The sequence below is a fragment of the Bacillus sp. ISL-75 genome, assembly GCF_018613095.1.
The window spans coordinates 1-57,671 of sequence record NZ_JAGGQX010000044.1; the positions used below are offsets into that span (position 1 = coordinate 1).

The window sequence follows — 57,671 nt, forward strand, 5'->3', positions numbered from 1 at the left end:
GTTTTGAGGGAATGAAAAAAAAATAATTTTCCTCTTGAAAAATATGAAAAAGACATTATAATAAAATAGTGTCGAATAAATGGTCTGGCAATTATGGCGAGAAGGTCACACCCGTTCCCATACCGAACACGGAAGTTAAGCTTCTCAGCGCCGATGGTAGTTGGGACACGCGTCCCTGTGAGAGTAGGACGTTGCCAGGCTGTAATACTATTATTCCGCAGTAGCTCAGTGGTAGAGACGAGCAAAGCTTCATGAATATGCTGCGAGTTGTACACGCCGAGTCGCTTCTTGCGTTACTTACTGAGGCGGGGACATGGTTGTAACATAGCTAGAATTAGGTAACAATTTTAATTATTCCGCAGTAGCTCAGTGGTAGAGCTATCGGCTGTTAACCGATCGGTCGTAGGTTCGAGTCCTACCTGCGGAGCCATTATGGAGAGCTGTCCGAGTGGCCGAAGGAGCACGATTGGAAATCGTGTAGGCGGGTAACCCTGTCTCAAGGGTTCAAATCCCTTGCTCTCCGCCATAATTTCTTTAAAAGATATGGCCCCTTGGTCAAGCGGTTAAGACACCTCCCTTTCACGGAGGTAACACGGGTTCGAGTCCCGTAGGGGTCACCATTGATTTGTGGAGGATTAGCTCAGCTGGGAGAGCATCTGCCTTACAAGCAGAGGGTCGGCGGTTCGAGCCCGTCATCCTCCACCATATTTTCAAATTAGATTATTATTATTATTATTATTATTGTCGCGGGGGGGAGCAGTCCGGTAGCTCGTCGGGCTCATAACCCGAAGGTCGCAGGTTCAAATCCTGTCCCCGCAATTGGTCTGGTAGTTCAGTTGGTTAGAATGCCTGCCTGTCACGCAGGAGGTCGCGGGTTCGAGTCCCGTCCAGACCGCCATTTTCATTTGGCAAACTATTATGGCTCAGTAGCTCAGTCGGTAGAGCAAAGGACTGAAAATCCTTGTGTCGGCGGTTCGATTCCGTCCTGAGCCACCATTTATATTAAAAACTTGCCGGGTAGCTCAATTGGTAGAGCACGACCGAATATGCTTCCTGAATTATCTTCAGCATACTGACCGAGTTGCTGCTTGTATAAACTTCCTGAGGTCAGGATGACGATAACTAGGACAGCGTGGATAAATCAAATAATATACCAAACTTTACGCCGGGGTAGCTCAATTGGTAGAGCAACTGACTTGTAATCAGTAGGTTGGGGGTTCAAGTCCTCTCGCCGGCACCAGAAATTACTCAGTGAATATAATATGTGGAGGGGTAGCGAAGTGGCTAAACGCGGCGGACTGTAAATCCGCTCCCTCCGGGTTCGGCGGTTCGAATCCGTCCCCCTCCACCATTTATAGGGGTATAGTTTAAAGGTAGAACGAAGGTCTCCAAAACCTTTGGTGTGGGTTCAATTCCTACTACCCCTGCCAATTATATTGTGGCGATTGTGGCGAAGTGGTTAACGCACCTGATTGTGGTTCAGGCATTCGTGGGTTCGATTCCCATCAGTCGCCCCATAATATTAATTAAAACATTGGGCTATAGCCAAGCGGTAAGGCATCGCACTTTGACTGCGACATGCGTTGGTTCAAATCCAGCTAGCCCAGCCAATTTGCGGAAGTAGTTCAGTGGTAGAACATCACCTTGCCAAGGTGGGGGTCGCGGGTTCGAATCCCGTCTTCCGCTCCAAATGTATATGGCGGCATAGCCAAGTGGTAAGGCAGAGGTCTGCAAAACCTTTACCACCGGTTCGAATCCGGTTGCCGCCTCCATAAAACATTTGCTAGGTATGGATTAAAACAGGTAATTAGATTTTGCCGGGGTGGCGGAACTGGCAGACGCACAGGACTTAAAATCCTGCGGTAGGTGACTACCGTACCGGTTCGATTCCGGTCCTCGGCATTGCTTTATCAAAACAATTTTATACGCGCCGGTGTGGCGGAATTGGCAGACGCGCACGACTCAAAATCGTGTTCCGTGAGGAGTATCGGTTCGACCCCGATCACCGGTATCAATTTGTTTTAATAAGAAAGTTGCTCATAAAAATATGAGCAACTTTTTTTTGACTAAATTTTATTTTGTTCTTTTCTAAAAGATTGTTGCTCATAAAATTCGCCCATAAAAACACTAGAATCGCCCATAAAAGTTCGAAATTCGCACATTAAAAACCAAGATTCGCTCATAAAACTCAAAAATTCGCCCATTGAATAGTAAATCGTTAAATCAATCAAAAAATTCCAGATAATTAAGTGTAATTTTACACAAAATATCAATTTTAATGAGCATCTCCTTTATAATTACATCATTATTGACGAAAACACACTAATGGTATAATCCATAATCTCCATAATCTTTTATGAAGACTGTCAAACTAAAATTCTTGTTTCTTTCCCAAAATAATGCACCACTCTTAAATAAATTCGACAAAATTTGCATTTTTCCCTTGACGATACTAAAAATAGTGTGTAATATAGAAAAGGTCAGTTGATGATTCAAAAAATTGTCACATATTAATGCGGGTGTAGTTTACTGGTAAAACCTCAGCCTTCCAAGCTGATGTAGTGGGTTCGATTCCCATCACCCGCTCCATACATATTAACTAACGCAGTGTATCGTTACATAAGAGAACGATGCATTGCGTTTTTTTCTATACAAAGAAAAAGATGCCCTATGGACACCTAAGGATTTGGAAGGAAGCTTCTCCTCCATGTAATTTTGTAAACATGTTCATTAAAGATTCTGTTAGTTTCATCGCGTTTTCAATGTCGGTTGAAGGCCTCAAATAAATAATTTGCAGGGCATTTTTAGTATCAAAAGTTACTGGTGCTCTATCAGAATCGACGAATGGACTTCCAAATGGCCCCTGTTCATCACAAGATACAATTAGACGATTTAAAGAATTTATTCGCCCATTCAATCCGTTATATTCCTCACCCACCGCTCCCAACCGAATGCTCACCCGTCCCTTTATGAGATCCAGGTCATATATTCCGATTGGTACTTGATATTGTAAAGAGAAAAAATTATTTATATCAATCGCACTCTGAACGGAAGTAAGGTAATTTTGTTTTTGTATTCTCCTGTATAACGCCTCTACTGAGGGTCGATACCTGTTCGGGTCTTTACCGATCTTTTTAAAAATAGTACGCCATTCCTGAATGCCAGAGAGTTCAGTAACATTTTTATTTTCTAAATCAAAATAAATAGATTCTTGGAAAAGCTGGAGTCTTCCTTTTATCATTTGCTGCGATTCCCCGACCATAATATCTTTATATTCAATTATCCCCAGCTTAAAGTTAGGTAATTGCTCAAATAATTCCTGTGAGAGTTGAATTTCCAACCATTCCACCTCCAAAATTCATTGAAAATAGTTTATCATAAATAGATGCGTATCTAATAATATAACAAGCCAATGATTAAAATAAATGACTTCTAGGGAAGGTGGGGATCAAATGGATGTCCTAAACTTAAAGGAAGAACTCATCGCCTATAGTAAAGAAATTGGAATCGATAAAATTGGTTTCACTACCGCAGACACGTTCACTGAATTGAAAAACCGGTTAATAAGGCAACAGGAACTCAAATACCAATCAGGATTTGAAGAACCAGATATAGAGAAAAGAGTGACCCCTTCATTATTACTAGAGGAACCTCGTTCGATCATTTCCATTGCCATAGCTTACCCTTCCAAAATGAATAACCGTGTTGAGAGTAAAAAGGGTGAGAGAAGAGGGATTTTCAGCAGGGCCTCTTGGGGTTTCGACTATCATCATGTTCTCAAGGACCGGCTACACAAACTTGAGGAGTTTATCTCTGCAAAAATGCCAGAAGCTAGGTTAAAATCGATGGTTGACACTGGAGAACTCTCAGACCGCGCTGTTGCCGAGCGTGCTGGAATTGGTTGGAGCGGAAAAAATTGTTCCATTATTACACCGGAGTTCGGATCATATGTTTATCTAGGGGAAATGATTACCAGTATCCCTTTTGAACCAGATACACCCATTGAAGACCAATGCGGGTCATGCACAAAGTGTTTGGATGCTTGTCCAACAGGGGCCCTTGTACAAGGTGGACAAATTAATGCACAGCGCTGTATTTCTTATTTAACACAAACAAAAACATTTATCCCAGATGAGTTTAGAGACAAAATTGGTAACCGTGTCTATGGCTGTGATTCCTGCCAAACAGCATGTCCGGTTAACAAAGGGAAGAATTTTCATTTCCATGAGGAACTTGAAGCGGATTCTGATATTGCCAAACCGTTACTAAAGCCAATCTTAAAATTAAGCAATCGGGAATTTAAAGCTAAATTTGGTTACGTTGCTGGTTCATGGCGAGGGAAAAAGCCGATTCAACGGAATGCGATTATTGCGCTTGCCCATTTTAAGGATATAACAGCAATTCCCGAATTAGTGGATGTATTAGAAACTGAGGGAAGCCCAGTATCAAGAGGAACAGCTGCCTGGGCACTTGGGAAAATTGGCGGTGAAACTGCTTTTGCTGCCTTAAAAAAAGCTCAAGAGCTTGAAACCGATCTGGAAGTACAAAATGAAATAGAAAAAGGTTTAAGTTATTATAGGTAAAAATGAGTGAACTCAAGGGTTCGCTCATTTTTTTTGATTGAAATCCTGTCTTCTCTCATATGTATGAGAGAAAGGGGTGAGAAATATGCTTCATTTGATACAAGATTTATTTGATAAAAGAGTAAATCAATTTGTCTCCGATAAAAGAACACATAAAGTATTTTTTCCAAAGGCTGAAATAAAACAAAGTGCATTGTCAAAAAGGGCTGCAGAAATTGTCAAAGTAAAAGCAGCCGGCAGAATAATAGAAAGAAATGAAGAGGATGAATTTCAAACCGTAAAATATCATGCTCATTATCAATATTTAATTAAGCAAAAAGGTATTCTTTACATGGAGGAAGAAGTCGAAGAAAGATTAGCTAAGTTTTATAAAGAGGCTTTAGTGATGGATGAGGAAATCAACCCTTATGATCATCAAGAGCCTTATCAAGTACCAATTACACAGAGCTTTGAGGATAGTGATGAACGATTAAGCTTTCAATACAACCGCTTAAAAGCTGTACAATATGCGGAACGCTGGTGGAATAGCTACAATCCTGCCTACAAAAAATTTGAGAATGATTGCACCAACTTTATTTCACAATGCCTCCATACGGGCGAAGCGCCGATGAGAGGCTATCCAAATCGGAGCACAGGGTGGTGGCTCCAAAATAAGAATTGGAGCTACAGCTGGGCGGTGGCACACTCATTTAAGCTTTATTTTGCACATTCTAAAAGTGGTTTACGGGCACGGGAAGTCAACAGTCCTGATCAATTATTATTAGGTGATGTTATTTGTTACGATTTTGAAGGGGATGGACGATTTAATCATAATACAATTGTTACGGGTAAGGATGCACATGGAATGCCGTTAGTGAACGCCCATACCTATAATAGCCGAATGAGGTATTGGGCATATGAAGATTCATCTGCCTACACACCTAAAATAAAATATAAGTTTTATACGATTCTGGGTTAAAAATGCATCATTATTGAAAGGATAAATCATAGTGGTATAATGGCATGTAGAGTTTTTTATCGAGGTGAGAAACGTGTCAATAAATGTAGTATTATATCAACCACAGATTCCTTCTAATACAGGAAATATAGCAAGAACATGCGCCGGAACAGATACCAATTTACATTTAATCCGTCCATTAGGTTTTTCGACCGATGACAAAATGTTAAAAAGAGCAGGTTTGGATTATTGGCAACACGTTAATATTGTCTACTATGATTCACTTGATGACTTTTATGAAAAGAATGCTGGCGGTGATTTTTTTTATATCACAAAATTTGGTCAAAAGCCTTTTAGCAGCTTTGATTATAGTAATTCAAGCAAAGATTACTATTTTATCTTTGGACGGGAAACGACAGGACTTCCGAAAGATGTTATTGAAAATAACAAAGACGTCAGTTTGCGGATCCCTATGAATGAAAATATCCGTTCCTTAAATTTATCCAATACAGCTGCCATTCTTATTTATGAAGCACTTCGTCAGCAAAACTATGCACATCTAAAATAATAAAAGGAGGTCCTATCGGGCCTCCTTTTGATGAAATGAAAGGAAGTTTGTCATGAATGAAGTTATCAAAACAATTCTTAATCATCGCTCCCTTCGTCATTTTGAGGACAAGCCATTAACAGATGAACAAATCAAAACGATTGTTACTAGTGCCCAAGCAGCGGCAACATCAAGTTTTATTCAAGCCTACTCTATTATTGGTGTTAAGGACAAAGAGAAAAAGAAAAAATTAGCTGAGATTGCTGGTAACCAAGAATATGTTGAAAAAAATGGTCACTTTTTTGTTTTTTGCGCCGATCTTTATCGTCACACCATTATTGGGGAGAAGGAACAAAAAGATGTTACTCCATCTATCGAAAGTACTGAAAAGTTCATGGTTGCTCTAATAGATGCTTCTTTAGCTGCACAAAATGCAGCGATTGCAGCGGAATCGCTTGGGTTAGGAATATGCTACATAGGTGGAATTCGCAACAACCTAGAAGAAGTTAAAAAGCTTTTAAAAACACCTGAGCGGGTTATTCCTTTGTTCGGGCTAGCTGTTGGAGTACCAACCAAATTGACAGACAAAAAACCTAGGCTCCCGTATGAACATGTTTACCATGAAGATGAATATCAACAAAGCACTGAAGTTTATCTAAGTGAACTGCAAAAATATGATGATTTGATTTCGTGTTACTATGAAGAGCGGACCAATGGGAAAAGAAAGGACCGCTGGACTGACCAAATAGCTACTATGCTTGATAGGAAGAGTAGAATGTATATGAAGGAGTTTGTTCAAAAAAATAAACTTAATCTTAAATAAAAAAACTGCCGATTGGCAGTTTTTTTATTTTGAAGAACCTGGTTTGTCATTATAACCTGATGTGAAGATTGCCGCTAAAAACGTGACCATTACTAAACAAACGATGAAAGTGTTCATATTTATGTAATCCTCCTTCGTCATACATTTTTCATTTTTATCACACATATAGTTTTATTATAGCCTATCTTATAAAAATGAAAAGAGGGAGATTCTTTTTATTAATACAAAAAAGATAGACGCTACTTGGAATGGTACGCATGTTCAAAAGCTTATCAGCATAGAGTATATTAATCGTCTCTGATTAACCTACAGGGGGAGGGCCTTATGGATATTCTAAAAAAAATCGAGATGTATCGCGAAGAAGAAGAAAAGCTACGGTGGGAAGGGTCATTCGCAGATTATTTACAGTTGTTGAAAGAGAAGCCATGGGTTGCACAGTCGGCACATTCACGAGTTTATAATATGCTTAAGGATGCAGGAATTACTGAAGAAAAAGGGACGAAAAAGTATGAATTCTTTAGCAATCAATTATTTGGTTTAGAGGAATCGCTGGAACGGCTTGTTGAAGAATACTTCCATCCGGCAGCAAAAAGGCTGGATGTAAGGAAGCGTATTTTGTTATTAATGGGTCCTGTAAGTGGAGGGAAGTCAACTCTTGTTACCATGCTAAAAAGGGGACTTGAAGCTTACTCTCTCACGGATAGAGGCTCTGTGTTTGCCATTAAAGGATGCCCAATGCATGAAGATCCACTTCATTTAATTCCACATCATTTACGCAAGGATTTCCATGATGAGTATGGAATTCGCATCGAAGGTAATCTTTCTCCATTGAATATGATGCGTCTAGAACAGGAGTATGGTGGACGAATCGAAGATGTTTTAGTAGAAAGAATCTTCTTCTCCGAAGATAAGCGAACCGGAATCGGAACATTTAGCCCATCCGATCCGAAATCACAGGATATTGCCGATTTAACAGGAAGTATTGATTTTTCAACCATTGCGGAATTTGGTTCCGAATCAGATCCACGTGCCTATCGCTTCGATGGTGAGCTTAATAAGGCGAACCGTGGAATGATGGAATTCCAGGAGATGTTAAAGTGTGATGAGAAATTCCTTTGGCACTTGTTGTCTCTAACTCAAGAGGGGAATTTCAAAGCAGGCCGGTTTGCCTTAATTAGTGCTGATGAGCTAATCGTAGCACACACGAACGAAACGGAGTATCGTTCCTTTATCTCCAATAAGAAAAATGAAGCACTCCACTCAAGGATTATTGTTATGCCTATTCCTTATAACTTGAAGGTGTCACAAGAAGAGAGAATTTATGAAAAGATGATTAATGAGAGTGATGTTTCTGATGTTCACATTGCACCACATACGTTAAAGGTAGCAGCGATGTTTACCATCCTTACTCGCTTAAAGGAACCGAAAAAAGGCGATATTGATTTACTTAAGAAAATGCGTCTTTATGATGGAGAAAATGTAGAGGGCTTTAATACGGCGGATGTGGATGAACTTAAGAAGGAATATCCAGATGAAGGTATGAGTGGTATTGATCCTCGTTACGTGATTAACCGGATCTCATCTACAATCATTCGTAAAGAAATACCTTCAATTAATGCACTTGATGTATTAAGATCATTAAAAGATGGGCTTGATCAACACCCGTCCATCACAACAGAGTTACGTGAACGTTATATGAATTATATCTCATTAGCCCGTAAAGAATATGATAATATTGCCAAGAAGGAAGTCCAAAAAGCATTTGTTTATTCATACGAAGAGTCAGCTAAAACGTTAATGGATAATTACCTTGACAATGTTGAAGCTTATTGCAACAAATCGAAGCTTCGCGATCCACTTACTGGAGAAGAAATCAATCCAGATGAAAAGCTCATGCGTTCCATTGAAGAACAAATCGGCATCTCTGAAAATGCGAAAAAGGCTTTCAGGGAAGAAGTACTAATAAGAATTTCTGCTTTTGCAAGAAAAGGCAAACGTTTTGACTATAACTCTCATGACCGCCTGCGTGAAGCCATTCAAAAGAAATTGTTTGCAGATTTAAAGGATGTAGTAAAAATCACCACTTCATCGAAAACACCTGATGAACAGCAATTGAAAAAGATTAATAACGTGGTGGCCAGGTTGGTTGATGAGCATGGCTATAATACAACATCAGCTAATGAATTGCTGCGTTATGTTGGTAGTCTATTAAATAGATAAGTGGATTAAAATAGCTAGGACTGGCAGAAGGTAATCTGTCAGTCTATTTTTTTCCTTATGATGATAAGGAGAAATCCCGGTGCATCCACATGGATAATTTGTCCAATTTAGTAGGCAAAAGCACAATTGTCAAAATAATTTGTAAATTATTCTATTTTTCTGCATAGGATAAAGTAATCCATATTTATCTTAATTTTTTCATTCGAGTTATATTATGAATTTGATAAAAATTTGTGCATTTTGGAAACTAATAAATTAATAAGGAGGGGTTTACATTGTCAGTTAACAACCATCAATATGTCATTTCAAGAGAAGATTGGTCCCTCCATCGTAAAGGCCACGATGATCAGCAGAGGCATCAGGAAAAAGTCCAGGAGGCAATTCGCAACAATCTTCCAGACTTAATTACAGAAGAGAGCATAATTATGTCTAATGGTCGAGATGTAGTAAAAATTCCGATTCGTTCATTGGACGAATATAAAATTCGTTATAATTATGACAAAAACAAACACGTGGGCCAAGGTGATGGTGACAGTCAAGTAGGTGATGTCGTTGCACGTGACGGTTCTAGCGGCCAAAAGGGACCAGGTAAAGGCCAAGGAGCGGGAGACCAAGCAGGCGAAGATTATTTTGAGGCAGAAGTATCATTAATGGAGCTTGAGGAAGCTTTATTTAAACAATTAGAGCTTCCAAATTTAAAGAGAAAAGAACAGGAAGAGCATCTCGTTGAAAATATTGAATTCAACGATATACGAAAAACAGGATTAATGGGTAATATTGATAAGAAACGCACAATGATGTCAGCTTTCAAAAGGAATGCTATGAGTGGAAAACCAGCTTTCCACCCGATCTACAAGGATGATTTAAAATTTAAGACCTGGAATGAAGTAGTTAAACCGGATTCAAAAGCGGTTGTTATCGCAATGATGGATACGAGTGGATCAATGGGGATATGGGAGAAATACATGGCTCGCAGCTTTTTCTTCTGGATGACACGCTTCTTAAGGACGAAATATGAAACAGTGGAAATTGAATTTATTGCCCATCATACCGAGGCTAAAGTAGTTACTGAAGAGGATTTCTTCTCTAAAGGTGAAAGCGGAGGGACGATTTGCTCATCTGCATACCGCAAAGCATTAGAGATCATTGATGCAAAATACAATCCACGTAAGTTCAACATTTATCCATTCCACTTCTCTGACGGTGATAATCTCACATCAGATAACGCCCGCTGCGTGAAGCTAGTTGAAGAGTTAATGAAGGTGTCAAATATGTTCGGATATGGTGAAGTAAATCAATACAACCGTCATTCGACCTTAATGTCGGCTTATAAGAACATTAAAGATGATCAATTTCGCCACTATATTCTTAAGCAAAAAGCAGATGTATTTCATGCAATGAAGAGCTTTTTCCAAGCAGAAGAATCGAAATTATTCGCTTAACAAAAACGACTGGTGTCAGGCACCAGTCGTTTTTTGCTATTGCTACAAGTTACTTTACATTAAGCTTTGTGGAATTGGTAAAGATGACAGGGGGATAGCAGAAGATACGGATTTCTTAAGTGAATCCAAAACTAAAGAAGAAATTAAGATTATGCAAAATGATATTGCCCATTTCAAGCAGTTAGGGACAGATGGAGTGGTGATTGGCTGCTTAAATGATTCTGATTGGATTGATGAGGATGCCCGCTCAAACTGCTAGAATCTGCGAAAGGGCTGGATGTAACCTTTCACATGGCGTTTGATCAGGTAAAAAATGAATATCAGTTTGAAGCTATTGATTGGCTTGTGAAACATCGAGTGAATCGAATTTTAACACACGGAGGACCAAGTACTAAATCAATCGAAGACAACCATAGCCGTTTGAAGGAAACCACTAATAAATAATAAAAAGTTCGATTATTAATACAAATGAAAGGCGATGACTGAGTGTCATCGCCTTTTTGTGTTTACCATCTTATGCAGCTTTATCAATGGAAGTGATGTATTCTTTACCTTTCTTTGAATCAAATCGTCCTTCCCACTTAGACATAACGATTGCTGCTAATGAGTTACCGAATACATTAACAACGGTACGAGCCATATCTAGAAGTCTATCGATACCCGCTATAAATGCGAGGCCTTCTAGTGGAATGCCTACTGTTCCTAAAGTTGCTAATAGAACCACAAAAGAAACACCCGGTACACCTGCAATTCCTTTGGATGTAACCATTAATACTAACATTAAAGAAATTTGTTGAGAAATACTTAAATCGATTCCATACATTTGAGCAATGAAAATTGCTGCTAGCGCTTGATAGAGGGTAGAACCATCTAAGTTAAATGAATAACCTGTTGGAATAACAAAGGAAACAACATCTTTCGGACACCCGTATTTCTCCATTTTTTCCATCACTTTTGGCAAGACGCTTTCTGAACTGGCCGTTGAAAAAGCTAAAATGATTTCGTCCTTTAATATCTTTGTAAGATGAAGAATGCTGGTCCCACATATCTTTGCTATAACACCTAACACAGCAACAATAAAAAAGAACATTGCGGCATAAACACAAATGACTAATTTTCCAAGTGGAATTAAGGACGCTACTCCAAATTTTGAAACCGTTACACCTATAAGGGCAAAAACGCCAAATGGTGCAAATTTCATAATCCGATTTGTTACCCAAAACATGGCATCGGCCGTACCTTGGAAGAATGCAAGAACTGGTTTTCCTTTTTCACCGATTGCGGCAATTCCTAACCCAAACATAACGGAAAAGAAAATGATAGGAAGCATGTCCCCATTTGCTATAGATTCGAAGATATTTTTCGGAACAATATTGACAAATGTATCCATAAAACTATGACTTGTTGCTTCACTTGTTGAGTCTACATATGTTTGTATATCGCCTTTAGCCAGTTTGGTCATATCCACACCTACACCTGGCTTAAAAATATTCGCTGCAAGCAAACCTATTATAATAGCGATCGATGTAACAATTTCAAAGTAAAGAATGGTTTTCCCACCGAGTTTACCTAACTTTTTCATATCCCCGGTTCCGGCAACACCAAGGATTAGTGTTGAAATAACAATGGGAACCACAATCATTTTTATCATTCGAATAAAGATGTCACCAATGGGCTGTAAATAGGTTGCAACTGCAGGATTTCCGTAAAAAATGGCTCCGACAATAATCCCCAAAATCAATCCAACAAGAATTTGATAAGCTAAGCCGAACTTAAATTTTTTCATCCAATATCCTCCTTAAAATATAGTGTGTAAACGCTTACTAGTTTTTCTGTGAATTTTAAAATGTAAGTTAATCATATAAGGAGATTATTAAATCCTACAAAATCCTACATAACTAATTTTAAAATATTTACGTTATTTTGAATCGACAGAAAAAATCCCAGAACTTAGCTAAAGATCTGGGGAAATAAATCGTTTCTTTTATGAAGTTTGAGAGTATTTTTCTACTGAATCAAGGAACAAAACTTGGAGGAACTTTTTAATATTAATTTTTACTTTCGTTGCTTCATTGCTAATTTGATTCAATTCTTTCATTCGTACCCGTATTTCTTGAAAATCGAAATAACGGGGTGCATAATATTCAAAAGTGGGGTTGGTATAATCCAATGTTCCTAATGAAGCCAAGTTGTTAAGTGCTGCTATAATGGCTCTGCGGATACGCTGTTCAATCGATTTCGTTTCTTTTTTAATATCCAGGATGTCTGCTTTATTCGTACTGGAAATAGCTTCGTATAAATCCTTGAGAGGGGGCAATAGTGCAGTGGAATCTTTGCGATTTATTAAAAATTCCATCATCAATACCATATCCCCACTTCCTGACTCTCCGATAATCCCCATATCATTTAATATGGAATATACGATTTCTTTCACACTTCGTTGTTTTTGCGTAAACTTGTCTGATTCCATGTATGCCAGGGATTCCCGAATAGTCATTAACGATTGTCTAAGGCGATATTGTCCTACTGTTTTTTTCAGAATGCTTTGTACTTCTAATCGGTTGATTGGTTTATGAATAAAGAACTCAACACCCTTTTCATAAGCTTCACCGACAATTTCTTTATTTTCGATTTGAGAAATCATGATGAATTGTCCTTGAAATCCTTGAATCCTCAATTGTTCAATTGTTTCAATTCCGTCGAGATTAGGCATTAAAAAGTCGATTAAGACAACATCTGGACGGATCGAAAGAATGAGCGGAAGCGAATGGGCGCCAGATTCTGATTCACCGACTACATCTCCTAGCTTGCTCTCTGAAATGATTTTCTTTAGCATTCTACGACTTGCTGTATCGTCGTCTACTATAAAATATCTCAGTTTTATTCACCTTTCTTTCTTATGTTATCGGTAGGAATTTTGATTCGAAAAGTAGTACCTTCATCTTGTGATTCTACTTCAATTTGGCCTTGAAGAGTATGAACAATTTCATGTACATGAGATAGACCAATCCCTGTTGCACCAACCCCATGATTATTAAATTTTGTTGTATAGCCAGGTTCAAAGATGATTGATAGGTCCTCTTCGGGAATTCCATTTCCAGAATCTTTTATAGTGAAAGAAATAAACGCTAGTTCCTCGAAGATATCTATATCGATTTTTCCTTTTTCCGAAATGGCCTCAACAGCGTTAGCGGTCAGATTATTCAATAATGCCAGTAATTGGATTTTTTGATGGGTATAAAAATCAGTAGAAATTGTCAGATTAAACGAGATTTTTTTGTCTAACATTTCACTATATTTTTCATTTGCTGTAACCACCAATCCTAGCACATCAGAAAGAAAAAGATCATCATTACTTTTTTGAATCGTTATCTTGGACAGACCTGAAAGTATCCGCTGTGAATCCTTTTTCACTTCATGTATTTCTTGAGCAATGAGCAATGCTTGCACGCTTAGCTCGCCCTGATTGCTCTTCTTTAATTTTCGATATAAATCATGGCAAGATGCCGTGATTTGTTCAATATGATTCATTGATTTCTGAAGGTAGAGAGTTTCCGAATATAATTCCGATCCAACTTCGAGCATTTCTTGCATTCGTTTTTTTTGTTCCGAAACAGTTATGGAACTATATAGTCCTACAACGAAGTAGCTCCGGAATAAGGCAACCACGCTTAATAATGCCCATTCGCTAAAGCCTGAGTTCTCATGATTTAATAACAGGTAGCGCATTAGGTGCTCTGCGCTGTTTGCGATAAACTCTATTCCAGCAGCCAAAAAACCAAGTAGAAGGGGAAAAGTTTTGTATTTCTCTATTTTAATCACGCTGAGCCCTAAACCAAACAAGAAATAAAACAGAAATGCAGGCAGATGATTCTTTATGCTTGCCAAGAAAGGAAAGGGATCAATCATCAAATCTCCAAGAATGCGAAAACAAACGACAATCATGCCAGTGAAGAACCCTGTTAGAGCTAATGAAGCTGGTGGCTGAATAAGAATTATTAGAAAAAAAGTAATACTTCCTAATCCGAAACGAAAAGCCTCCCCATTGAAAGGAATTACTTTGATTTCGCTAGCAAACGCGGTTAACAGACCAGTAAGAATTAAGGAAATCCATTTAGATTTGTTAAAAAATATCTCAAAAAATGAAAATGAAGAAAACATTTATGTCTCCTTTGAAGTAATGAAGGCACCTAACTAAACAGGTGCCTTTACTTATCAAGATAATTTATTTTACCATTTCCTGAAGCAAATCAGAACATACTATAACCTGTTTTTTGTGAATGTATCAAAAGATGTCATTTTTCATCCATATGATACGGATGCGATGCGCTTGCACCAGATAATAAAATTTCTTTAAGAAAAGTAAACATACTGCCATTTAAAAGATTGATTAAATAAATTCAATCGTATAAACATGGACTTCATGTATTTCATGCGATGAAGAGCTTTTTCCAAGCCGAAGAAGCGAAACTATTCGCATAAAAGAAACGACAGGTGCCTGACACCTGTCGTTCTTTTTTATTCAATCGATAGAATTCCACTTTGACCTTGAGGCGTGTGTCCTTGTTTCTTTACATTTAATTTTGTTAGGTTCGTAAAGATAATAGGAGTAACAGTAGATGGAGCTGACTTCTTGATAAAATCTAAATCAAATTTTAGAATTTCTTGCCCTTTTGTAATCTGCTCGCCTTCTTTTACAAGAACTGTAAAACCTTCTCCTTTTAAATTCACAGTATCCATCCCAACATGGATGAGAATTTCATATCCTTGTTTTGATTTGAGTCCAAGGGCATGTTTTGTTGGAAATATATTAATGATTTCACCGTCAACAGGTGAAACTATTGAACCTTTAGATGGAACGATTGCAAAACCATCGCCCATCATTTTTTGTGAAAAGACCTGGTCTGGAACCTCATGAAGTGGAATAATTTCTCCTTCAATAGGCATAATAAATTCTTTTTCCGAAAGAGGTAGTTTCCGATTCTCTTTCACTGATGTGTCTTCGTTGGGAATTATATCAAGATTTACGTTGTCCATATCAATTTTCTTCATAGCATCGGCAACAAATTCTACTTCTGTACCAACCACGATTTGCAGATTGGTTTTATTTAACTTCATAATTCCTTTAGCACCATGTGCTTTGAGGGCAGATTCGTTTACCTTCTCCATATCTTTAATATTTAAGCGAAGGCGTGTTGTGCAATTATCAATTGTTGTAATGTTTTCTCTTCCACCAATATCATTAATAAAATGATAAGCCATCGTTTCAAATTTATTGTTACCAACAGTGGCAGCGGGAGACGCATTATCGAAGTTTTCGTCATCATCCTCACGGCCAGGTGTTTTAATATTAAATGCTTTTATTAATCCGTAGAAAATAACGAAATAAATAACGGCGTAGACAAGACCTACTACTAATAACAATAATGGCTTTTCAGCGATGTTAAAGTTTAATGCGTAATCAATAGCACCTGCAGAAAAAGTGAAGCCATCACGAATTCCAAGCATCGATGTGATCACAAAGGATAATCCTGTTAAAACAGCATGAACACCATATAATAATGGAGCAATAAACATAAATGAAAACTCAACTGGTTCTGTAATCCCTGTGAGGAATGAAGTCAATGCTAGACCAATAAACATTCCTAATGTAGCTTTTCTTTTCTCCGGTTTTGCGGCAGCCACAATAGCAAACGCTGCACCAGGAAGTCCAAACATCATAACTGGGAAGAATCCAGTCATATAACCGCCCGCAGATGGATCTCCAGCAAAGAAACGAGCAATATCTCCGGTTTTACCAGCATACTCTCCAAATTGGAACCAGAATAAACTGTTTAATACATGGTGCAAGCCTAAAGGAATGAGCAGACGGTTTAAAAAACCGAAAATACCTGACCCGATTGCTCCTAATCCTATGATCCAGTTACCAAGCCCATTAATAGCATCCTGAATCGGCGGCCAAGCAAATCCGGCAATTCCAGCTAAAAGAACCATTGCAACGGAGGTAATAATCGGAACAAACCGTCTGCCGCTAAAGAAACCCAGCCACTCAGGCAACTTTATATCATGGAAACGATTGTATAATAATCCCGCAATAATCCCGGCCAATATTCCTCCAAGAACCCCCATATTAATATCTTTATCAATTGCTTTTGTTCCTTCAGTTAATACCAAGTAACCTATTGCACCAGATAATGCAGCGGCACCATTGTTATCCTTTGAAAAACCAATGGCTACTCCTATCGCGAAGATTAATGCTAAGTTTGCAAAAATTGCGTTTCCTGCATTTGCTATAAATGGAATATCTAATAAATCGGGTTGTCCAAACCGAAGCAATAGCCCTGCAGCAGGCAATACTGCTATCGGAAGCATTAATGCTTTACCAATCCGTTGTAAAAAGCCTAACATAATAGTCCTCTCCTTTTTAAAAGTCATTCTAGTGAAAGCGCTTTTCCATTAGTAAATATATCACTAAATATTTATAGATGTCTATACCAATTTTTAATTCGATAATAAATATTTAAATTCCTTTACCATACTTGATGGCCGAGAGATGAAAAAATTTAAGTTTATCGATTCAATCAAATTGGTATAGACAACTAGAAAAAGGTGATGCTAATATATAGTATAGAAATACCCGAAAGGAAGTAATTTCAATGATTCAAAAAATTAATCATATTTTGCTTAAGGGAATCCAAGTTTATGCAGAAGATATATTAATTGAAAATGGATTTATTAAAATAAATAACGGAAAAATAGTGGAAATTGGATCAATGGAAGAACTTGAAAAGGAGAATGAATTTGAAGTTATTGAGCTTCCTGGGCACTATAAAGCAATTCCCGGTTTAATCGATGTTCATATTCATGGGGTCAATGGTGCTGATACGATGGACGCCACTAAGGAAGCACTAGACACAATGGTTACAGCTTTACCGAAAGAAGGAACCACGAGTTTTTTAGCCACAACAATGACCCAAGAAGGTAAACAAATTGAAAATGCTTTAATAAATGCAGGGCAATACATTGAAAAGCAGATACCAAATGGAAAGGCCGAAATACTTGGCCTCCATCTTGAAGGGCCGTTTGTAAACGCAAAAAGAGCAGGGGCACAGCCGATACAGCATATTATTGACCCGGACCTTGCTTTATTTCAAAAATGGCAAAACCTTACAAATGGGAATATTAAACTTGTTACACTTGCCCCAGAGCGTCCAGGTGGACTAGAAATGATTCGATATTTAAAGTCAAATGGGATCATTGCATCAATTGGTCACACCGATGCAACCTTTGATGAGGTTGATGAAGCCATTGATGCTGGTGCAAACCACGTAACCCATCTTTTTAATCAAATGAGGGGACTGCATCATCGTGAACCCGGTGTCGTGGGTGCAGCTTTTTTACGAGATGAATTAAAAGCTGAAATTATCGTGGATGGGGTGCATGTTCGTCCGGAAATGGTAAAACTTGCTTTCAAACAAAAGCAAAGTGAAGGGTTAATCTTAATAACCGATTCCATGCGGGCGAAATGTTTGAAAAATGGTAAATATGATCTTGGTGGTCAAGAGGTAACAGTAAAAAATGGAAAAGCAGTCCTTGTGGACGGAACCCTTGCAGGAAGTATTTTAAAATTGGGGCATGCAGTAAAAAATATTATTGCTTACACTGGCTGTCCACTTGAAGACGCTATTGAAATGGCTTCCGTGAATCCAGCAAAGCAGTTGAATATGTATGATCGGAAAGGCAGTATTGCTGTTGGAAAAGATGCAGACATTGTCATTTTAGATGAGCAGCTGGAAGTTTATATGACACTTTGCCGTGGGGCTCTTGCATTTAAAAGGGAGGAAAACTCAAAATGAGGATTATTGAGGTAAATGATTATCAACAAATGAGTAACAGAGCGGCTGAATTTATCATTGAAAAGGTAGTTCAGAATCCAAGTATTAAACTTGGATTAGCAACAGGTGGGACACCCATCGAAACCTATAAAAGTCTAATCGAGGATCACAAAATGAATGGGACGTCTTATCAGAAAGTAACCACATTTAATTTGGATGAGTACATGGGACTATCAGGTGATAATAAGAACAGCTACCGGTATTTTATGAATAACCAACTTTTTAATTATATTGATATGAATAAAGCTAAAACAAATATTCCAAGCGGTATTGCTGCTGATTTTCAAGAAGAATGCAATCGTTATGAAGATTTAATTGCTAAGCATGGCGGCGTTGATTTACAAATTCTCGGAATTGGCAGTAATGGGCATATTGGATTCAATGAACCAGGAACTTCCTTTGGTTCCAAAACGCATATTGTAAAGTTAGCACCTTCAACCATTCAAGCAAATGCAAGATTTTTTAACCGAATTGATGAGGTTCCTACAAAAGCGATTACGATGGGGATTGCAACCATTATGAAAAGCAAAGAAATTCTTCTTCTCGTTTCAGGTGAAAAGAAAAAAGAAGCACTGTTTAGACTTTTGAACGGCGAAATTAATGAAAGTTTTCCTGCATCCGTGTTGAAAAATCATCCCTGTGTTACAATTATTGCAGATAAAGCGGCAATAGCAGATCTAAAGATTCACTATAGCGCAAAGGTGCCAATGTAAAGGAAAGGGTGCAGTTGGAGGAAAATGATTAATAAGAATTCTCCCATTCCAATTTATTATCAACTTGAAGGATATATCAAAGAGTTAATTGAAAACGGCGAATTGCGACCTGGTGATTCTCTCCCTCCTGAGAGAGAATATGCGGAGAAATATCAAATTAGCCGGATGACCGTTAGACAGGCCTTTACACAGTTAGTAAATGAGGGCTATTTATATCGTTTGCAAGGAAAAGGAACATTTGTTGCAGAAAGAAAAATCGAACAGCCCCTTCAGGGATTAACAAGCTTCACAGAAGATATGAAGGCAAGAGGATTGGAACCAGGGAGCCAATTAATCCACTTTGAAATTATACCCGCGACAAAACAAATAGCAGATCAGCTTTTGATTTCAGAATATGGACCCGTTTATGAAATCAAACGGATTCGTATGGCAGATAGTGTCCCAATGGCCTTAGAAACAAATTATATTTCAGCAAATCTCGTTAAAGGACTTACGGAACACATTGTAAATAAATCCCTATACGCACATATTGAAGGACAGTTAGACTTAAAAATTGATAGCGCTTCTCAGATTATTGAATCATCAGTTGCCAGCCAAAGTGAGGCAAATTATTTAAAGATTAGCAAAGGGTCACCAGTTATGTTAATCCAAAGAAATACTTTTCTTAAAGATACTACCCCGGTTGAATTTGTTAAATCTGTATATCGGGCGGATCGTTACAAGTTTATGATTCAGATGAAACGCTGAAAACAAAGGAGATTATTTATCTTGTTCAATCTTTATTTTTCTAAGCTTAAAGAAATATTAAGCTTAATCGAAAAAGATGAAAATGAAAACCTAAAAAAAGCTGCAAAGAAAGTGGCCAAGTGCATCCAAAAGGATGGGATTGTTCATGTTTTTGGTTGCGGACATTCCCATATGCTTGGGGAAGAACTATTTTACCGAGCTGGTGGACTGGTTCCAATTAATCCAATCCTAATAGAAGATTTAATGCTGCATAAAGGGGCGGTTCGCTCCTCTCAATTAGAAAAAGAAAATGATTTTGCAGAACAATTCATGAAAAATGTTAAGATTCTACCTCAAGATGTTGTCATTGTCGCATCAACCTCTGGCAGGAATCCTGTGCCAATTGATGTGGCCGAGATTGCTAAAAATAAAGGTGCATTTGTCATTAGCGTCACATCGTATGTTTATACAAAAACCGTGAAGTCAAGACATAAAAATGGTAAATATTTGTATCATACGGCTGACCTTTCCATTGATAATCATATTAAAGTGGGTGATGCATTAATGGAGCACGAGTCAATTGGTGTAAACTTTGGTTCAGGTTCAACGGTTGTAGGGACAGCAATTGTTAACGGAATAATGGTTGAAGCCATCCGCATAATGATTGAAAATAATTTTGAACCGCCAATCTTTAAAAGTGGCAATGCAGATGGTGCCGAAGAACATAATCGAGACCTTATTAACAAATATAAAGGCCGAATTCCGATGCTGGAAAATTGACCCTTAAAAACAAGCCGACAGTTTCAATAGTTGGTTTTTTTTTGTGGAAAATTGTTATTATACCCGATTATTAAATACGTTTATTTTCCATCAATACTTTCTTTGAAAAACATTAACACTATAAAGGCAACATGAATTTCAAAAGGAGGTATTTCGATTGATAAAAAAACCAGTTGGGTTACTGTTAACAGCGGTCTTAACAATGGGCCTTGCTGCTTGTAATAACAATGATAATAAAGAGATAAATGATCAAGGGTCAAATCGTATAGGAATGAACACGAATAACAGAAACAATACCCCTTATATGGATGTACGTAATGGGAGAGATGATGGGATCGACCACAATGGTCCTTTAACTGAGGATTATACGAACAATAATAACAGCGAATCTGATTCTGATGTAAATTTTTATAACAATAAACGAAAAAATAAGAAAAATTACAACAACAATGATGATATGATTTCTGCATATCAAACAAATTTGAACAGTAATCAATACCCTCATACAAGGGCGGTATTAATCCAAGATGCAAAGTACCAGTTTATTCGTCTCGATCCTAGACTAGGTAATTTGGCACTCCAACAGATCCAACCTTATATTCAGCAGCAAAGACCGAATGGACAAGCACCAGTTCAACAACAACCGGCACCAATTCAACAGCAACCAGCACCTATCCAACAACAGCCAGCACCGAAGCAACAACGGCCAGCTCCACCACAAGCCCAACCTGCACCAAAACAGCCAGCTACTACACAAAATAATGCACCGGCTACTGGGACAGTTAGTCAATACGTACAACAAGTAATTGACCTAACAAATGCCCAACGCAGTAAAAACGGACTTCCTGCTCTAAAGGCGGACACACAGTTAAACAGTGTTGCACAGAAAAAATCGTTGGATATGCAGCAAAAAAATTATTTTTCACATACAAGCCCTACCTATGGATCACCATTTGACATGATGAGAGACTTTGGCGTGACCTATAAATCTGCAGGTGAAAATATCGCACAAGGACAACGAACGCCACAAGAAGTAGTAACAGCTTGGATGAACAGTGAAGGGCATCGTAAAAATATCTTAAGTTCAAATTTTACTCATATTGGGGTAGGATTTGAAGCGACAGGCAAACACTGGACCCAAATGTTTATTGGTAAATAAAGTGAAAACAAACCGACAAAAGTTAATCTTTTGTCGGTTTGTTTTTTAAATGATAATATTTTCCTTTTTCATTATCGACGAAATCGTTGGAAATTTAAAATGAAAAGTGGTTCCCATTCCCACTTCACTTTCAGCCCAAACCGTACCATCCATTGCACGTGCAATGCTGTAAACCACCATCATACCTAAGCCTGTTCCATTTTTTCCTTTTGTGGAATAAAATGGTTCTCCTAATCGCTCCAGTTGTTCTATGTTCATTCCTACACCAGTGTCCTTCACACTAATGGTTACATTGTTTTTACTATACTCCGTTGTGACAGTTAAATAACCTCCATTAGGCATTGCTTCAATCGCATTTTTGAGGACATTCACAAAGCATTGACGGAACTTTTGGCCATCCCCTTTTATAAACCCAATCACTGAAAAGTCTGTGTTAATCTCGACTGAATTTTGATGGGCTAAGGGTTGAAGAATATTAATTATTTGCCGTAATTCACTTTTTACATTTAGTTCTTCAAATGCCTCAAGCGATGGTTTTGCAAAGGTTAAATAATCTTGAATAACCCGTTCAGCCGAAATTAATTCCTCTTTTACAATCGATAAATATTCTTTCCGTTTATGCCTTGAAAGATAATCATCTTGCAGGAGCTGAACAAACCCGCTAGCTGCAGTTAGTGGATTTCGAATCTCATGGGAAATGGCAGCTCCCATTTGTTCAACTGCTTTTAACTTTTCAGCTTTAATCAGCTGCTGCTGCATTTCATTATTTCTTCTGACAAATTCAATCCCATATGAAATGATCCCAATCCCGAGAGAGGGAATGAATAAGAACGCAGTCCACGCATCCAGCCAATAGGAATGAGTATTGGCGAAACTCATCCCGATAACTGTAATAACGCCGAGGATTATTCCCAAACATACTGTAACGAAAATACGGCGTACTGGAATTTGCTTTAAAAACCAAGGATATAATCTCCAGAATATTATCGAGAGAGGTGCATAAAGCATAATGGTTTGAAAAAAGCCTAAATCAAAACCATAGAATCCCCGAATAATAATAATTACTCCTATAAGAATCGGGCCAATTCCCACATAAAGGGCCCCCAAAACCAAAGGAATAATCCTTAAATCATATCGAACATATGAAATCGGATTGTATGAAAATTGAATACATAACCATAACATGGCAATAAAAAAGATTGTAAGTGAGGGTTTGGATAGGGTGAATTTTTTATAATTATCGAAAAAAATTAAACAAAAAAACAATAAAACGATATATATTGAGAGGTTTAAGAAAAGATGTTTCGTAATTTCCATTGTCTCACCATCCAAAAAGGGCTGATAGGAAAATTTTACATGTATTTACCGCATTATACAACAAAATTTGCATAATATTTAGAAAAATATGTTTTGAATTGATAAAAAAAGGAAGGCTTGTATTATTTACAAGCCTTCCATGCTTAAATGAGAAGATGAAATTGTATTTCTACCTTTTGTCTTAGATAAATATAATGCCGAATCAGCCATTTGAATTAATGCTTGCGGTTTTTCTAAAGTTGTTGGAACCATTGTGGCAAATCCAATACTTAAAGTAACAATATCAGCAATGTCAGAACTAATATGAGGAATTTTAAGTAACTTAATTGTCTCCTGAATTTGATAAGCAATTTTCATCCCTTCCTCCATGGTTGTAGAAGGAGAGATGAGAGCAAATTCCTCACCTCCATAACGGCAAAAAGTATAATGAGAGTTAACAGCCATTTGATTGTTAATAGCTTGTGCAATTGATTGTAAGCAAAAGTCTCCAGTTAGATGGCCGTATGTATCATTGTATTTTTTAAAGTAATCAATATCAAACATAATTAATGTGATTGGCGTATGACTTATAGAAGAATTAGCCCATGCTTTATTAAGTGTTTCGTCAAAATATCTTCTGTTGGCAATCCCTGTTAGTCCATCTAAGTAGGATAGTTGATTGAGTAATTGATTTGCCTCTTGTAGTTTTTGTTCGGTAAGTTTTCGATCAGTAATATTCCTTGATACAATAATGACTTTCTTACTTCCATCTTCTTCGAAATGAACGCTTTTTAAAGTAGATTCAATCCAAACATAATCTCCTTTATTCGTACGGTACCTGTAAGTTGATTCAGCCCCACCCTCAAGAAGTGCTTTTTCAAACATGTCTTTTGTTTGTACAACATCATCTGGATGAATAAAAACCTCCATTTTTTTTCCGAGAAGTTCAGGATACTCAAAATGAATAATTTCTTTTACAGCGGGTGAAATATAAATATATTCGGCTTTTTCGTTGTGCATTGTAATCATGTCACTTGAATATTCAGCTATGAGGCGAAAACGTTCTTCAGTTTCCTTCAATTTCATGACATTATGCTTTAATTGATTTTGTACTTCGTATGACTTCACCACGAAAACAAAAAAATGATAAGCAAAAAAACCACCAATGAGAGAAATTAAATAATGTATGGTTAAAACACTTTTGAGCATTTGGAAGTTGTCAATTCTGATAATGAAAATGATTGAAACAATTAATAAACCAATCAGATTCATTATGAAAGCCTTTAAAGTTCTGGAATAGTTTAATGTTGCGATTCCACCACAGAGGCTCCCTGTTAGTACAGCCCCGATTGCTCCCAGTAAGGAAGATTCATTCATACCAAAAAAAAGGATTCTTCCTGCTGCAATAAGGACTGCAGCCAATATTGCTGGGATATATCCACCGAAAGTTGCAGCGATCACTATTGCCAAATGGCGTAGATCAGCAATCGTGGTTGCGTTTATTTGAATGCTAAACGACATTAAAATATTCCCTAGAACTCCAAAACAAAATCCCCAATATAATTTTGAGGATAGCGGAGAGGAAGGATTAATTGGCTTATCTTTAAATAACACTCCCATAATAGAAAAGGAAGCAATTAATAGTGAGGCATTTGAAACAAAATCTTTTAACATGCATACTCTCCTGGAATAGTGAATAAAGTTCTTAGAGCTATTGTGCAATATTATTTCATAAATTATTTGCATCTTTTCAATTATACTATGAATTAGATATTTATGACAAAGTTAGATTAAAAAAGGCTCCCTTGTGACGTTCTTGAACAGTTAGTGTCAATTTTTTTTTAATTACATCAATATACTACTTCTGACTACAAACTATCTTAAGCACTTAATCACGTAAGAGAAGGGACCTTAATATTTGGAAAATTTTTTTATTAAACGCTTACAAAAATCTGTTGACTGAGTAAATAGTCGATGATAAGATACAACTATACTAATTAATTAGTTCAATAAACTAATTAAAAGAAATGCACTAATATTTTTTTAATAATCTTTGAAAGGGATTTCAAAGTACTGAAGGTTCAAAAAGATTTAAGGATTTAAAGGTATAGGTAATCGGGTTAGATTAAAAACTAAATGCATAATGGAGGGGTCAAAAATGAGTCAAACTGCAAAAAAAGCCGCTGTGGTACAAGGTTCTGCAAATGAATTTAGAAAGTTTGGAATGAAAGACAAACTTGGTTATATGTTTGGTGATTGGGGGAACGATTTCTTCTTTGTTCTAGTTGCCGCATTCTTAATGGTTTTTTATACAGATGTCTTTCATATTAATCCTGCAGCAGTCGGTGGATTATTCTTACTTGCCCGTTTGTGGGATGCAGTAGCAGACGTATCATGGGGCCGTTTTATTGATACAAGAAAAGCAGGGAAAAATGGCAAATTCAGGCCTTGGATTTTTAGAATGTCTTTCCCGCTTGTTATTTGTGGTGTTTTAATGTTTGTTCACATTCCAGGAATGTCAGATGGATTTTATCTTGCTTATGCTTACGTAACATATATTATATGGGGAACACTATATAGCACAGTTAATATTCCTTACGGATCAATGGCTTCAGTTATCACAGGAGATCCTGTTGAACGTACAGCACTATCAAGCTGGAGAACATTAGGTGGAAACTTGGCTGGTTTAATTATTAACGTGGTTGGCCCTATGATTTTGTTTGTTAACAACAAACCAGATGCTAATCGCTTCATATTAGCTGCATTAATTTTCGGTGGACTTGCACTTGCTTGTTATATGGCTTGTTATAAATTATCGGTTGAACGAATTGTAATGGATGAAACAACTAAACCAAAAGTGAATTTGGGACAAACAATGAAAGGTCTTGGAAAAAACAAACCATTAATTTGGTTCCTCATTGCTTCATTATTGTTCTTGGTTTGCTTTATGCTAATTGGTGCAGTAAACGTTTATCTATTTAAAGATTACTTCGGAAATGCTAAAGCACTAAGTATGGTTGGTCTTCTTCAAGCTATTGCAGTATTTGTAGGTATGCCATTTGTTAAACCATTAGTTGCGAAATTTGGTAAAAAAGAAGTGGCTTCTGGTGGTTTATTAATAGCAACAGTTATATATACGATTTTGTACTTCCTTCCAAATTTAACTGGAACACAATTTATTGGTGTATTAACAATTGGGATGTTTGGTTATGGAATTTTCAACCTTGTCATTTGGGCTTTCGTTACTGACGTTATTGATTATCATGAGTATTTAACTGGTTTACGTGAAGATGGAACCGTTTACTCGATTTATTCTATGGCACGTAAAGTTGGTCAAGCAGTAGCTGGCGGCGTTGGTGGTGCAGCAATCGCAGCTGTTGGTTATAATCCAACTCTTAAAGCACAAACAGCTGATACGCTTCAAGGAATTCATACACTTGGAACTCTAGTACCTGCAATCATACTTGCTGTTGTGTTCCTAATTATTGTATTCTGTTATCCATTAAACAAAAAGCGTACAGCACAACTTACAGCTGATTTAGCTGAAAGGAGAAAAGGCAAACATTAATTCAATATTACCAGAAGGAAGATAGCTAACATCTGTTAGCTATCTTTTTTCATCATGTCTTAAGTGATATTTTAAATTAGGAAAATATCGGCTCCGTTTCATACGAATCGGAGCCTTTTCTGTTATGTTATGAACTCCATTATTGATCTTTGCTGGATAAATGTTTATAAATGGGTTGGACAGGATGATATACGCTTACAAATTATTATTGACGAAATTTGTCGACGGTGGTATTCTATCAATGAAGTTAATTTGTTAGTTTATTAAACAAATTAAAAAAATCTTTTTCAAGCTTACTATTCCAACCATATAATCTTTGTAGTTTTGAAAAGGGTTACAGGTAAAACACATTTAATTAATATAAAAGGAAGAGGGAGACATGATGGAGAATAATGCCCAAAAAAAATTAACCTTAAAAGAAAAAATCTCCTATGGTTTAGGTGATGTGGGTAACGGATTTATGTTTGATATGGGGCAAATTTATTTGCTTAAGTTCTATACAGATATTTTAGGAATTTCGGCTTATTGGGGCGGCCTCGTATTTTTAGTATCGAAGATTTTTGATGCATTTGCAGATTCATCAGTAGGTGCTTTTGTAGATAAACGAAAGGTGGGGAAACGAGGTAAGTTTCGGCCGTTCATCTTATTTGGATCGATTCCGCTTGCCATTATGACTATCATTTCATTCATGGCACCTGACTTTTCAGATACAGGAAAAATTGTCTTTGCTTTTATAACCTATATGGCCTTTGGGTTGTCGTATTCCATTGTTAATATTCCTTATGGATCACTCGCAGCTTCCATGACCCAAGATTCTGTGGATCGGGCATCTCTTGGATCCTTCAGAGCTATTGGCAGCCAATTTGCAATGCTTATTTCTGGGATGGTTGTTATCCCAATTGTTTTATATTTTCCAGATCAAAAATTAGGATATACCGTGGGAATCGGTTCGATGGCGTTAATTGGGGTCATATTCCATTATATTTGCTATCGTAATACAAATGAAAATGTGATTAGGGTCCCTAAAAAAGAAGAAGAAAAGCTTCCGATGTCAAAACTCTTCAAATTATTGCTAAGTAATAGACCGCTAATTGCTCTATGTTTCGTTTGTTTGTTTATGGTTGCTGGGAGTAACCTACGCACGGCTGTTCAGTTATATTACCTACAATATAATTTAGGAAATCCAGGTCTTATGTCTTTGCTTTCATTTACTAGTATTGGAATCGCTGTCATTGGTTCATTTTTTATTCCAGCACTTGTTAAAAGACTTGGAAAAAAGAAAACATTTATTATCGGTCTTTTTATTGGAATTGCCGCGGATGTTGCGAACTTTGTTCTACCAGCTAACGTACCGACTTTCCTTATATTACTTACCATTGGAAGCTTAGGTCTTAGCTTTGCACTAGGTTTACCATGGGTAATGGTTGCGGATGCAGTGGACTATCACGAATGGAAAACAGGACAACGTACAGAAGGAATTGTATATTCAAGTTACAGTTTCTTCCGTAAACTAGCACAGGCGTTAGCTGGTTTTATTCCTGGCGTTGCCCTTGGATTAATCGGTTATGTTCCAAATGCAGAGCAAACTGCTGGCGCACTCCTTGGTATAAAAGGGCTAATGTTCATCGTTCCAGCCGGACTAAACTTAATTGCAGCGGTTATCTTAATTGTTCTGTATAATTTAACAGAGGATCTTTATAAAAAGATTGTTGATGAACTTAAAGAAAAACAAAAGGTGAATGATAGTTTAAAAAGTGCGTAATGAACATCGATAAAAACCCCTTTTAGCACTAGCTAAAAGGGGTTTTTCCTTGAAAGAAGGGGTAATCAAGTTCTAAATGAGTACGCTTCCAATTCGATTGGATTTTATCTCATAAGGTAAATTTAACATCGGGACATCAAGAAAATGTTTGATAGCAAGTGCACATGCCCCAAGGACACACGATTCTTTCCCGATAGTAGAGATCATTAATTCCCGGTAATGACTAATTGAAGAATTTAGATTTCCACTAATTTTATCGAGAGAGTCCGGATACATACGCAACAGTTCACTATCAAGCACGAGTACGTCTGGATTATACATGTTAATCATATTATTCAATCCAATGGAAAGGTAGAAAAGGAATTGTTCCATCAATTCATGCACTTCCACATCACCTTCATTAAGCCAATTTTGAATATGTTCGTAAGTTAGATTCTTTATTTGTCGTTTTTTAGATAAATGTTCAAAAATGACCGATTCCGAAGCATACTTTTCCCAGCAACCCTTATTTCCACAATTGCATGGTTTTCCTTGTGGAACAACAATCATATGACCTATTTCACCAGCATATCCGTCATTTCCTCGAAAAAACTCATTGTTCATCATCATACCTAGGCCGATCCCAGAATAGAGGGTCGCACATAACAAGTTGTCTGTTTCATGGTGCACAAAGACCCTTTCGGCAAAAGAACTTAGATTTGCATTATTTTCAAGGTAGATAGCCGTATCAAATTCTCTTTCTAAATCACGCTTGAGATTAATATCATGCCAATTAAACCGTGGAACATAGTGGATCTCCTCGTCTTTTGTGACCAGACCATGGATGGCGATAACAATTCCTACAATACCATAGCGGCTCGTAGTGCAATCTGCTTTGAACTTTTTGATTTGTTGAATTAAAAGATGAAGAATCTCTGCATAATTAGAAGTATTTATTTCGATAATATTAGATGAAACAGGACAGCCAAGAAGGTTTGATAATGTAAATGATATTTGACCATAATCAAGGTCAATACCAAGTGCATAGCCAACTTGTCCGTTCAATGAGAGCATAATCGGCTTTCTTCCAACCGAAAAATGCTCAAGCTGTGTCTCTATAATAAGCCCTTCTTCTAATAAGTCTGCAACTTGTGCTGAGATGGTTGCTCTTGTTAAGTTAGTGGCTTTGGATAGATCTGCTCTCGAAATCATTCCTTCTTTAACAATTTCTCTAAGGATTAAAGAGCGATTAATTTTTTTTATATATGCCGCATCACCCGTAACCATTTTTATCCTCCATTTCGTGCATTCCTTTGTTTATATTCTTATTATATCAGTTCTTTCATTAAAAGGTCGTTATTATTCTATTAATTCCTAAATAGTTAATTGACTAAACATATTAAACATGATAAATTAGGAATGTAATTAATTTGTTTATTAAACAAATTAAATGAGAATGATCTGATAACAAATACTTATATATTTCTGTAAGGGGTTACAGATGTGCATTTACCGTATGAATTTCTATCTAAAGGAGAGGTATTCGATGAAAAAATTTATGGATCAACACTTTTTGTTAAATACAGATACTGCAGTTAAACTGTATGAAAATGCCGCAGCATCTTCACCAATTTTTGATTTTCACTGTCACTTAGATCCAAAGGAAGTTTGGGAAAATAAGTCTTACGAAAATATTACTCAAATCTGGCTTGGTGGGGACCATTATAAATGGCGAACAATGCGCATGCATGGTATCGGAGAGCAATACATTACTGGAGATGCGGGTGATTGGGAAAAATTCTCAGCATGGGCAGAGACAGTTCCACATTTAATTGGAAACCCAGTATACCATTGGACGCACTTAGAATTAAAAATGGTCTTTGGTATTGATAAAGTATTAAGTCCTGAGACAGCTCGTGAAATTTGGGAAGAATGTAATGAAAAGTTACAGACGCCTGAATTCAGTGCAAGAGCTTTAATTGAGAGATCAAATGTAAAGTTTATTGGAACAACGGATGATCCAATCTCTACATTAGAATTCCATCAATTACTGAAAAATGATGAGACCTTTAAAACAATTATTGCTCCAACATTCCGTCCGGATGGTGCGCTTTTTATTGAACGTCCAACTTTCAAAAGCTGGATTGAAAAATTGGCGGATGTTTCAGGCATAAAAACGGATTCCTTAGATGGATTTTTAACAGCTTTGAAACAAAGAGTAGAGTATTTTCATGAAAATGGGGGCCGTGCCTCAGACCATGATATTCAAAAAATGGAATATGTAGAAACAACCAAACAAGAGGTTGAAGCGATTTTCAATAAACGTATTAGCGGTGAACAACTTACAAATGATGAAATGATTGCCTATCGTATTTTCCTCTTAAAAGAACTTGGAAAAATGTATGCAGAAAAGCAGTGGGTCATGCAGCTTCACATGGGAGCAATGCGAAACAACAACACAAGGATGAAGGAATTGCTTGGAACAGATGTAGGATTTGACTCAGTTGGAGAAGCTAATATGGCTGAGGGGCTATCCCGATTCCTTGATGCCCTTGATCAGGAAAATGCACTTCCTAGAACTGTATTATTTAACTTGAACCAAAAAGATAATGTAGTCTTAGCTGGAATGATGGGTAACTTCTATGAAGAAGGGATTCCAGGAAAAGTTCAATTAGGCTCTGGCTGGTGGTTTTTAGACCATATCGATGGTATGGAGAGACAAATGAAGGATTTTGCAAATGTCGGATTACTCAGTCACTTTATCGGCATGCTGACAGACTCTCGCAGTTTTCTATCCTATGCACGTCATGATTACTTCCGCCGAATTCTATGTAACCTCCTTGGCGAATGGGTTGAAAAAGGGTTAGCGCCGAATGACATGAAGCAAATGGAGCAAATGGTAAAGAATATTTGTTTTGATAATGCTGAAAAATATTTTTTAAGACGCTAAAAAGCACTTTTTAATTGTATTAATGAAAGAAATATGGTTATCTAAGTAGTATTAATAATGAAAGAGGGATAGTATGTCTAAACAACAAATTGGTGTAGTTGGTTTAGCTGTTATGGGTAAAAACCTTGCCCTAAATATCGAAAGCCGTGGTTATTCTGTCGCTGTATTTAATCGTTCATACGATAAAACAGAAGAGTTTTTAAAGAATGAAGCAGAGGGAAAAAACTTTGTAGGTGCAAATACTGTTGAGGAATTCGTTAATTCTTTAGAAAAGCCTCGCAAAATTTTATTAATGGTTAAAGCTGGTACTGCAACAGATGCAACCATCGACTCTTTAAAGCCATTTCTTGAAGAAGGCGATATCCTAATTGATGGTGGGAATACATTCTTCCAAGATACAATCAGACGTAATAAGGAACTAGAGACAGCAGGATTCCATTTCATCGGAACTGGCGTTTCAGGTGGAGAAGAAGGCGCATTAAAAGGTCCTTCTATCATGCCAGGCGGTAAAGAAGAGGCTTATAACCTTGTTAAACCAATCTTAGAAGCCATTTCTGCAAAAGTAGAGGGCGATCCTTGCTGTACGTATATTGGTCCAAATGGTGCTGGTCACTATGTGAAAATGGTTCATAACGGAATTGAATATGGAGATATGCAGTTAATCTGTGAAGCCTATTTTATTTTGAAAAATGTCCTTGGTTTAGATGCAAAAGAGCTTCATGAGGTCTTTGCTGAATGGAATAAAGGCGAATTAGACAGCTATTTGATTGAAATTACTGCTGATATCTTTACAAAAGTGGATGAAGAAACAGGTAAACCAATGGTTGACCTAATCCTTGATACAGCTGGTCAAAAGGGTACAGGTAAATGGACAAGCCAAAATGCACTAGACTTAGGTGTTCCACTTCCAATTATCACAGAATCAGTATTTGCCCGCTTTATTTCTGCTTTGAAGGATGAGCGTGTTAAGGCAAGTAAGGTTCTAAATGGACCTGAAGTTAAGGCGTTTGAAGGCAATAAAGAAGAATTAATTGAAGCTGTTCGTAAAGCACTATATATGAGTAAACTTGTTTCTTATGCACAAGGTTTTGCACAAATGCGTGCAGCGTCAGAAGAATACGATTGGAATCTTCAATACGGTAATATCGCGATGATTTTCCGCGGAGGCTGTATCATTCGTGCACAATTCTTACAAAAGATTAAAGATGCGTATGATCGCGACCCTGAATTAAGAAACTTATTGTTAGATCCATACTTCAAAGAAATTGTTGAAAACTATCAACAGCCATTACGTCAAGTTCTTGCTGTGGCAATTGAGCGTGGTATTCCAGTTCCATCATTTGCAAGCGCAATTGCTTACTATGACAGCTATCGTACTGAAACACTTCCAGCGAATCTTTTACAAGCACAACGTGACTACTTCGGTGCACATACGTATCAACGTGTTGATAAAGAAGGCGTATTCCATACCAACTGGATGGAATAAACAATTTGATGTGTAACGCCATTAATAGAGACAAAACCTAGCCTAATAAGCTGGTTTTGTCTCTTTTTTTATTAAGAAATTGTCTATAATTTATTAATTGAAAGCAATCTTAGTCAAAAATTAAATGTTTTTAAGCAGTATTGGAGAATGATTTTTGTATCTAGGTGCAATATACTTAAAGTAAGTTAAGTTACCAAATTAACTTTGACAACGCTTGTTCTAAGGGTGTGAGAGTTATGGATCTGGATCTGACAACTACCTTTACTTATCGAAAGAAATTAATGGATGAGTGGATCACTGCTTTCTACCGAATGAAGGGGATGTACTCGAGAAACTTTGATTTTCATTCACATAAAGAATATGAAATTTATTTTTTTCACTCTGGTGATTGTAAGTATTTAATTAACAATCGGATTTATGAATTACAGCCTGGTGACATCATCCTTTTAGATGGTCTAACCTTGCATAAACCTAATCCGGGCATTGAGAATACCTACACCAGAAGTATGCTTCATTTTTCACCGACTTGGCTGCAAGAGTCTCTGAATGCCCTTGGTATTCCTAATTTGTTAGATCCATTTAAAAAACTTAACAATTGCTTGCTTCGAACAGGATATGATGAATCGGGACAATTTGTTGATGGGCGAATTAAGGAAATAGTTAGCTCGCTGAAACATATTGATGATGAAATGCAACGAACCGGTAAAAAAAATGAACTGTTAGTAGCTGAAGTGAAACTTGAATTGGTTCAATTATTGTTGGGAATTTATAAAATGAGTCAAAAGGAATTGTCACATGTAACGAGTAAAAAATCGGAAAAGGAAGTTCATGCCGAAACAATTGCCTCGTGGATCAATGACCATTATTCAGAGAAAGTTAGTCTAGACAAAATTGCGGCAGAGTTAAATCTGAGTAAGTACTATGTTTCACATATATTTAAGGAAGTCACTGGGTTTACGGTGATGGAGTATGTAATGGCTTGTCGGCTCAATCAAGTAAAATATTTGTTAGAAATGGAGCCAGATCAGTCGCTTTCAGAGGTATCTAGTGCTGCTGGTTTTGAAAGCGTTGCCCACTTTAGCAGATTTTTTAAAGATAAGGTTGGTACCACTCCATCAAAGTATCGTAAAACGAAACTTAATCGCAGCATTCCTATAAAGAAGGGAGAATCATAATGAATCAAGATTTAATGATTTCAGGATTTTCAGATGAAATTTCATCAGAATTTGATACACAGCTTGAAGTTGTATCAAATTTAGGAATGAAATATATATCACTTCGTGGTATTGATGGGAAAAATATTGGTGATTTTACTGTTGATGAAATAAACGAAAATGTCCTGCCCAGGCTTCAAAAAGCCGGTATTGGCGTTTCTTCCATAGGCTCGCCAATTGGAAAGGTATTCATCAATGATGAAGAGGGCTTTGCTAAGCAAAAGAAAACGTTGGACACGCTTTGCCAAATTAGCAACTTGCTCGATTGTAAATATATGCGAATCTTCAGCTTCTATATTCCTAAGGGTGAGGATGCAGACCAATATCGTAGTCAAGTTGTTAGTAAGCTAAAGGAATATGCGGCCATTGCAGAAAAATACAATGTGATTTTGCTGCATGAAAATGAAAAGGATATCTTTGGTGATATCGGAAGACGCTGTCATGAGATTTTAACAGAAGTAGATTCTCCTTACTTTAAAGGGATTTTTGACTTCGCTAATTTCGTACAGTGCGGTGAGGACACACAAGAGTGTTACGATCTCTTAAAAGACGAGATTGTTTATATACACATTAAGGATGCTGTAACATCAGATAGTCAAAACGTTGTCTGTGGAACTGGCGAAGGTAAAATACCTGAGCTATTAGCTCAATTTATTAAGAGCGGCTACAAAGGCTTTTTAACTCTTGAGCCACACCTCGTTCTCTTTGATTCACTAAAGGATTTAGAACTTGAGGATGCAACTGAGATCATTAAGGACAACAAAGGGCTGGATGGTGCAGGCGGCTACAAGCTTCAATATGAAGCACTTATAGAAATTCTTAAAAAAATTGAAAGCGAGGGAATTTAATTATGGCTGATGTAAGATTAGGGATTATTGGATTAGGTGCAGAGGGTGGTATGTACGCTAATTTCATTTCTGAAGGAAAAGTTAAAAACATGGTGATTGGTGCAATCTGTGATAATGATCCTGCTAAAAAACAAGTAGCGCAAGAGAAGTATCCTGGTGTTCCTTTCTACGATAATTATATCGATATGATGGAAAGCGGTGACGTTAATGCGGTCGTTACAACTGTTCCGCATTATCTCCATCCTGAAATGGGAATCGAAGCACTAAAAAGAAACATTCATGCATTAGTGGAAAAACCAGCTGGTGTTTATACAAAACAAGTTAAAGAGTTAAACGACTTTGCAGCAACAAAACCTGAAGTTAAGTTTGCCATCTTCTTTAACCAGCGTACAAATCCACTTTATAAAAAAGTAAAAGAAATTATTGATAATGGTGAGATTGGCAGCATTCGCAGTACCAACTGGATTATTACTACTTGGTGGAGACCTCAAGGGTACTACAATCAAAGTGAATGGAGAGCAACTTGGGGCGGAGAAGGCGGAGGTGTCCTTGTAAACCAAGCGCCACACCAAATTGACTTGCTTCAATGGATTTGCGGCATGCCGAAAAAGGTTTATGCAAAAGTGAACTTTGGCTCTCAAAGAGATATTGTTGTTGAAGACGATGTGACAGCAGTATTTGATTATGGAAATGGTGCTACTGGTGTATTTGTAACTCGTACACACGATGTAGTGGGGACTGACCGTCTAGAAATCCTGGGCGATAAAGGAAAAATTGTGGTAGACGATAGTAAGAAAGTAACCATCAAGCGCCTGAAGAAATCTGAAAATGAAATGAGCAATTCCATGGATATGTCAGATGTTATGAAGCTGTTTATGGGCGGCGGTGCAGGTGATATTTTCACTGAGGAAGTACTTGATTTTGGCAATGTTTGGGGCGAACAGCACATTGCTGTATTAGATGACTTTGCTTCTGCGATTGTAGAAGGTACTCCATTATTAGCACCTGGCAGCGACGGCATTAATGGTGTTAGACTTGCAAATGCTATGCACCTGTCAGCCTGGTTAGGCAAGGAAGTGGAAATACCATTTGATGAAGATTTATTCCTAGAAGAATTAAATAAACGGATTGCAGAAGAAGGTAAATATCCGGTTAGAAAGTAATCAAACGCATGAAACGAACTCATCGCTAATGCAGCTTTGAGTTCGTTTCAAAAAAGGGGAGAAGCTCATGCTAAAAGTAGCAGTAATAGGGCTTGGAGATATTTCGAAAATTCATATTCCAGCTATACAAGCGAACCCAAATGCTGAGTTAGTGGCAGTTTGTGATCTTGATGAATCATTAAAAGATAACGTACCTGGGGTAAATTTTTATCGAGATTATCACGAGATGCTTGAAAAAGAAAACCTTGATGTTGTCCATAATTGCCTGCCTCACTATCTACACTATCCTATAACAAAAGCTTGTGTAGAAAAGGGTGTTCATGTTTTTCAAGAAAAGCCGTTGGGCTTGAACACGGAAGAGGGACAGGCACTCGTAAAACTAGAGGAAGACCACCGTGATGTTAAAATCGGTGTGTGTTTACAAAACCGTTATAATGAGTCGTTTGAAATGCTTATGGAGATTGTCAAAGGCGGCGAATATGGCAAGGTCACAGGAGTTAAAGGGTTGGTGGCTTGGTACAGACCAAAAGCTTATTATGATGTGAAACCATGGCGTGGAAAAATGGCGTATGCCGGGGGCGGTTCCTTGATCAATCAAGCTCTCCATACACTGGATTTAATCCAGCTAGTCGGCGGAAAAATAGAATCAATAAGAGGTTCAGTGGACCAATTATTGGATTATGGGATTGAAGTGGAAGATACTGCTTCCGCACATATACTCTTCGAAAACGGTACAAGAGGATTATTTTTTTCAACCAATGCCAATCCAGAGAACTCCAGTGTAGAGCTTGAAGTATATCTTGAAAAGGGTAAATTCATCATTAAAGACAGTATTCTCACAAGAATAAATGAAGAGGGAAAAAAGGAAGAATTGGTAGAAGATGCTAAGCTGCCTGGCTCAAAATTCTATTATGGTGCCAGCCATGCGAAAACAATCAATCAATTCTATAACTGTATTTTACAGGGCACTCATGATTATGTTCATGCAAAGGATGCAGTAGTTTCAATTGAAATGATTGATGCAATTCGGAAATCTTCCGAGACAAAACAAACAATAAAAATGGAGGGGTAACCATGAAAAAAGGTAAAATCGGCGTTCAAATGATGATGCTAAAAGGCAAAGTGGACGAACTCGGTGCCTATGAAACAATGAGAAAAGTAAGAGAGCTTGGATATGGTGCTGTAGAAGTATCACAAATTCCAATGACAGAAGAAAACGTAGCGGAGATAAAAAGAGCAAGTGAAGATTTTGATATCAAAATTGCTGCTCTTTCTGCTGCTTTAGAACCAATGCTACCTGGTGCGCCTGGCGAGACGTTAACGAATGACTTTGAAAAAATTGTTAATGATTGTAAGACCCTGGACTGTAATTTTTTACGAATCGGAATGTTGCCGCTTACCTGTATGGGTCATAAAGATAGAATCATGGATTTTATTGAAAAGGCAGAAAAAATGGCCCATAGATTAGCAGAACATGGAATTGAATTGTATTACCATACACACCATCTGGAGTTCCAAAAATATGATGGTGAATATTTATTGGATATCATTAAAAATAACACAACCAAACTTGGTTTTGAGTTAGATGTTCACTGGATACAAAGAGCAGGTGTAAATCCGGTCGAGTTTGTTAAAACATACGCTGGTCGTATTTCTTTATTGCACCTAAAGGATTACCGAATCGGACAGATGGATTTAAGTGAAGTAGACTTTAAAGATATGTCTAAATTCTTTCAAATCTTCACGAATACAATTGAATTTGCGGAGCTTGGGGAAGGCAACCTTGATATTAAGTCGATTATCGAAGCAGGTTTGGAGAGCGGAGCACAATATTTCTTGGTAGAACAAGATGATACATATGGCCGCGACCCATTTGATTGTTTAGAAATTTCAGCAAATCACCTGAGAAAACTAGGATTTGGCGAATGGTTTTAAAATTAAAACGACCGTAAAAGGAAATTAAGTAAATTGGGTGTCAGGCACTATGGTGTCAGGCACTTTCTTTTTTTTAAGGCTGTGTTATAGGATATTGTTGATTTCATAGCCAAGTTGATTGGAGCGGAAATCAACAGCCAAGTTTAACAAAGCCAAAAAAAACCAATTCACATTTTATTTATGTGAATTGGTTCTGATTGGTTCAGAAAGATGAAATGGAATGTATTCACCATTTTTTTCAATTTGTTTAACTACTAAATTAATTAGATATTTCATTACAATTCCTCCTAGTAATTTGATACTCTTATTATCATTTATTATCAAAATTTAAACAAACTCACTGAAAACGGAAACAAACGCGATGAAAACGGGAACATTGGTTATGAAAGTGTTCACATCCTCTTTTTTCTTATAATTACGCCGATTTTCTCGCTATTCCATTCATTCCAAATGAAAAAGAAAAAGCCTTCTGGAATGAAGGCTTATATTTACTTTTTGCGTATTCTATTTATCGAGAAAGTTCTCCTCACACAAAGTTAAACAAAGCTCTGAAACCCCTAAAAAGTTTTGAATGGTCAAAGCACAGGCACCCATGATACACGCCCTTTTGCCAAATTCTGAGATCAACAATTCCGAATAATGGCTAATCGAAGAAGAGAGATGGGCTTTAAGTTCTTCAGCTGCATTAGGATATAAACGAAGGATTTCACTATTTACCACTAAGATTTCAGGATTATAAAGGTTAATTAAATTATTTAATCCAATAGAAAGATACATAATAAATCGATCTATCTCTTTTAGGAAAACAGGGTCATGTTCATTGATCCGATTTTGAAAATCTTCAAGGTTGAAAGCTATTTCTTTTTGATTTTCAGCAAATTGGGTAATAAAGCTCAATTCGGAAGCGTATTGTTCCCAGCATCCCAAATTTCCGCAACGGCAGGGGAGTCCATTTGGAACGACAATCATATGTCCAATCTCACCAGCGTAACCGTGGAATCCTTTGAATAATCCGCCATTGATAATAAATCCAAGACCAATTCCAGAATACAAACTGACAGATAATAGGTTGTTACTTTGGTGGTGTTTATACACTTTTTCCGCAATGGAGCATAAGTTGGCATTATTTTCGATGTAAACATTGACTCCTATTTCATTTTCTAAGTCATTTTTTAAGGTTTTGTTTCGCCAACCGTGTTGAGGGACAAAATCAATTATTTCATCTTTATTTACAATTCCATGTATTCCAATGGTAATACCAACAAGACCGTAACGAGTATGGGCGAATTTAAATTTATAACAAGTAATCTGTTCTATTAATAACTTAAGAATGACATCATATTCAGAAACTTGCATTTCAATTATATCTGTCTGAATAGAAGTACCAATTAAATCTGATATGGTAAAAGTAATTGAATTTTTATCTAGGTCAATTCCCAGGGCAAAACCCGCCTCTCGGTTAACTGAGAGCATGATTGGCCTTCTCCCCAAACTTTTGTGTTCCTGTTGTGTTTCAATAATTAATTCTTTGTCCAATAAATCTGATACCTGTACAGAGATCGTTGCTTTATTTAATCCTGTAATTTTTGCAAGCTCTGCTCTAGATATCAATTTATGCTCAACAATTTTACTTAAGATTAAAGACTTGTTCATTTTTTTGATAAATGCTGCATCTCCTGTGAGCATAAAGAACCTCCTTGCATTTTTAAAAGGAAATAACTTATTAATATTGACGTAATTTAGTCATAATGATATTATACAGGTAATTAGTTTGTTTGGTAAACAAATTAATAAATAATACTTTTTTTTAGTTTCTTTTGTAAGGGATTACAGGGGGATTTCATTATAGCCTCATCAATACATGGAATGTAATAGAATGAGGAAAACTTTAATAGGTAAAAAAAAGGAGTGATACAAACATGGGTATCCTGCAAGAATTATTAAAAGATATTCCAGTTCCTAAAATGGCAAAGGTCAAAGTTCACTTTGATAACACAAAGATTGATGACCTTGGTACTACGCTGAAGGAGCAATTACAGCAAGTACATATTCAGAAAAAAGTACAGCCTGGGATGGAAATTGCGATTGCTGTTGGCAGCCGCGGACTTGATCGCCTCGTTGAAATTACTGAGGTAACAGTCAGGTTTCTTAAAGATTTAGGAGCTAAACCTTTCATTGTACCAAGCATGGGGAGTCACGGGGGGGCGACTGCAGAGGGTCAACGCGAAGTTTTAGCGCATCTTGGTGTAACCGAAGAAAGTGTCGGTTGCGAGATTCGATCTTCAATGGATGTAGTAAAGATTAGTGAGCTGCCGAATGGATTACCAGTTTATGTGGATAAATTTGCTTCTGAAGCGGACGGAATCGTTGTTATTAATCGTGTGAAACCACACACAGCTTTTCGTGGACCAGTAGAAAGTGGAATTATGAAAATGATTAGCATTGGATTAGGAAAGCAAAAAGGGGCAGAGGCCTGTCATCAAATGGGATTTAAATATATGGCAGAAAATGTCCCGGCCATGGCAAAGATCATCATGGAAGAGACCCCCATACTTTTCGGAGTTGCAACAGTTGAAAATGCATTTGATAAAGTTGCAATTATTGATGTACTTACTCCAGAAGAGATTATTAATAAAGAACATGAACTTCAAAAACAAGCAAAAGAGTTATTACCAAAGCTTTTCTTTGATCAATTGGATGTCCTTGTAATTGATGAAATAGGTAAAAATATTAGTGGTGATGGTATGGATCCGAATATTACGGGACGTTATCCAACACCGTATGCATCTGGTGGACCTGAAGTTAACAAAATGGTGGTGCTCGATGTAACACATCAATCAGAGGGTAATGCCAATGGAGTAGGAACGGCTGATTTTACGACACAACGGCTAATAGACAAGATGGATAAAGAAGGAACTTATGCAAATGGCTTAACTTCCACCGTTGTTGCTCCTACAAAAATTGCTACGACATTACCAAACGATAAACAAGCGATCCAAGCTGCTATTAAAACATGCAATATTTTAGATTTTAGAAACGTCAAATTAGTCCGCATAAAAAATACATTAGTGTTAAGTGAAATTGAAGTGTCTGAGCCTTTACTTGAATATGTAAAACAGCATCCGAATATGGAGCTAAGTTCAGATCTATATGAAATTCCTTTTAATGGAAATGGAAATTTATTTTAATAGAATAAGGGGAGATAAATGATGTCAAAATTATTTGATTTAACTGGAAAAGTTGCAGTCGCAATTGGTGGAAATGGTGTATTGGGTTCAGCAATGGCAAAAGGCTTGGCTTCTCAAGGGGCAAAAGTTGCGATTGTAGGACGTAATCTTGAAAAAGCAGAGGAAGTTGTCAAGGAAATTGAAGAGAACGGCGGGGAAGCAAAGGCGTTTTCTGCAGATGTTAGTTCAAAGGATTCTTTAGTTAACGTTGCGAATGAAATTGAACAATGGTCCGGCGGCTGGGACATTCTTTTAAATGCACCAGGTACAAATAGTGCTACACCATTTTTTGAACTTGGTATGGACGAATGGGACAAAATTATGGATATAAATTTAAAAGGAATTGTTTTAACCTGCCAGATTTTTGCGAAGAAAATGATTGAGCAGGATAGAAAAGGAAGCATCATTAATATCTCATCTGTTTCCTCAACAACACCACTTTCAAGAGTGTTTACTTATTCCGTATCAAAAGCTGGCCTTAACAGCGTTACACAGTTTCTAGCACGTGAATTTGCTCCTAATGGTATTCGTGTCAATGCAATTATTCCAGGATTTTTCCCTGCTGAACAAAATCGAAAAATTTTAGACAAAGAACGCATTGAATCAATCATGAGACATACTCCAATGAATCGTTTTGGTGAGGCGGAAGAGTTACAAGGTGCTACCGTTTGGCTTGCTTCTGAGAAAGCGTCGAGTTTTGTTACAGGTACGCTTGTTCGAGTGGATGGCGGCTTTGGCAGTATGACAATATAATCCAAGATGCACATAAATCACCAGCCTAATAAATAAATTAACAATGGCTGACTTTAAATTGGATGAGGGATAGGGGGAGAAAAGGACCATGCTAACAGAGAAATACGAAAAATTAACGTCTATTCTCCGAGAAATGGAATCCGTGGTTGTAGCATTTTCAGGAGGAGTGGACAGTACATTTCTATTAAAGGCTGCTGTGAACGCATTAGGTGCTGAACATGTTCTCGCCATTACAGCAGACTCTGAAAGCTACCCTTCTAGTGAGCTTGAAGAGGCAAAAGTACTTGCAAATCAAATTGGTGTCAGGCACCAAGTGATTGAAACATCTGAACTCGCAATCCCAGGATACGCGGAAAACAATAAAAATCGTTGCTATTTTTGTAAAAGCAGTTTATTTGAACACATAATTCCAGTTATGGAAGAAAAGGGCTTTCAAAATGTAGTTTATGGTGTCATTGCTGATGATATGAATGAATTCCGACCAGGTATGCAAGCCGCTAAAGAAAAGGGGATACGCGGTCCACTCCTAGAAGCTAATCTTTTTAAACAGGAGATCAGAGAACTCTCTCGGGAATTTAGTTTGCCGACATGGGATAAACCATCTTTAGCTTGTCTTTCTTCAAGAATTGCCTACGGTGAATATATTACAAAAGAAAAGCTGACGAAGGTTGAAAAAGCCGAAGCTTATTTAAAAACATTCAATATCCATCAGGTACGGGTCCGAACACATCAGGATATTGCAAGGATCGAAGTAGAACCTAAGGATATGAAGGAGATTCTTGAAAATCATGACTCGATCGTGAATGCACTTCAAGGCTATGGTTACAAGTATATCACGTTAGATTTAATTGGATATCAGAGTGGAAGCATGAATAAGGTGTTATCTGAATAGCTTACTGCTCCGCTATTTGGCTTAGGTATGTACACTAAAAAAATGGCTTTGGTTCATCCAAAGCCTCTTATTTTAACGATAATATAAAATAGCAATAAAGGATCAATATAAACTCCAATATTACTTATTGTTATGTGAAAAGGAAGAGGAAGTATGTCAAGAGAAGTTGTAATTGGACTTGATATCGGAACTACAAGTGTTAAAGCATGCGTATTTGACTTACAAGGTAAATTAATCGCAGAAGCCGAGAGAATGAACACATTCAATTATCCACAGCAAGGATGGGTGGAACAAAACCCCATTGAGATTGAACAATCAGCTGTACAAGCAATCAAAGAGGCGATCCAAAAAGCTGGTATTGAGAAAACTGAATTGATTTCAATCGGGTTTTCAGCTGCAATGCATTCACTGATTTGTGTAGATGAGAATGGCTGTCCAATATCTCCCGCCTTAATTTGGGCTGATGGAAGAAGTTATCTACAAGCAGAATCAGTGATAGAAACAATGGGTAACGAGGTTTATTCAAACACAGGAACACCGGTTCATCCAATGACACCATTTGTTAAGTTGTTATGGATGAAAGAAACAAAATATGAACCCTACCTCCAAGCAAAGTACTTTATGTCGATTAAAGAGTATTTACTACAATGCTGGTTTAATCAGCGGGTTATTGATTATTCGATGGCATCTGCGACAGGTTTATTTAACCCTGACACACATACTTGGAATCAAACATTATTATCTCTAACGGATATTCATGATGGTCAGCTTTCAAGAATTGTCCCTCCAACTGAGATATTAACAGGGATTAATCCACAAATTGCGGAAAAAATGGGAATTGATCCGGAACTTCCTTTTGTGATTGGTGCTGCCGATGGCCAATTGGCTAACTTGGGAATTGGAGCGATTCTCCCTGGTGAAGTTGCGGTTTCAGTTGGTACTAGCGGGGCCATCAGACAAATCACAAAAGGCGTTAAGATAAGTGAAAATCAAGAAACCTTTTGTTATTCCTTTACTGAAGATTTTTCTATCATTGGAGGCCCAACCAATAATGGCGGGATTGCCTTACAATGGTTAAAAGACCTTTTGAACGACCAAAGAGACTTCTCCGAATTCCTTGCCGATGCAGAAAAGGTTCCGCTTGGCGCAGACGGAATCATCTTTCACCCTTATTTAAATGGCGAAAGAGCGCCGATTTGGAATCAACGGGCAAAAGGGAATTTCTTTGGATTATCTGTAACACATAAAAGAGAACATTTTATCCGAGCTGTTCTAGAAGGAATCACTTTTAACCTCTTTCAAATTGGCAAGGCATTAGAGAGGTTAGCTGGGAAACATAAAAAGATATATGCTAACGGTGGTTTATCCAGATCTCCATTGTGGCTGCAAATGATGGCAGATGTATTCGATGCGGAAATTTATGTGCCTGAGAGCTATCACAGTGCAGCATGGGGAGCAGCTTGGACAGCTTTAGTGGCTACTGGCAAAGTAAATTCATTTGAAGAGATTAAAAAGAATATTCCAATGGGTAAAGCAATCGTTCCTATTAAGGAAAATAGTGAAAAATATAGAATTATATATGAGAACTATGAAAAATTGGCAAGTGGAATGACAAAACATTTCTGAAGTGTATATTAAGGGGGAGAACGAATGCTTGAAGAAATTTTAGAGCAGGTTCAAAGAGGTACCCTAAGTGTTAAAGAAGCTAAAGAGCAATTAGCAACATTTGAAAATTTGGGATTTGCTAAAGTGGACCATCATCGTAAGAAACGTCAAGGATTCCCAGAGGTCGTGTACGGTGAAGGGAAGACGACTGAACAAATCGTTTCAATTATTCAAGTGTTACGAGCTCGAAACAACCAAGTACTCGTCACACGTATTTCCAAAGAAAAGGCAGAAATTGTCCAACGTTCTTGCCCTGATTTTATCTACAAAGAAGAAGCACACATTCTTTTTTGGAAAGAGGACCATGCGAATGAGGGGGATCCTCAAGGGTATATTGCTGTGATTTGTGCAGGAACCTCGGATTTAAGGGTTGCAGAAGAAGCTGCAGTGACGGCTGAAGTATTAGGAAGCAAGGTCCATCGTATCTATGATGTCGGTGTTGCTGGAATTCATCGCCTGTTAAGCCATGCTGAGGAAATTCAAAATGCAACGGTTTCCGTTGTAGTTGCAGGTATGGAAGGGGCACTTCCAAGCGTAGTGGGCGGACTTGTATCACATCCTGTAATTGCAGTCCCAACCAGTATTGGGTATGGGGCAAATTTTAATGGACTATCTGCCTTATTAACCATGTTAAATTCATGTGCTTCCGGGATTAGTGTCGTGAATATTGATAATGGGTTTGGCGGGGGATATAACGCAGTATTAATTGATCAACTTGCACAAAAAGGGGCCAGAAAAAATTGAAAACACTTTATTTTGATTGTTTTTCAGGTATCAGCGGAGATATGGTCATTGGAGCCCTTATCGATGCCGGAGCAGATCCCAATCGGTTAGTAGAAGAATTAAAAAAACTTCATATTGATGATGAGTATAAGTTGACATGGACAAAGTTAGTAAAGAATGGGATTACTAGTACCAAATTTGACGTGGTGTTAATGAATAATGGTCATGACCATGACCACGAGCACGAGCACGACCATGACCACGAGCACCATCATGACCACGAGCACGATCATGAACATGACCACGATCATGACCATGACCATGACCATGACCACCATCATGATCATAACCACAACCATGAACATGATCATAACCACCATCATCACAGTCATAGCCACAAACATGAGCACCATCATCATGAGCACCGTGCATATAAGGATATTGTTGGATTAATTGAGAGTGCTGGTTTTGCTGAGCCAGTGAAAGAAATGGCTTTAAAAATTTTTAAAAGAATCGGTGAAGCAGAAGGACATATCCATGGGATTCCACTAGAGAAGGTCCATTTTCATGAAGTAGGGGCAGTAGATTCGATTATTGACATTATCGGAGCTGCTATCTTAATTCATCAATTAGAAATAGACGTAATCAAGTCATCACCCATCCCAGTAGGAACTGGACGTATCCATATTGACCATGGTATTTATCCTGTCCCTGCACCGGCCACTCTTGAAATTTTGAAAGGTGTACCAATTGAACAATCGGACATTCGTTTCGAGCTCACCACTCCAACGGGGGCAGCGATTGTCGCTGTACTGGCAGAAGAATTTTGCCCCATACCATCCATGAAGGTTACATCCATTGGTTATGGTGCTGGAACGAAGACCTTTATAAACCATCCCAATGTGCTCCGTGTCATCATTGGGGAATAGAAAAGTAGCTCTTAAATCCTTTTTATGAAAGAAAGGAAATGATTCAATGGTCTCTCTTCATCCTCCCAGCAATGAGCATCTTGATGATCAGATGGTCAAAATGGAAGTTAATCTCGATGATATTCCTGGAGAATGGCTTGGCTATGTGATGGACTTGCTGTTTGAGGCTGGCGCTAATGATGTCTTCTATACCCCGATTTATATGAAAAAAAATAGACCAGGCGTATTGCTTCAATTGCTTTGCTCGATGAAACATATAAATACAATGAAGGAAATTCTTTTTAAGGAAACCACCACACTAGGAATACGCTATTATCCGTTAACAGTACACCGGTTAGAAAGAATGTTTAGGAAGGTTACAACTGAGTGGGGTGAAGTGACAGTAAAAGAAGGAATTTATGAAGGACATGTTGTGCAAAGAGCTCCGGAGTTTGAGGAATGCAAAAGCATTGCACAACTACATAACATTCCCTTGAAAAAGGTTTACGAAATGGTTTGGAAGGCTTTGGCTAATGAAAACTAAGCCTTTCAAACTGCTCTATAACAAGGTTGATATACAATATTAATAGATTTGGAGTGTAATAGCACATGACAACATTACTTAATGTAACAAAACTTGATCAATTAGCCATAAATACGATTCGTACTTTATCAATTGATGGGATCGAAAAGGCCAACTCCGGTCATCCCGGCATGCCAATGGGTTCAGCCCCAATGGCATACACGCTTTGGGCAAAAGAAATGAATCATAACCCAGTGAATCCTAAATGGTTTAACAGAGACAGGTTTGTTTTATCAGCAGGTCATGGATCAATGCTTCTATATAGTTTATTACATTTATTCGGTTACGACGTAACCATTGACGATTTGAAAAACTTCCGTCAATGGGGAAGCAGAACTCCTGGTCACCCTGAATTTGGTCATACCCCTGGGATAGAAGCAACTACAGGGCCATTAGGACAAGGGGTTGCTATGGCTGTGGGGATGGCAATGGCGGAAAGACATCTTGCAGCTACATACAATCAAGAGGGATATACAATAGTTAATCATTATACTTATGGTATTTGTGGAGATGGTGATTTAATGGAAGGTGTATCTGCTGAAGCAGCATCCCTGGCAGGTCATCTTAAACTTGGAAGACTAATTGTTATGTATGATTCAAATGACATTTCATTAGACGGAGATTTGCATTTATCTTTCTCTGAAAGTGTGGAGGATAGATTTAAAGCCTATGGATGGCAAGTGATTCGTGTAGAAGATGGAAATGATACTGATGCTATTCAAAAAGCATTACAAGAAGCAAAAACAGAGTTAAATCGCCCTACTTTAATTGAGGTTAAAACCGTGATCGGTTATGGTTCTCCAAATAAAGCTGGTAAGTCTGCTTCCCATGGGTCTCCACTTGGGAAAGAAGAAATTAAGTTAACAAAAGCTGCATATAATTGGGACAATGAAGAGCCATTTTTCGTTCCCGAAGAAGTAAAAGAGCATTTCAAGCAATTTACGCTAGATGGCCAACTCAAAGAAGATGCATGGAATGAATTATATGCGAGTTATAAGAAGGAATACGCAGAGCTTGCTAAGCAATTTGAAGCCGCGATCATTGGAAAGCTTCCGGCAAATTGGGAAGACGCCTTACCTGTTTTTACGGAAGGAGAAAAAATCGCAACTCGCGTATCATCGGGGAAAACACTGAATGCGGCAGCCAATGTTGTCCCACATTTTATCGGGGGGTCTGCTGATTTAGCAGGATCGAACAAAACACTAATTACATCAGAAAAAAATTACTATATTGATAGCTATGCAGGTCGCAATATTTGGTTCGGAGTGCGTGAATTCGCAATGGGTGCCGCACTAAATGGGATGGCTCTTCATGGCGGCGTTAAAGTATTTGGTTCTACTTTCTTCGTATTCTCTGATTACTTACGTCCAGCAATTCGTCTAGCTGCCTTAATGAAGCTTCCTGTTACTTATGTGTTTACACATGATAGCATCGCTGTAGGTGAAGACGGACCTACACATGAACCAGTTGAACAGCTAGCAGCATTACGTGCAATGCCGGGAATTTCCATTCTTCGCCCCGCGGATGCGAAGGAGACTGTTGCCGCTTGGAGATTAGCAATGGAAAGCACAGATACGCCAACAGCCCTTGTTTTAACACGTCAGGACTTACCGACATTAGCGCTTTCACAACAAACGGTTTATGTAGGTGTTAAAAAAGGTGCATATGTTGTTTCAGAAGCAAACGGCCATGCTAACGGTTTATTGCTTGCAACAGGATCCGAAGTGTCCTTAGCGATGGCAGCTCAAAAAGAGCTTGAAAGTGAAGGGATTTTTGTATCAGTTGTAAGTATGCCAAGCTGGGATCGTTTTGAGAAACAATCGCTTGAATATAAAGAATCAATCCTTCCTAAAAATATTAAAGCACGTCTTGCTATTGAAATGGGTTCGTCAATTGGATGGAGAGAATATATTGGGGACAATGGCAGCATCATTGCCATCAATCAGTTCGGGGCATCTGCGCCTGAAAGTATATTACTTGAGAAGTATGGTTTCACAGTTGAAAATGTCGTTAAATGCTTTAAGGAGCTTAAAAATTAAGTCGTTAAAACGATAATAGAAATGGCTGCCAGATTGATGGCAGCCATTTTTTAGATCCATTTAATCTCTTTCACTATTTGTTGTCTAAACAACTGGATGATAAATTCATTATAAAAGTCTTTTCTAACGATTATTTGAAACCTATTATTCGGGTGAATATAAAAATGGATATCAGTTAGGATGTTATTTGAATCAAAATACCCACGAATTTCTTCGATTTTTTTCTTCCATTTATTTTCAACAAAAGTAAGGGTAAATTCAAAATCATCGCCGTTAGCAGTTTCCTTTAAGTCGAGAAGCTGTTCGTTATATTTATACTCCACTTTCATCATACGCCCCCTAAATTAAATATCTTAGATAAATGTAAACCGTACAGATTATGATCGATAAAATCATTAATGGGAAAGAAATTAACAAGAATTTACCAAAAGTAATCGGATGACCTTCCTTCGCTGCTAGCCCGGCAACAATAACATTGGCACTTGCACCAATTAATGTTCCGTTTCCGCCAAGACATGCCCCTAATGATAGACTCCACCAAAGTGGTTCTAAATTATTTATTCCGAGTTCTCCCATATCTTTTATCATAGGAATCATTGTTGCAACAAATGGGATATTATCAATAAAGGCAGATGCGATTGCACTAACCCAGAGAATTAGAATCGATGTTGATGTAACATCCCCCCCGGTAAGGTGGACAGAGTAATCTGCTAATAACGAAATCACCCCTGTTTCAATTAATCCTGATACCAAAACAAATAGACCGATAAAGAAGAAAATGGTTGTCCATTCAACTTTTGAAAATGCTTTATCTAAATATTTTTCCCCTGTTAAGAGAAGAAGCAGAAAGGCACCGGCCAATGCGACAGTTGCTGATTCAATGTGAAGCAGTTGATGCAGGAAGAATCCCAAAATCGTCAGCAAAAGGGCAATTAATGATTTGATTAATAACTTTTTATCCGTTATTTCTTCCTTTTCATCCAGGTCCATTAGATTGGCTTTTAATTCTTCTGATGTTCGAAGCTGTTTCCGATAAATGAATGCTAATATTCCAATATTAACGAATAGGATAAAGAATGATATGGCTGTAAGATTATTAATAAATGCCATAAAGGTAAGTTCCTTCACGGCGCTGCCTAGCATAATATTCGGAGGGTCACCAATCAGTGTGGATGTTCCTCCAATATTTGATGCGATAATTTCGGTTATTAAAAAGGGAATCGGATTTACTCGAAGCTGTCTTGTAATACTGAATGTAACTGGAACCATTAAAAGTACCGTTGTCACATTATCTAAAAACGCTGAACCCAATGCAGTTATGGTACCGAGCGCCAGCAAGATTTTTAAAGGATCCCCTTTCACTTTTTTAGCAGCCCAAATAGCTATGTATTTGAACAGACCAGTCTCAGAAGTAATAGCAACTATGATCATCATACCGGTTAGCAAACCGAGTGTATTAAAATCGATATGATGAAGTGCCTTTTCCTGCCCAACAATTCCCAGTAATACCATCATAATTCCGCCGGTCATGGCAATGATCGTGCGATGGATCTTTTCTGTGACAATAAAGGCATATGTAATTAAAAATACACCAATTGCGATTAGTGCTTGAGTTGACATGTAGCGACCTCTTCTCCCAAATATTTTATCCAGTACAATAGTAAAAAATGACAAAAAGGAGCCTGTTTGACAGACTCCCCCTAATAAAAACACCAATTATATTCTACATTATTTTATAAAATTATACTTTGGATGTAAAGAAAATCTTTTAACTATTAAAGCCCCAATTTTTTAATAAAATCTACCGTTTCCTGGTGCTCAGGTTTAACTAACTTATATAGTCCTTTATCCTTCCTTACAAGAGGATTTCCTGACTCATCTGCAATGGGCCTTGTTAAAGATGTCCCTTTTACTACCCTCCACGTACTATTGATTTTTTGGATTCTGAGATCAATAATCCCAAGTCGGCTTCCAAAAGCCCCTGCCATTACAACAGGCTTTCCATTTATTTGCCCCATTTTTATGTTGGTATTGGGAGAATTTTCATAAACAGGTCCTGGGAAGACACTATGTGAATGTCCAGCTAACACGGCATCAATTCCAGGGATTTTTGTTAAATAATAGACAGCATTTTCTGATTCAGCATTATATGGCTCGTAGCTGATTCCTGTATGGGCAAGGGCGACAATGATATCCGCTCCTTTAGACTTCATGATTGGTATAAATTCTTTCGCTGTATCAACAATCGGTTTTGCAGTAATCTTCCCTTCAAGATTCGCCTTATCCCATTTCATGATTTGTGTTGGCATAAATGAGATGACCCCAATCTTCAGTTCATGTTTTCTTCCTGTTTGGTCAACCACATTCCTTTTTAAAATAACATAGGGGGTAAAATAGGGTTTATTCTTTTTAACAGAGAAAACATTTGCATTGATGACTGGCATCTTGGCCCCCTTTATGGCGGCATTTAAGAAATCTAGTCCATAATTAAATTCGTGATTACCAATGGCAATCGCATCATAGTCCAAAAAATTAAAGGCACGATAAACTGGATGTATTTTTCCCCTATGAATTCCCCGAATTCTAGCTAAATACTCTCCAAGGGGATTTCCCTTAAGGTGATCTCCATCATCAAACAATAAAGAATTTTGGACTTCATTCCTTGCAGTACGGATAAGTGTTGCAGTCTTTACAAGTCCAATTCGGTTGTCTGCTTTTGTTTGATAATAATCATAATTGATTAAAGATGCATGCAAATCGGTTGTTTCTAGGATACGTAAATCAACTACTCCTTGTTGATTTGGCGTACTTTCTGCAATTGACAAAAAGGAAGTTTGCGAAAGAAATAAAAGAAAAAGGATAAGAAAAGTTTTTTTATGCAAATAGAATACCTCCTTCAGAATCTGGCTTTAAAGGTATTCTTAGTATTCATATTTCTAATAGAATTATGATTCTTTTTGACAATCAAGTGAAATTAGGCTGGCTTTTTACTTGATCTATGTAGTCTTTTATTTTTTTTGCCAAAAAACCACCAGTTCCAATCGCCAAGCAGCTTCATCAAGGCTGGCACCAAGACCATCCTCACAATCGTCGCATCAATGAAAATTGCTATGGCAATTCCCACCCCTAATTGCTTAACTGGCATAACCCCAGTAAAAGCAAACGCACCAGTAACGACAATCATAATGGCAGCGGCTGAGGTAATAATTTTACTGGTATAAGTCAAACCAGAAATTGTAGCCTCACTATTATCTCCTGTTTTTAAATAGAATTCCTGTATTCTCGAGATGAGAAATACTTCGTAATCCATTGAAAGACCAAAAACAAGTGTAAAAACAAACACAGGTAAAATTAAGGCAATATCAACTGGTGTGATTCCTAAATGACCTTTCTGGAAAATCCAGACAACAATTCCGAAGGTGCAGCCCAGGCTTAACACATTCATTAGGATGGCTTTCAATGGAATAAGAATCGAGCGGAAAGCTGCCATTAATATTACAAACGTAGAAATGACAATCAATAAGAATCCGTAGGGAGCTTTTTGGAATATTTCTGAAAAAATTTCTTGCTCAAATTTTATGGGTCCGCCAAATGAAGCTTTTAAGCCTAAATCTTTATTAGACCAATCAGCTACCCATTGTCTTGCTTTAGAAGAATGTTCGCCTGTTTTTAAATACACCTCTATAAGCAGTTTATTATCTCTAAAATAGTAATCATAAATAGGAGCCATCTTGTTATTTTTTCCAATGGTGAGGACTTGATAAAGTTGGTCCACATCCTGTAATCCTGTGGCTGAAAATGGTGAGTTTATAGAATTTACGAGCCTGTCGTTATCAAGTTTTTTTACCACTTCACTTACTTTTTCAAGATTGTTTTTTTCAAGAATGCTGCCTTTTGTTTCTAGGACCATCGTCACTTTTTTCTCATCGCGCTGTTCTTTTGCTACGAAGTGATCCTTAAATACTTCCAAGGCAGTTCGTGAAGGGTAATTTGGCGGCAGAGATTCAGTACCGGGAATTGCTAAAACCATTTGTTTAAGAGGTATCAATCCTGCCAAAAGAATAACAAGGGCTGCAACTGTCATAAGAATAGGGCGCCTCATCACAATTTTAGCAAATCGGTACCATATGCTTGTTTGCTCGTCTGCCATGGGCAGTATACTTAATTTGTTGATCTTGGTTCCCAATATGGCAAGCAATGCAGGAAGAAAGGTTAATGCACAAACAGCAGAAATTAACACTACGGTCATCCCGCCTAGCGCAACATTTTGGAAGATATCAATTTTGATAAACCAAAGAGCCGATAAGCCAATAAAAACACAAAGGCCAGAAAAGATGATGGATCGTCCCGCGGTTGATACTGTTATTTCAAGTGCAGACTGAATGGATTTGGTTTTTAGTTCTTCTTTATATCGATTGATAAACAATAAAGCAAAATCAATACTTAGTGCCAACCCGATCATTGGAACAATATTTAATATAAAAATGGTTAAATCAGCACCATAACTAAAAAAGTAAACGGTTCCCATTGTACATAATATCGAAACCACACCGATTACAATCGGGAGAGAGGCAGCAACAAGACCTCCGAACGCTAGGATAAGAACGATTAAGGCAATCGGCAAACCGATCATTTCCGCTTTTGCTAAATCTTCCTGACTCGCAGTATTTAGGTCTTGAACAATAATGGGTTCACCAGTCATTGTGACCTTTAAGCCCTTTTTATTTTCAAGTACATCTTTTAATTGGTTAATTTCTTTTCCAAGACTCTCCGCTTTCTTGTTAAAAGTAAGAAGTCCATAGGCATAATTATCCTTTACCATCCCGTCCTGCTCGAATGGAAGAATCATTTGTTCACTGTCATGAATAGCCGTTATTTTATCAAATATGTCTTGAATGAACTTCCTGAAATTCTCATCACTAACCGATTTATCTTTTTCGAACAAAAGGATAATGGAAGATTTAGAATGTCCAAATTCTTGTTCGAGGAGTTTACGTGTATGATTGTATTCGCCTTTATACTCAAAACCATTTCCGCTAAGAACTGTCGGTAATTTTAATGCAAAAAATCCTAATAATAGGATCACTAAAATCCAAAATACCAGTACCCATTTACGTTTACGGTATATATATCCGCCTAATTGCTGCAATGTATCGCCTCCTCAAAAGGAATCATTTTCCTTATTTCAGTATACAGAAGAACTGATGATTAGCGGATGACTTTTACATGTCTTTTTGTATTGTCAACAACTCAGATAAATATCTTAATAAATGTTCCCCATATTAGATGATGAAAATTCACCGTCCTATTAAAGCCCACTTTTAAATATATTGAAATTAAATTCAAAATGTTGTTTACAAATGTAAACTATGAATGAAATCATTTGTTTTTTTTGTTACAATTAAGAAAATATTAAAACATAGGGTGATAGCAGTGGATCGTGAAAAATTAGCGAAAGTCATTGAAGCAGCAAAGTTATATTATCTATTGGATTATAATCAAAATGAAATTGCCAAGAAGCTCGGAGTTTCCCGCCCTACTGTATCCCGTCTATTACAGCAGGCGAAAAGTGATGGTATTGTCCAAATCAATATTTTGGATCCTACAGAAGATGTTGAGAATCTTGCGATGCAGCTTGAACAAAAGTTCAATCTTAAAAAGGCGGTTGTCGCTTCGATTCCACAATATGAAGATCACATCATAAAGAATTATCTAGGTGAAAAAGCTGCCGTTTATCTTGATGAAATTGTCAAGGATGACGACATAATTGGGGTGACTTGGGGAACAACTTTATACCATGTTGCGGTTGAACTCAAGCAGAAATTTGTGAAAGGAGTAAAGGTTGTTCAATTAAAGGGCGGTGTTAGCCACGCTGAAACGAATACGTATGCATCGGAGATTTTATATCTTTTTGGCAAAGCCTTTCATACAACCCCCCATAACCTACCGCTTCCTGCAATTGTCGATCATGTCGTTGTAAAACAGGCAATGGAGGCTGATCGTCATATTCGAAAAATCCTCGAGCTAGGAAGTCAGGCTAATATTGCTCTCTTTACGATTGGCCCAATTAAAACCGACTCTTTATTATTTCAGCTAGGTTATTTTACAGAAAGTGACTTGAAGTCTCTTTATGGAAAGGCAGTCGGTGATATTTGCTCGCGTTTTTTTGATGAATCTGGAGAAGTATGCAACGAGAGCCTAAATGAAAGGACACTGGGAGTAAATCTTAATGAATTAAAGAAAAAGGACCATTCCATTCTTGTAGCCGGAGGTCCGAATAAAATTGAGGGAATTTACGGAGCATTAAAAGGCGGGTACGCCAATGTGCTCGTAACGGATCAATATACAGCACAATTCTTGCTTGATAAGAATTAAAAAAAATCAATTTTTACATTTGTTCATAAATGTATTTACAAATGTTCAGTGTGTTTGATATAGTTACATTGTGATAAATGCCATAAAATCTTTATATAAATTTACAGTAAACAAGGAGGAAGATTTGTTATGACTCAAAATGTTGTTAGGATGATTGATCATACATTATTAAAAGCAGATGCAACGAAGGAAGAAATTGGTAAATTGGTTAAAGAAGCGAAAAAATATTTATTTGCATCGGTGTGTGTAAATCCTACTTGGGTAAATTTTGCAGCTAAAATGCTTGCAGATACCCCAGAAGTAAAAGTATGTACAGTCATTGGTTTCCCGCTTGGGGCAACTACATCAGAAACAAAAGCATTTGAAACAAAAAATGCCATTGAAAATGGTGCAAATGAGATAGATATGGTGATTAACGTCGCTGCGCTTAAAGATAAGCAGGATGATTTGGTTGAAAGAGATATCGCTGCAGTTGTGGGTGCTGCAAAGGGAAAAGCATTGGTAAAGGTAATCATCGAAACTTGCTTGTTAACAAAGGAAGAAAAAATAAGAGCATGTGAAATTTCTGTAAAAGCTGGGGCAGACTATGTAAAAACTTCTACTGGTTTTTCTACAGGTGGTGCAACAGTCGAGGATATCCGCTTAATGCGCCAAACAGTCGGACCTGAAATTGGCGTAAAGGCTTCTGGTGGGGTTCGCAGTCGTGAAGATGCAATTGCAATGGTAGAAGCTGGAGCAACTCGAATTGGTGCAAGTTCTGGTGTTTCAATCAGTAAAGGTGAGCAATCTTTAAGCAATTACTAAAAATACTATTGTGAGGTTTATTTGATGAGAGACGTAATAATGGCATTAATTGCCGGATTAATAGTTGGTATGTTGTTTAAATTTTTAAAGCTTCCGATACCTGCACCTCCAGTATTTTCGGCTGTCGTTGGTGTTTTCGGGGTGTACTTTGGCGGCGTCCTGCTTGAATGGATTACAAAACTAGTTCAGCATTAAATTTCCTTGGCGGAGTGTGAACATGATGGAAAAAAACGACTTAATCGTTGAAGCGAAAAAAGCGAGAGAGTTTGCCTATGCACCATATTCAAAATTCAAAGTTGGTGCAGCCCTATTATCAAAAGATGGTCAAGTTTATCATGGTTGTAACATTGAAAATGCAGCATACAGCATGACGAACTGTGCTGAACGAACGGCTTTGTTTAAGGCGTACTCTGAGGGTGTAAAACAATTTGATTCGCTCGTTGTTGTGGCGGATACCGATGGGCCAGTTTCACCTTGTGGGGCTTGCCGTCAGGTGATTTCAGAACTTTGTGATACAGAAATGGAAGTAGTGCTAACAAACTTAAAGGGTGATATTTTAAAACTCAAAGTAAAAGACTTACTTCCAGGAGCATTTTCACCTAAAGATTTAAATAAATAAGTAAAAGAAGTTTATCCTTTTGTGATAAACTTCTTTTTTTGCTTTAGTCTGTAACAAGAATTGGCAGTTGCGTTATTGTGCATAATATACATAGTAAAAATAAAGGATGATACCATGATTTATATCTATAATGATTTTGGCGGGACACATACAACTTCTTTAGCCGCGGCCTATCATTTAAAACGATTACCACAATCTGAACGGAAACTTACGAAAGAAGAAATATTAAATGTGAAATATTTTAATAAATTAACAAAAGCTGATTTTGGGAAAATTATTTTCCATGGGATCGATGAAGATGGACATTCTGTATACACTATTGGACGGAGAAGGAACAAATATGTGGTTCCTGCATTAAAAGAAATGTGTTTATTGCTGCAAGAGAAATTTAAATTTGATGAGAAAATTGTCTTCTCCAATACTTCACCAACGGTGCCTTTTGCAATGTCCATGGGGGGATTTTTCTCAAGAGGTTTAAAAATTGATTTTATCGGTGTGCCGTTATTAGTTATTGGTGCAAAACAATGCTGTGATAATATATATAGGTTGGTTGAAAATACAAAAGAAATAGGGAGAACTACGTACGCAGAAAATATAATCGTACTGGAGAATGAAATGTATAAATAGGTGGGGAGTTAACATGAAGAAAAAAATAGGTTTTATTGGAGCTGGCAAAATGGCTCAGGCTATGATGGGGGGAATTGTAAATTCACAAATGATTCCAAAAGAAAACATCATGGCTAGTGCGAATACAGAAAAAACGATTGAAATAATTGAACGAACATACGGTATTATTACTTCATTAAATAATAGGGACATTGCTAGGTTTGCAGACGTACTCATACTTGCTGTTAAACCCGATCTCTATGACACTGTCATAAAAGAAATAAAAAATGATATAAAGCAGTCTGTAATCATTGTAACGATTGCAGCCGGAATTACATTAATAGATATTGAACAGTCGTTTGGATTCCAAGTAAAGGTTGTTCGAACAATGCCTAATACTCCTTCTGTGGTCAGAGAAGGAATGAGTGCAATTTGTGCAAATGAATATCTC

48 protein-coding genes, 17 tRNA genes and 1 rRNA gene (1 of these 66 running past the window's edge) are annotated in these 57,671 nt (G+C 37.4%); 53 read left to right on the forward strand and 13 right to left on the reverse strand.

The features are described 5' to 3' along the window. The first annotated feature begins 83 nt into the window (after positions 1 to 83). From rrf to J7E63_RS18025, 18 genes are all read left to right on the forward strand, one after another. Positions 84 to 200, forward strand: a 5S ribosomal RNA gene (gene rrf, locus J7E63_RS17940). 155 nt (positions 201 to 355) lie between these two features. Further along, positions 356 to 430: transfer RNA gene (locus J7E63_RS17945), tRNA-Asn, on the forward strand. Positions 431 to 434: 4 nt separating this feature from the next. Beyond that, positions 435 to 526 (forward strand) — tRNA-Ser (locus J7E63_RS17950). 19 nt (positions 527 to 545) lie between these two features. Further along, a tRNA-Glu gene (locus tag J7E63_RS17955) sits at positions 546 to 620 on the forward strand. A gap of 9 nt (positions 621 to 629) precedes the next feature. After that, positions 630 to 705 (forward strand) — tRNA-Val (locus J7E63_RS17960). 40 nt (positions 706 to 745) lie between these two features. Then, a tRNA-Met gene (locus tag J7E63_RS17965) sits at positions 746 to 819 on the forward strand. Between the two features lie 2 nt (positions 820 to 821). Next, positions 822 to 898, forward strand: a tRNA-Asp gene (locus J7E63_RS17970). Positions 899 to 920: 22 nt separating this feature from the next. Next, a tRNA-Phe gene (locus tag J7E63_RS17975) sits at positions 921 to 996 on the forward strand. A gap of 168 nt (positions 997 to 1,164) precedes the next feature. Further along, positions 1,165 to 1,240: transfer RNA gene (locus J7E63_RS17980), tRNA-Thr, on the forward strand. Positions 1,241 to 1,266: 26 nt separating this feature from the next. Further along, positions 1,267 to 1,351 (forward strand) — tRNA-Tyr (locus J7E63_RS17985). Between the two features lie 5 nt (positions 1,352 to 1,356). Further along, positions 1,357 to 1,430: transfer RNA gene (locus J7E63_RS17990), tRNA-Trp, on the forward strand. A gap of 11 nt (positions 1,431 to 1,441) precedes the next feature. After that, positions 1,442 to 1,517, forward strand: a tRNA-His gene (locus J7E63_RS17995). 18 nt (positions 1,518 to 1,535) lie between these two features. After that, a tRNA-Gln gene (locus tag J7E63_RS18000) sits at positions 1,536 to 1,610 on the forward strand. Positions 1,611 to 1,614: 4 nt separating this feature from the next. Beyond that, positions 1,615 to 1,689: transfer RNA gene (locus tag J7E63_RS18005), tRNA-Gly, on the forward strand. A gap of 9 nt (positions 1,690 to 1,698) precedes the next feature. Beyond that, a tRNA-Cys gene (locus J7E63_RS18010) sits at positions 1,699 to 1,772 on the forward strand. A gap of 44 nt (positions 1,773 to 1,816) precedes the next feature. Further along, positions 1,817 to 1,902, forward strand: a tRNA-Leu gene (locus J7E63_RS18015). A gap of 27 nt (positions 1,903 to 1,929) precedes the next feature. Beyond that, positions 1,930 to 2,011 (forward strand) — tRNA-Leu (locus J7E63_RS18020). Between the two features lie 504 nt (positions 2,012 to 2,515). Continuing rightward, positions 2,516 to 2,589 (forward strand) — tRNA-Gly (locus J7E63_RS18025). 79 nt (positions 2,590 to 2,668) lie between these two features. Here the strand turns inward: J7E63_RS18025 and J7E63_RS18030 are convergent. Then, complete coding sequence (locus J7E63_RS18030) at positions 2,669 to 3,340, reverse strand: B3/B4 domain-containing protein (protein ID WP_215014791.1); 672 nt, start codon at positions 3,338 to 3,340, stop codon at positions 2,669 to 2,671. Positions 3,341 to 3,452: 112 nt separating this feature from the next. On the opposite strand from J7E63_RS18030, the gene queG reads away from it, so the two are divergent. From queG to J7E63_RS29715, 7 genes are all read left to right on the forward strand, one after another. Then, positions 3,453 to 4,583 carry a tRNA epoxyqueuosine(34) reductase QueG gene (gene queG, locus J7E63_RS18035; RefSeq protein ID WP_215014793.1) on the forward strand — a complete coding sequence of 377 codons (1,131 nt, stop codon included), beginning with the start codon at positions 3,453 to 3,455 and terminating at the stop codon, positions 4,581 to 4,583. An 85-nt stretch (positions 4,584 to 4,668) separates the two neighbouring features. After that, on the forward strand, positions 4,669 to 5,541 hold the full coding sequence (locus J7E63_RS18040) for an amidase domain-containing protein (protein WP_215014795.1): 873 nt from the start codon (positions 4,669 to 4,671) through the stop codon (positions 5,539 to 5,541). A 73-nt stretch (positions 5,542 to 5,614) separates the two neighbouring features. Beyond that, positions 5,615 to 6,088 (forward strand): tRNA (uridine(34)/cytosine(34)/5-carboxymethylaminomethyluridine(34)-2'-O)-methyltransferase TrmL, encoded by a 474-nt coding sequence (trmL, locus tag J7E63_RS18045; RefSeq protein WP_088085886.1) that lies wholly within the window; start codon positions 5,615 to 5,617, stop codon positions 6,086 to 6,088. A gap of 52 nt (positions 6,089 to 6,140) precedes the next feature. Further along, positions 6,141 to 6,890 carry an oxygen-insensitive NADPH nitroreductase gene (gene nfsA / locus J7E63_RS18050; RefSeq protein WP_215014797.1) on the forward strand — a complete coding sequence of 250 codons (750 nt, stop codon included), beginning with the start codon at positions 6,141 to 6,143 and terminating at the stop codon, positions 6,888 to 6,890. Positions 6,891 to 7,214: 324 nt separating this feature from the next. Then, positions 7,215 to 9,110 (forward strand): PrkA family serine protein kinase, encoded by a 1,896-nt coding sequence (locus tag J7E63_RS18055; protein ID WP_215014799.1) that lies wholly within the window; start codon positions 7,215 to 7,217, stop codon positions 9,108 to 9,110. A 275-nt stretch (positions 9,111 to 9,385) separates the two neighbouring features. Next, positions 9,386 to 10,552, forward strand: coding sequence for a sporulation protein YhbH (gene yhbH / locus J7E63_RS18060; protein ID WP_215014801.1), 1,167 nt, complete (start codon positions 9,386 to 9,388; stop codon positions 10,550 to 10,552). Between the two features lie 291 nt (positions 10,553 to 10,843). Further along, entirely contained in the window at positions 10,844 to 10,996 is a 153-nt protein-coding gene (locus J7E63_RS29715; protein ID WP_251033603.1) for a beta/alpha barrel domain-containing protein, read from the forward strand. A 70-nt stretch (positions 10,997 to 11,066) separates the two neighbouring features. On the opposite strand, the gene J7E63_RS18070 is transcribed toward J7E63_RS29715, so the two are convergent. From J7E63_RS18070 to nagE, 4 genes are all read right to left on the reverse strand, one after another. Continuing rightward, complete coding sequence (locus J7E63_RS18070; protein WP_215014803.1) at positions 11,067 to 12,338, reverse strand: cation:dicarboxylate symporter family transporter; 1,272 nt, start codon at positions 12,336 to 12,338, stop codon at positions 11,067 to 11,069. Positions 12,339 to 12,536: 198 nt separating this feature from the next. Then, entirely contained in the window at positions 12,537 to 13,430 is an 894-nt protein-coding gene (locus J7E63_RS18075; protein ID WP_215014892.1) for a response regulator, read from the reverse strand. A 2-nt stretch (positions 13,431 to 13,432) separates the two neighbouring features. Next, complete coding sequence (locus J7E63_RS18080; protein WP_215014805.1) at positions 13,433 to 14,713, reverse strand: ATP-binding protein; 1,281 nt, start codon at positions 14,711 to 14,713, stop codon at positions 13,433 to 13,435. Positions 14,714 to 15,070: 357 nt separating this feature from the next. Further along, complete coding sequence (nagE, locus tag J7E63_RS18085) at positions 15,071 to 16,960, reverse strand: N-acetylglucosamine-specific PTS transporter subunit IIBC (protein ID WP_215014807.1); 1,890 nt, start codon at positions 16,958 to 16,960, stop codon at positions 15,071 to 15,073. 248 nt (positions 16,961 to 17,208) lie between these two features. Between nagE and nagA the strand changes: the two genes are divergently transcribed. From nagA to J7E63_RS18110, 5 genes are all read left to right on the forward strand, one after another. Further along, on the forward strand, positions 17,209 to 18,408 hold the full coding sequence (gene nagA / locus J7E63_RS18090; protein WP_215014809.1) for an N-acetylglucosamine-6-phosphate deacetylase: 1,200 nt from the start codon (positions 17,209 to 17,211) through the stop codon (positions 18,406 to 18,408). Next, the gene (nagB, locus tag J7E63_RS18095) at positions 18,405 to 19,160 is read left to right on the forward strand and encodes a glucosamine-6-phosphate deaminase (RefSeq protein WP_215014810.1); all 756 of its coding nucleotides are present in this window, start codon (positions 18,405 to 18,407) and stop codon (positions 19,158 to 19,160) included. The genes nagA and nagB overlap by 4 nt, the downstream gene beginning before the upstream one ends. 24 nt (positions 19,161 to 19,184) lie before the next feature. Continuing rightward, on the forward strand, positions 19,185 to 19,907 hold the full coding sequence (locus tag J7E63_RS18100) for a GntR family transcriptional regulator (protein ID WP_215014812.1): 723 nt from the start codon (positions 19,185 to 19,187) through the stop codon (positions 19,905 to 19,907). Between the two features lie 21 nt (positions 19,908 to 19,928). After that, positions 19,929 to 20,666 carry an SIS domain-containing protein gene (locus J7E63_RS18105; RefSeq protein ID WP_215014814.1) on the forward strand — a complete coding sequence of 246 codons (738 nt, stop codon included), beginning with the start codon at positions 19,929 to 19,931 and terminating at the stop codon, positions 20,664 to 20,666. Positions 20,667 to 20,823: 157 nt separating this feature from the next. Beyond that, complete coding sequence (locus tag J7E63_RS18110) at positions 20,824 to 21,825, forward strand: CAP domain-containing protein (RefSeq protein ID WP_308161973.1); 1,002 nt, start codon at positions 20,824 to 20,826, stop codon at positions 21,823 to 21,825. A 45-nt stretch (positions 21,826 to 21,870) separates the two neighbouring features. Here the strand turns inward: J7E63_RS18110 and J7E63_RS18115 are convergent, their stop codons facing one another. Continuing rightward, a complete protein-coding gene (locus tag J7E63_RS18115; protein WP_308161974.1) occupies positions 21,871 to 22,917 on the reverse strand; it encodes an ATP-binding protein in 1,047 nt (348 codons plus the stop codon). Positions 22,918 to 23,268: 351 nt separating this feature from the next. Further along, positions 23,269 to 24,795 carry a diguanylate cyclase domain-containing protein gene (locus J7E63_RS18120; protein ID WP_215014823.1) on the reverse strand — a complete coding sequence of 509 codons (1,527 nt, stop codon included), beginning with the start codon at positions 24,793 to 24,795 and terminating at the stop codon, positions 23,269 to 23,271. A gap of 484 nt (positions 24,796 to 25,279) precedes the next feature. Between J7E63_RS18120 and J7E63_RS18125 the strand changes: the two genes are divergently transcribed. Next, the gene (locus J7E63_RS18125; protein WP_215014825.1) at positions 25,280 to 26,689 is read left to right on the forward strand and encodes an MFS transporter; all 1,410 of its coding nucleotides are present in this window, start codon (positions 25,280 to 25,282) and stop codon (positions 26,687 to 26,689) included. A gap of 379 nt (positions 26,690 to 27,068) precedes the next feature. Then, positions 27,069 to 28,451 (forward strand): glycoside-pentoside-hexuronide (GPH):cation symporter, encoded by a 1,383-nt coding sequence (locus J7E63_RS18130; protein WP_215014827.1) that lies wholly within the window; start codon positions 27,069 to 27,071, stop codon positions 28,449 to 28,451. Positions 28,452 to 28,523: 72 nt separating this feature from the next. Here J7E63_RS18130 and J7E63_RS18135 read toward each other — a convergent pair whose 3' ends face one another. Further along, a complete protein-coding gene (locus tag J7E63_RS18135; protein WP_215014829.1) occupies positions 28,524 to 29,717 on the reverse strand; it encodes an ROK family transcriptional regulator in 1,194 nt (397 codons plus the stop codon). Between the two features lie 259 nt (positions 29,718 to 29,976). Here J7E63_RS18135 and uxaC point away from each other — a divergent pair, with 259 nt between their 5' ends. The 7 genes from uxaC (at position 29,977) to J7E63_RS18170 (ending at position 38,026) form a co-directional block, all read left to right on the forward strand. Continuing rightward, positions 29,977 to 31,380: a glucuronate isomerase gene (gene uxaC, locus J7E63_RS18140; RefSeq protein ID WP_215014831.1), complete on the forward strand. Its 1,404-nt coding sequence runs from the start codon at positions 29,977 to 29,979 to the stop codon at positions 31,378 to 31,380. Positions 31,381 to 31,453: 73 nt separating this feature from the next. Further along, positions 31,454 to 32,866: an NADP-dependent phosphogluconate dehydrogenase gene (gene gndA, locus J7E63_RS18145; protein WP_215014833.1), complete on the forward strand. Its 1,413-nt coding sequence runs from the start codon at positions 31,454 to 31,456 to the stop codon at positions 32,864 to 32,866. Positions 32,867 to 33,102: 236 nt separating this feature from the next. Then, complete coding sequence (locus tag J7E63_RS18150; RefSeq protein WP_215014835.1) at positions 33,103 to 34,041, forward strand: AraC family transcriptional regulator; 939 nt, start codon at positions 33,103 to 33,105, stop codon at positions 34,039 to 34,041. Further along, complete coding sequence (locus tag J7E63_RS18155) at positions 34,041 to 34,928, forward strand: sugar phosphate isomerase/epimerase family protein (RefSeq protein ID WP_215014837.1); 888 nt, start codon at positions 34,041 to 34,043, stop codon at positions 34,926 to 34,928. The genes J7E63_RS18150 and J7E63_RS18155 overlap by 1 nt, the downstream gene beginning before the upstream one ends. 2 nt (positions 34,929 to 34,930) lie before the next feature. Then, entirely contained in the window at positions 34,931 to 36,091 is a 1,161-nt protein-coding gene (locus J7E63_RS18160) for a Gfo/Idh/MocA family protein (RefSeq protein ID WP_215014839.1), read from the forward strand. A 67-nt stretch (positions 36,092 to 36,158) separates the two neighbouring features. Then, positions 36,159 to 37,163 (forward strand): Gfo/Idh/MocA family protein, encoded by a 1,005-nt coding sequence (locus J7E63_RS18165; protein ID WP_215014841.1) that lies wholly within the window; start codon positions 36,159 to 36,161, stop codon positions 37,161 to 37,163. A 2-nt stretch (positions 37,164 to 37,165) separates the two neighbouring features. Then, positions 37,166 to 38,026, forward strand: coding sequence for a sugar phosphate isomerase/epimerase family protein (locus J7E63_RS18170; RefSeq protein ID WP_215014843.1), 861 nt, complete (start codon positions 37,166 to 37,168; stop codon positions 38,024 to 38,026). Positions 38,027 to 38,530: 504 nt separating this feature from the next. Here J7E63_RS18170 and J7E63_RS18175 read toward each other — a convergent pair. Next, entirely contained in the window at positions 38,531 to 39,712 is a 1,182-nt protein-coding gene (locus J7E63_RS18175; RefSeq protein ID WP_215014845.1) for an ROK family transcriptional regulator, read from the reverse strand. A gap of 233 nt (positions 39,713 to 39,945) precedes the next feature. Here J7E63_RS18175 and J7E63_RS18180 point away from each other — a divergent pair, with 233 nt between their 5' ends. From J7E63_RS18180 to tkt, 8 genes are all read left to right on the forward strand, one after another. Beyond that, positions 39,946 to 41,214, forward strand: a complete 1,269-nt coding sequence (locus J7E63_RS18180) for a nickel pincer cofactor-dependent isomerase, group 22 (protein ID WP_215014847.1) — start codon at positions 39,946 to 39,948, stop codon at positions 41,212 to 41,214. A 21-nt stretch (positions 41,215 to 41,235) separates the two neighbouring features. After that, complete coding sequence (locus J7E63_RS18185) at positions 41,236 to 42,006, forward strand: SDR family oxidoreductase (protein WP_215014896.1); 771 nt, start codon at positions 41,236 to 41,238, stop codon at positions 42,004 to 42,006. An 88-nt stretch (positions 42,007 to 42,094) separates the two neighbouring features. Beyond that, positions 42,095 to 42,898, forward strand: a complete 804-nt coding sequence (gene larE, locus J7E63_RS18190) for an ATP-dependent sacrificial sulfur transferase LarE (protein WP_215014856.1) — start codon at positions 42,095 to 42,097, stop codon at positions 42,896 to 42,898. Between the two features lie 153 nt (positions 42,899 to 43,051). Next, entirely contained in the window at positions 43,052 to 44,524 is a 1,473-nt protein-coding gene (locus J7E63_RS18195; RefSeq protein WP_215014858.1) for a gluconokinase, read from the forward strand. A 24-nt stretch (positions 44,525 to 44,548) separates the two neighbouring features. Further along, positions 44,549 to 45,307, forward strand: coding sequence for a nickel pincer cofactor biosynthesis protein LarB (larB, locus tag J7E63_RS18200; RefSeq protein WP_214713306.1), 759 nt, complete (start codon positions 44,549 to 44,551; stop codon positions 45,305 to 45,307). Continuing rightward, positions 45,304 to 46,215 (forward strand): nickel pincer cofactor biosynthesis protein LarC, encoded by a 912-nt coding sequence (gene larC / locus J7E63_RS18205; RefSeq protein WP_215014860.1) that lies wholly within the window; start codon positions 45,304 to 45,306, stop codon positions 46,213 to 46,215. Before larB ends, larC begins: the two co-directional genes overlap by 4 nt. A 46-nt stretch (positions 46,216 to 46,261) precedes the next feature. Further along, entirely contained in the window at positions 46,262 to 46,738 is a 477-nt protein-coding gene (gene larC2, locus J7E63_RS18210; RefSeq protein ID WP_215014862.1) for a nickel pincer cofactor biosynthesis protein LarC2, read from the forward strand. 65 nt (positions 46,739 to 46,803) lie between these two features. Continuing rightward, entirely contained in the window at positions 46,804 to 48,816 is a 2,013-nt protein-coding gene (tkt, locus tag J7E63_RS18215; protein WP_215014864.1) for a transketolase, read from the forward strand. Between the two features lie 50 nt (positions 48,817 to 48,866). On the opposite strand, the gene J7E63_RS18220 is transcribed toward tkt, so the two are convergent. The 4 genes from J7E63_RS18220 to J7E63_RS18235 form a co-directional block, all read right to left on the reverse strand. Beyond that, on the reverse strand, positions 48,867 to 49,148 hold the full coding sequence (locus J7E63_RS18220) for a hypothetical protein (protein WP_214732019.1): 282 nt from the start codon (positions 49,146 to 49,148) through the stop codon (positions 48,867 to 48,869). A gap of 7 nt (positions 49,149 to 49,155) precedes the next feature. Then, positions 49,156 to 50,436 carry an ArsB/NhaD family transporter gene (locus J7E63_RS18225; protein ID WP_215014866.1) on the reverse strand — a complete coding sequence of 427 codons (1,281 nt, stop codon included), beginning with the start codon at positions 50,434 to 50,436 and terminating at the stop codon, positions 49,156 to 49,158. A 155-nt stretch (positions 50,437 to 50,591) separates the two neighbouring features. After that, positions 50,592 to 51,698, reverse strand: a complete 1,107-nt coding sequence (locus J7E63_RS18230) for a metallophosphoesterase (protein WP_215014868.1) — start codon at positions 51,696 to 51,698, stop codon at positions 50,592 to 50,594. Positions 51,699 to 51,790: 92 nt separating this feature from the next. Beyond that, positions 51,791 to 53,965 (reverse strand): MMPL family transporter, encoded by a 2,175-nt coding sequence (locus tag J7E63_RS18235; RefSeq protein WP_215014870.1) that lies wholly within the window; start codon positions 53,963 to 53,965, stop codon positions 51,791 to 51,793. A 284-nt stretch (positions 53,966 to 54,249) separates the two neighbouring features. On the opposite strand from J7E63_RS18235, the gene J7E63_RS18240 reads away from it, so the two are divergent. From J7E63_RS18240 to proC, 6 genes are all read left to right on the forward strand, one after another. After that, positions 54,250 to 55,191, forward strand: coding sequence for a DNA-binding transcriptional repressor DeoR (locus J7E63_RS18240; RefSeq protein ID WP_215003866.1), 942 nt, complete (start codon positions 54,250 to 54,252; stop codon positions 55,189 to 55,191). A 129-nt stretch (positions 55,192 to 55,320) separates the two neighbouring features. Then, on the forward strand, positions 55,321 to 55,995 hold the full coding sequence (deoC, locus tag J7E63_RS18245) for a deoxyribose-phosphate aldolase (protein ID WP_215014872.1): 675 nt from the start codon (positions 55,321 to 55,323) through the stop codon (positions 55,993 to 55,995). A 24-nt stretch (positions 55,996 to 56,019) separates the two neighbouring features. Further along, the gene (locus tag J7E63_RS18250; protein WP_215014874.1) at positions 56,020 to 56,190 is read left to right on the forward strand and encodes a XapX domain-containing protein; all 171 of its coding nucleotides are present in this window, start codon (positions 56,020 to 56,022) and stop codon (positions 56,188 to 56,190) included. Positions 56,191 to 56,215: 25 nt separating this feature from the next. Further along, positions 56,216 to 56,614: a cytidine deaminase gene (locus J7E63_RS18255; protein WP_215014898.1), complete on the forward strand. Its 399-nt coding sequence runs from the start codon at positions 56,216 to 56,218 to the stop codon at positions 56,612 to 56,614. Positions 56,615 to 56,728: 114 nt separating this feature from the next. Further along, positions 56,729 to 57,241: a DUF3189 family protein gene (locus J7E63_RS18260; protein ID WP_215014876.1), complete on the forward strand. Its 513-nt coding sequence runs from the start codon at positions 56,729 to 56,731 to the stop codon at positions 57,239 to 57,241. A gap of 13 nt (positions 57,242 to 57,254) precedes the next feature. After that, positions 57,255 to 57,671 carry the 5' portion of a pyrroline-5-carboxylate reductase gene (gene proC / locus J7E63_RS18265; protein ID WP_215014878.1) on the forward strand. 387 nt of this gene lie beyond the right edge of the window, so only the first 417 of its 804 coding nucleotides appear in the window; the start codon lies at positions 57,255 to 57,257; its stop codon lies off the right edge, out of view.

Coding starts and splice junctions, on each gene's coding strand:
- J7E63_RS18155 (WP_215014837.1), top strand. CDS start 34,041: ATGAATCAAGATTTAATGATTTCAGGATTTTCAGATGAAATTTCATCA.
- J7E63_RS18165 (WP_215014841.1), top strand. CDS start 36,159: ATGCTAAAAGTAGCAGTAATAGGGCTTGGAGATATTTCGAAAATTCAT.
- uxaC (WP_215014831.1), top strand. CDS start 29,977: ATGAAAAAATTTATGGATCAACACTTTTTGTTAAATACAGATACTGCA.
- J7E63_RS18255 (WP_215014898.1), top strand. CDS start 56,216: ATGGAAAAAAACGACTTAATCGTTGAAGCGAAAAAAGCGAGAGAGTTT.
- deoC (WP_215014872.1), top strand. CDS start 55,321: ATGACTCAAAATGTTGTTAGGATGATTGATCATACATTATTAAAAGCA.
- nagA (WP_215014809.1), top strand. CDS start 17,209: ATGATTCAAAAAATTAATCATATTTTGCTTAAGGGAATCCAAGTTTAT.
- nfsA (WP_215014797.1), top strand. CDS start 6,141: ATGAATGAAGTTATCAAAACAATTCTTAATCATCGCTCCCTTCGTCAT.
- J7E63_RS18260 (WP_215014876.1), top strand. CDS start 56,729: ATGATTTATATCTATAATGATTTTGGCGGGACACATACAACTTCTTTA.
- J7E63_RS18055 (WP_215014799.1), top strand. CDS start 7,215: ATGGATATTCTAAAAAAAATCGAGATGTATCGCGAAGAAGAAGAAAAG.
- nagE (WP_215014807.1), bottom strand. CDS start 16,960: ATGTTAGGCTTTTTACAACGGATTGGTAAAGCATTAATGCTTCCGATA.
- J7E63_RS18180 (WP_215014847.1), top strand. CDS start 39,946: ATGGGTATCCTGCAAGAATTATTAAAAGATATTCCAGTTCCTAAAATG.
- larE (WP_215014856.1), top strand. CDS start 42,095: ATGCTAACAGAGAAATACGAAAAATTAACGTCTATTCTCCGAGAAATG.
- J7E63_RS18250 (WP_215014874.1), top strand. CDS start 56,020: ATGAGAGACGTAATAATGGCATTAATTGCCGGATTAATAGTTGGTATG.
- queG (WP_215014793.1), top strand. CDS start 3,453: ATGGATGTCCTAAACTTAAAGGAAGAACTCATCGCCTATAGTAAAGAA.
- J7E63_RS18170 (WP_215014843.1), top strand. CDS start 37,166: ATGAAAAAAGGTAAAATCGGCGTTCAAATGATGATGCTAAAAGGCAAA.
- tkt (WP_215014864.1), top strand. CDS start 46,804: ATGACAACATTACTTAATGTAACAAAACTTGATCAATTAGCCATAAAT.
- J7E63_RS18125 (WP_215014825.1), top strand. CDS start 25,280: ATGAGTCAAACTGCAAAAAAAGCCGCTGTGGTACAAGGTTCTGCAAAT.
- J7E63_RS18175 (WP_215014845.1), bottom strand. CDS start 39,712: ATGCTCACAGGAGATGCAGCATTTATCAAAAAAATGAACAAGTCTTTA.
- J7E63_RS18185 (WP_215014896.1), top strand. CDS start 41,236: ATGTCAAAATTATTTGATTTAACTGGAAAAGTTGCAGTCGCAATTGGT.
- J7E63_RS18160 (WP_215014839.1), top strand. CDS start 34,931: ATGGCTGATGTAAGATTAGGGATTATTGGATTAGGTGCAGAGGGTGGT.
- J7E63_RS18225 (WP_215014866.1), bottom strand. CDS start 50,436: ATGTCAACTCAAGCACTAATCGCAATTGGTGTATTTTTAATTACATAT.
- J7E63_RS18080 (WP_215014805.1), bottom strand. CDS start 14,713: ATGTTTTCTTCATTTTCATTTTTTGAGATATTTTTTAACAAATCTAAA.
- larB (WP_214713306.1), top strand. CDS start 44,549: ATGCTTGAAGAAATTTTAGAGCAGGTTCAAAGAGGTACCCTAAGTGTT.
- J7E63_RS18150 (WP_215014835.1), top strand. CDS start 33,103: ATGGATCTGGATCTGACAACTACCTTTACTTATCGAAAGAAATTAATG.
- larC2 (WP_215014862.1), top strand. CDS start 46,262: ATGGTCTCTCTTCATCCTCCCAGCAATGAGCATCTTGATGATCAGATG.
- J7E63_RS18195 (WP_215014858.1), top strand. CDS start 43,052: ATGTCAAGAGAAGTTGTAATTGGACTTGATATCGGAACTACAAGTGTT.
- J7E63_RS18135 (WP_215014829.1), bottom strand. CDS start 29,717: ATGGTTACGGGTGATGCGGCATATATAAAAAAAATTAATCGCTCTTTA.
- J7E63_RS18120 (WP_215014823.1), bottom strand. CDS start 24,795: ATGTTAAAAGATTTTGTTTCAAATGCCTCACTATTAATTGCTTCCTTT.
- J7E63_RS18130 (WP_215014827.1), top strand. CDS start 27,069: ATGATGGAGAATAATGCCCAAAAAAAATTAACCTTAAAAGAAAAAATC.
- nagB (WP_215014810.1), top strand. CDS start 18,405: ATGAGGATTATTGAGGTAAATGATTATCAACAAATGAGTAACAGAGCG.
- J7E63_RS18100 (WP_215014812.1), top strand. CDS start 19,185: ATGATTAATAAGAATTCTCCCATTCCAATTTATTATCAACTTGAAGGA.
- J7E63_RS18070 (WP_215014803.1), bottom strand. CDS start 12,338: ATGAAAAAATTTAAGTTCGGCTTAGCTTATCAAATTCTTGTTGGATTG.
- J7E63_RS18220 (WP_214732019.1), bottom strand. CDS start 49,148: ATGATGAAAGTGGAGTATAAATATAACGAACAGCTTCTCGACTTAAAG.
- gndA (WP_215014833.1), top strand. CDS start 31,454: ATGTCTAAACAACAAATTGGTGTAGTTGGTTTAGCTGTTATGGGTAAA.
- J7E63_RS18040 (WP_215014795.1), top strand. CDS start 4,669: ATGCTTCATTTGATACAAGATTTATTTGATAAAAGAGTAAATCAATTT.
- J7E63_RS29715 (WP_251033603.1), top strand. CDS start 10,844: ATGGCGTTTGATCAGGTAAAAAATGAATATCAGTTTGAAGCTATTGAT.